We start from the raw sequence: 57,671 nt of genomic DNA, 5'->3' as shown, positions 1-57,671 counted from the left end.
CAGTTGATAGATGAAATCAATGAAGCATTACAACGGATTGATGAAGGTACATTCGGTATTTGTGTTGATACCGGAGAAGAAATTTCCATTGATCGGCTAGAAGCCGTTCCTTATGCTAAAAGGACGATAGAAGCACAAAAGCAATATGATCAACAGAAGAACCCGGTTGATGAAAGGCTCAACAACAAAAGAGAAGACAACACGCAAATGATCGATCTGATCGAAAAAGAACATGAATAAAAAATACTAGGGAGAGGCCAATGCCTCACCCTATTTATAGCAATCACGGGTAGACGTATTATCCAAACAGAACCTTCAAAAGTACAGGAGTGCGGTAGCGGCGTCTAACGCTGCCTTGGTGGACTTTCAGTGACTACGTAGTTAAACTGTGGCCTTGCGTTTTCTTACAGATTGACAATTTTATAATACGTGTTCACTGTCAGAATATAATACCCAAGGTAGATCGCTATATAGAAGCCTATGGAAGTAAGGATCGGAATTGAAATATCCCCTCCGATCAGGTTAATGCCTAATAACACTTTTACAATCATTAAATTATGCGAGATGCCGACGATTAAAGGGAGGAGAAAGATGAACAACGATTGTTTTGAAATCGTTGTCAGCACTTCCTTCTTCCTTACACCGATCTTCCGTAATATTTCATAGCGTCCTTTATCTGAATGGGCTTCCGTCAACTGCTTGAAATAGATCATACACCCAGTTGCTGCAAGGAATACAAGTCCCAAAAATCCTAATGTGAAAATATCCTGACCTGCAGATTCCAATCCTCTTTTATAAACCTTGTAGAATGTAGAAAGTTTCAGGTCGTCAAATCCCAATTGATGTAATTGATTGGAAGTAAGCTCAGTATTTTTCTGATCCTTAACCTGATATGTTTTATAAGCCACTGGTTGAATCTGCTTTTCCATTTCGCTGTATAGCTCATCACTGAGCACGATATAGGCGTCTGGATAACGCCAGCTTAAAACCCTGCCCTCCAACAAATGTGTAAAACGCACTTGTTTCTCCTCTTCAGGTAGCTTTAATGTAATCGTACGTCCTTCATAATCAGAAAAGGAATCGTGTGTATACCTCGGCTTGATCATTGCAGCCTCATTTCCGGAAAGCGTCACTTTTTCGTTACGATCAAGCGCCGCTGATACCTGATTGAACGTTTTGGCAGAAATCAAGTTGATGAAGTCTTCTTCAGGAAATTCTGCCATCAATTGTTCTAGGTATTCGGGTAAATCCGTATCAGACGGGTCAGTGTGAACTTTTAATAGAGGAACAGTCAGTTCTGCTTGAACGGGATGGTTTTTATCTTCGTAAATGATTTCTTTGATCTTCTCTTCCTCTATATCGCCTTTTGAAATATAGGTATAACTGAATGGTTCGAGTTGTTTTGCGTGCGTTGTAAAATTGTAGTACTGGCTGGTGCCGATAGTGATGGCACTTAATGTTAACGCACTAAGTAAAGCAATCATGGTCAGCATTCGGGCATTTCCTTTGATCCGATATAACAAGTGTGACGTTCCGATTATATTGATCCCGTTATAATAGCTTGATTTATGCTCTTTTGCTTTTTTTAACAGATAGACGATTGCTGTCCGGAATAATAAATACGTTCCTGTAACGATACTTCCCATGATGAGTAACAGGTTCCTTAGAATTTGCCCGTTTGAATCAACTGGTTGGAAAGCGATCCAATAACCGAATACAAGCAGGATGGTCCCGATTATGACCCCAATCATTGACACCTCCGGAAGAGGTTCCCCTTCTTTATCCGCTTGAAATAATTCAATTAAATTGAAGTTGTAGATTAAACGATACCCTTGAATCGAAGTAATCAATATGATGCAGGTGAATACAAAAATCGTATTGCCGAACGCTTCCAAGGACAAGGTAAAGCCAACATCTACATCAGTCCCTAACAGTCTCAATAGAAGCATTGTAAACATTTTCGAAAGCAAGGTGCTTAGGAGGACGCCTGCAATAACGGCACCTGCCCCCATCAACAGATTTTCATAAAACATCATTTTTCCAATCGTCTTTTTCCGTAATCCAAGCAGGGAATACATTCCTACTTCCTTTTTTCGCTTTTTTGTAAAGAAGGCATTTGAATACCAGATAAACACAGCCACAAATGCGATCAATATGATGGAAGCTTGCAGAAAGACCGAACGCATGCTTTGGAATGACTCGATGTTTTTTTCGATTTCTGAACTATAGCGTAACGATACGAACGTGTGATAAATAACGACGCTGAATATCATTGAAAGGAAATAGAGCAAATAATTTTTGAAGTTCCCGATGATATTTCTCTTCGCGAGACTAAACAGTGTCACTCGTACCACCTCCTAAAACAGATAAGACATCTAACACCTTATTGAAAAATTCTTTACGGGGTGAGGTACCTTTGACGATCTCGGTAAATATCTTTCCATCCTTGATGAATAACACGCGTTTACAATAGCTGGCGGCAAACGCATCATGGGTGACCATGAAAACAGTTGCCTGTCGATGCTCATTCAACTCCTTCAGGCTTTCCAATAAATCTGTTGCGGATTTGGAATCGAGTGCACCAGTAGGCTCATCGGCCAATAATAGTCTAGGATTTGTGATGATCGCCCTGGAAGCGGCTGTCCGTTGTTTTTGGCCGCCGGAAATTTGATACGGATATTTTTCCAATATTGGACGGATTCCAAACGTATCTGCGATATCATCCACTCTTCTTTCCAATTCTTTTACATTCACTTTCGCCAAAGCGAGCGGGAGTACGATATTTTCCTTGACAGACAATGTGTCTAATAAATTATAATCCTGGAATAGGAAACCTAGCTTGTCGCGACGAAACGATGCCAATTGATCTTCATTCATCGTCAAGATACTTGTTCCGTCGATGAAAATGTCACCGCTTGTAGGCTGATCGATCGTTGCGATTACATTGAGCAAGGTTGATTTACCGGCACCTGATGGTCCCATGATACCGATAAATTCACCTTCCATGACAGACAAATCAATTCCATCAAGTGCTGTAAAAACATTCCCTTTCGCACCATATACTTTTTTAACACTTTTCACATCTACTACCATCTTCATCTATTTAAAACCTCCAGCTTATTGACGTCGTTATTCAACATAACTTTATCCTATTATGGAATGTAAAATGGTACCATCGAACCTGCTTACAACTAATCCATTCAACCTTACATTTTTGTCACCATCATGCAATCTTCATTATAAAAGAATATACTTTAAATAATCAGTATATAAAATGAAACGGTAAATAAAGCTTTGGGGGATCAAGGAATGAAAATAATGATCGTGGAAGACGACAAGATGATCTGTGATTTGGTTGGAGAAACATTGGGAAAATGGGGATTCGAAGTCGTTAAAAAAATCGATTTCAGTAATGTACTGCAAACCTACATTGAAGAAGATCCTCATCTTGTCTTGCTGGATATCAATCTTCCTTCTCATGATGGATTCTATTGGTGTAACCAAATCAGAAAGGTTTCAAAGGTTCCGATCATCTTTTTGTCTTCACGGGATACACCGATGGATATGGTCATGTCCATGAACATGGGAGGAGATGATTACATTCAAAAACCATTCTATCAAGATGTCTTGGTCGCAAAGATCCATGCATTGTTACGGAGAACATACTCTTATACCGAAATAGCCGCCAATGTCATTGAACATAATGGTGTCGTACTCAACTTCAACGACGGGGATATTTTAGTAGAAGGTAAGAAAGCAGAACTTACAAAAAACGAATTCAACATCTTGAGGATCCTCATGCAGCAAAAAGGGTCGATTGTCAGCAGGGAGAAGATCATGAGAAGCCTCTGGGAGGATGAAAATTTTGTAGATGACAATACATTGACCGTCAATATGACCAGATTGCGTAAAAAGCTTACTGGTCTCGGGAAGGAAGGCTTCATTACAACGAAGAAAGGACAAGGTTATATCATCCAATGAATTTATTCCAGTATTTGCTAGATAAACGGTTTTTCATTCTATTTTATATTGGTCTGATGGTCTTTGTTTCATTGATGATGCTTGTCAGCTTCAGCCCGAAGCAGGCTGTTGGAAATCTTGTATACATCAATGCCGTATCCTTCCTATTCGCTAGCCTTTACATCATCACTGGGTATTTTTATCATCGGACGTTCTATAAAGATTTAGAAGCGCTCATCAATCGTGAGCAGGAGGAGGTGCTTGCGGCATTTCCCGAACCGAAAAAGTACGGACAAAAGCTCATTTTTCAACTGCTTAAAAAGCTGAATAAAGAGCAGACAGCCTATATACATAAGTTACATGAGGAAAAACGTGATCATCAGGACTTCATCATGTCCTGGATCCATGAAGTCAAACTTCCGATTGCAGCAAGCCGGCTTCTATTGGAAAACAGTGCAGGGAAAAGCGTCGATTACCTGACAGATAAATTTGAAGATGAACTTGACAAAATCGACAAATACGTCGTGCAAGCGCTTTACTATTCCCGAATCGATTCCTTTTCAAAGGATTACTTCATAACTGAAATCGAACTGGGTACGATCCTGAAGGACAGCGTTAAAAAATATTCCAAACTTTTTATCAGTAAACGTATTCGCTTCACTATATTTGATGGACGTCGTTTCATCCAAAGTGATCGTAAGTGGCTATCCTTCATCCTCGATCAGATTGTAGCGAATTCGCTTATGTATACGGATGAGGGTGGAGAAATTTCATTCAGCTTTGATGAGGATCGACAAGAAAAACGTTTGATGATCCGGGATTCAGGTATCGGGATCAAACCTGAAGACATTCATCGTGTTTTTGAAAAAGGATTTACAGGCTCAACCGGAAGAAGCCATGCCAAATCGACAGGGATGGGGCTTTACCTTGCTAAGAAATTAGCATTGAAGCTTGGTCACGATCTAACGGTCCAATCAACGGAAGACAAATACACAATCGTAACGATCCATTTTCCGAAAATCCGGAACTATTATCAACTGTGATGAGGGCTGGACGTTTTGGCAGGGGAAGTAGTGATCGACCTATGACAGATGTTTACAACATTTTAGTTCTACTACAATAATCTAATCCTCGCCAAGTACCTACTGTCACCATATCCCTGTAATGTGTTTTACAGAACCTGGATATGGTACAACTGAGGTACTTGGCTATTAATTTCAGATCCGCTGGACGGTATATTTAAGTTATTCGACTATAAGAAAACCTTACACGTTCCCCTTTCCTTACGAACGTTTATTCGCTAAAATAAAAGAGAATGGAGTGAACGGAATGAGAATTCGAAAGAGCTTACAAGAAATCCTTAAAATCATGAATCAAAATGAAATGATTGCGGCCAATATCGCTCATTGGAAAACGATACCGGAAAGAGCGGGACGGTCAGTCGCCTTCCCTGACCAGATTCACCCAAAAATTCGCAGGGCATTGGAAAATAGAGGGATTTCCTCATTATATACACATCAATATTCTGCCTTTGAGGCGGCACGGTCTTATGATAGCTTTGTTGCTGTCACGCCGACGGCATCAGGAAAAACATTATGCTATAACCTCCCTGTCCTCCAGCAGGTTACAGAGAATGAAAACAGCCGTGCCTTATATTTGTTCCCGACGAAAGCTTTGGCTCAGGACCAAAAAAGCGAAATCAACGAATTGATCGAAGAGATCGGCATTGATATCAAAAGCTATACATATGATGGGGATACCCCCTCGAATATCCGGCAGGTCATACGTAAGGCTGGCCATGTCGTTATGACAAACCCGGACATGCTGCATTCGGCAATCCTCCCTCATCACACCAAATGGGTTTCCCTGTTCGAAAATTTGAAGTATATCGTGATCGATGAACTACATACGTACAGGGGAGTGTTTGGAAGTCATTTTGCAAACGTCTTAAGGAGATTGAAAAGAATATGTGCCTATTATGGAAGCAGACCGACTTTCATCTGCACCTCGGCAACAATTGCCAATCCGAAAGAACTTGCTGAAAAATTGACGGGAGACAAGATGCGTTTGATCGATAATAATGGCGCCCCGGTTGGGAAAAAGCATTTTGTCTTTTATAACCCTCCGATCGTCAACAAACCGCTGAACATTCGCAGGAGTGCAACACTTGAATCGAAAAAGCTTGCTTCATTGTTTTTAGAAAATGAAATCCAGACGATCGTTTTTGCAAGAAGCAGAGTCAGGGTAGAAATCCTATTGACATATTTGCAAGAAATGATCAAACGCAAGGTTGGGAATAAATCGATACGCGGCTATCGCGGCGGTTATCTACCAAAGCAGCGTAGAGAAATCGAAAAAGGGCTGCGAACCGGAGAAATCATGGGTGTCGTAAGCACGAACGCCTTGGAATTGGGAGTGGATATCGGCCAGCTCCAAGTCTGTGTCATGAACGGTTATCCTGGGACGATTGCAAGCACATGGCAGCAGGGAGGACGTGCTGGCCGAAGACAGGATGAATCTGTTGTCGTGCTTGTTGCAAGCTCTACCCCGTTAGATCAATACATTATCCAGAATCCCGAGTATTTTTTCAATCGAAATCCTGAAACGGCCAGGATCAATCCTGATAATTTGATTATCCTGGTAGACCACCTTAAATGTGCAGCTTACGAACTCCCTTTTAAAAACGGTGATACGTTCGGGGGTGTAGAAATCGATGACATCATGTATTTCTTGACCGAAGAAGGGATCCTCCATGAGCAGGGGAACAGGTGGTATTGGATGAATGATTCCTTCCCTGCACATAACATCAGTTTAAGGTCCGCCTCACAAGAAAATGTCGTCATCATCGATCAGACCGATGTTGCAAACGTAAAGGTCATCGGAGAAATGGACCGGTTCAGTTCGATGACGTTACTGCATGAAGAGGCGATCTATCTGCATCAGGGAATCCAATATCAAGTCGAGAAGTTGGATTATGAAGAAAAGAAAGCGTATATCCGGGAGGTGGATGTGGATTATTATACAGATGCAAACTTGGCCGTTTCCTTGAAAGTGCTTGAGGAAGATAAGCAAAAGTCGTATCTGGATTCCCAGGTCGCTTTTGGGGATGTCACCGTGAATGCGATGGCGACAATTTTCAAAAAAATCAAATTCGGCACACACGAAAACATCGGCTCTGGGCCGATCACGTTACCAGAAGAAGAGCTTCATACTTCCGCGTCATGGATAAGCTTTTCGGAAAATATGATCGAAGGTCTTTCTGAACAGGAACTTGAAGAAGGATTGGTCGGACTTTCAAATGTGTTGCGCCATGTCGCTCCATTATTTGTCATGTGTGATGTGAGCGATCTGCACGTCGTGCCACAAGTGAAAGCCTCCCACTCGCAGTTGCCTACGGTTTTCTTTTATGATCGGTATCCTGGAGGTATCGGACTCAGTGAGTATGTATATGACCATATTTCAGAAATTATGAAGGAAGCAGAACTCGTAATTGATCGTTGTCCTTGCGAAAAGGGATGTCCATCTTGTGTGGGAAATGAAGTACAGTATAGAGATGTGAAAAGCCTCGCACTGAAATTTATGAAAGAGGGAAGGAACGATTCCAATTATGTCACTTCAAAATAAACTGAATCGTTTTAAGAAACAACTGACACACGTCGGTACGGATCCAACTTCTAAAAAAACGATAAAGCCTATAAAAGAAAAACAAGAGGTAAACGCTCCAGAATGGAGAGCACTGCAAGCCCGGGCGATACGTTTTGAAGATCAGCATTGCATTCTTCGAGAAAAGAATTTAACGAAAGAGTATAAAATCGGACAATATACAGTTAACGACCTGCATGATGTGATCAAGCGTTGGAACGATAGAAGCCAATCTCATCCTCTATCCGCTGGAGGCAGACAGGCGGGAGATCTCCTCTTTTTTGATACAGAAACGACAGGATTGGGCAGTGGCGCGGGTAATACGATCTTTTTACTTGGCGTCGCAAGGGTCATAGAAGATGACATCCAAGTGCGCCAGTATTTCCTCCCGGAACCAGGAAATGAGGTGGCTTTGTATCATCACTTTTTGACTGATGTCCAGGACACGTCCAATTTAGTGACCTATAATGGGAAAGCATTCGACTGGCCACAAGTGAAAACCCGTCATACCTTCGTGAGGGATATGGTGCCGAAGCTTCCGCCTTTCGGCCACTTTGACTTACTACATGGCGCACGAAGAGTCTGGAAAAAAACCTATGATTCATTACGGCTTTCAATTGTGGAGAAAGAACTGTTGAACATTGAGAGGACTGAGGATACTCCAGGTTACTTAGCCCCGATGTTATACTTTGAATACTTGAGGGAAAAGGATCCTGCAATCCTCGATGGAGTGTTCAGACATAATGAATGGGATGTTCTCACACTCATTTCCTTATATACACATCTTTCTAATGTTTTGTTAGACCAGAGCCATGGTTCCCTATCTACTACGGAACGGTATGAAATCGCAAAATGGTATGAAGCAATCAATGATTTTACTGAAGCGAAACAACGGTATGTATGTCTGCTTGATACATCAGCACGTATAAAAGCAAAAAAAGCTCTTGCAAATCTTTATAAGAGGGGAAAGGATATCGATAAAGCGGTTTTTTACTGGGAATCGGTCATAGAAACAGAGGAAGATGTGGAATCTTATATTGAACTTTCGAAAATTTACGAGCATAAATATAAGGACTTCGAGAAAGCCTTGTATTTCGCCAGAAAGGGATATGAGGCATGGAAATCCATGAAACGGATACTACGGAAACAGGAAGAAAAGGATCAGGCTCAATTCAATAAACGGATCATTCGGATTGAATCGAAAATTGGGTAGGTCAATAGTAGGGAAATCAAATGGGTTAGAAATACCCGATATTCCCCGGGCAAGCGCAAAAAACGATGTTTTTCGTGTGATAACGGGTTTTATGATATTTTTATGTCTTTTGTAATAGAAATATTGAAAAGAATGTCGAATCACCATAAAATAGGGGATGGAGAATTACATATTTAGGGGGATTTCTACATTGCGTAACCTTATTGTTGTCTTATTTTTTTTGGTGATCGGCTTGACAGTGTATATCATGAACTTAGGTGCTTGACCATTTTCAACGGATATCGTTGAAAGAAGGCGTATGTCTTAGACAAGTCTCATAGATCTCTCATACATTATTACAAAGCTTTTACTAAATCATAAAGGAGAATCTATGAGATGCATTGTCATAAACCTCAAATGATGTGTCCGGTGGTCCATCCACCGAAGAAGTGTGTCAAGCATTTTTGCCATTACAAAGTCGTGCCTCATATCCATCCAGTGATCGAGGAACACGTACACCACAATATCGTACAGCACAAGCATATGCAGAAGCATTGTAAAAAATCTTGCTGTACGACTCAACACAAGCATTGTATGGTCCCACCGCGCCCTAAATGCGGTTGTCATCACGGTGGCTATGGTGGGGGCTTTGGAGATGGCCACTATGGTGGAGGCTTCGGAGGCAGTTGGGACTGGTAATTCGTTTAAGCGGATCGAGTTCATTCGGTTCGCTTTTTCTTTTTGTTTAAAACTGTTTTCTGAATGTTGTTGCTAATTGAATGCTGAAAAGGAAAGGAAAACCGGAAATATGCGAAATGCTTGGGGGAAGCGAGAATGTTTCCAAATTGTAAAACAACAATCTATATGAAAACTTCATTGTAAAAAAATAGAAAATGGACTTTTTTTGACAAAACTCCATATTAAAAAACATAACTTTTTCATAAAATATTGTATTTTTTCAACAAATTTTGATTATGGAATGTGATACACTTGTATCGAGTCCAATTTTTGGTACGTGTTGAAAGATTATGTTTCAATCGCCTAAATGACATCAGGTATCAGGAATTCATTAAAGGAGTCATTGGATGATCAAAGTTCTAGCAGTGACTGGATATAAAGGTCATGAATTAGGAATTTTTTCGAACAAGCATGAAGCCGTACCTTACATAAAAGGTATACTGAAAAAACGTCTGGCCCATTTAGTCGAAGAGGGATTGGAATGGGTTGTCATCGGTGGGCAACTTGGTGTTGAATTATGGGCTGGTGAGGCAGTCATTGAGCTGAAGGATCCTTATCCTGATGTGAAACTGGCGGTCTTGACTCCTTTTCAACATCAGGAACAAAGATGGAAAGAAAATACTCAGGAGTACTATAGGCGAATCCTTTCCCAAGCTGATTTTGTCGACAGCATTTCGAAAAGCCCCTATGAAAATCCTGGGCAGTTGAAGGCGGCAAATCAATTCATCATTGAAAAAACGGATGGTTTGTTAATGCTTTATGACGCTGATCAGCCAGGTTCACCGGAATTTTATTTGAAAACGGCGCACAAATATGTAGAACTTGGTAACGAATATCCTATATTGTCAATTTCCTTTTTCGATGTAAATGATTATATCGAGGAATCACAGCAATCAAATGAGGATGATTGGGTAACCTAATATTAGATGAATATTATCAAAAACTTGGTATAATGTTGTGTAGAAAACAACTATAAATGAAACGAATGATAGAAATCATTAACGGGGTGACGTATTTATTATGGATAATAAACGAGTGCAATTGACATCTAAAGAAATTTTAGAAAAAGATTTCAAAACAGGATTCCGCGGATATGATCAAGATGAAGTCGATCAATTTTTAGACATAGTGATCAAGGACTATGAGCAGTTCCATAAAGAAATTGACCGTTTGAATGAAGAAAACGTGAAATTGAGAAAAGAGCTTCAGCGCTCAGGTGAACAGACGAAAACACAGAGCAATGGGGCAGGGATTACCAACTATGATATCCTGAAGCGTCTTTCCAATTTAGAAAAACACGTCTTCGGAAGTAAGCTTTATGATTGATTTGGGTATAATTGACATTGAAAAGTATGCAAACATACGATATAATGAAATTCGACTCTAAAAAGGTCATATCGTTTGGGTAATCGCTGTACTTCATCTTCAAAGTGAAGTATAGAGGAAAGTCCATGCTCGCACAGTCTGAGATGGCTGTAGTGTTCGTGCCTGATCAATCAATAAGTCAGGGTAGTCTGGTTACGACTGGACTAACGGCAGGGAAAGCACCTACGTCTTCGGATATGGTGTGAATACCTTGAAAGTGCCACAGTGACGAAGTCCTGCAGGAAACTGCCGGAGTGGAACGAGGTAAACCCCACGAGCGAGAAACCCAAATTATGGTAGGGGAGTCTTCTCGGAGGAATTGAACGAAGAGAAGGGCAGATGTTGGAGAACATCTGGAGATAGATGATTACCGCCTGCGTACGAGGAGCAAAGCTCTGATTGAGTACGGGGAACAGAACATGGCTTATAAAACGAGATGACCAAAAGCCCACATTTGGAGGGCTTTTTTATTTTGCTTACAAAACCCTTTTTACATAGGTTTACTTTTGTGAGAGTCACTTCTTTTCTACGGACAAACGAAAAGCGGAAGCAACCCGCAAAGCTACGTAGGTCAACGGAAGACTGACGAAGAGGCTGTCGCCGCCACAGTAAGGATTTCTTTTAAGAATTTAAAGATAGTACGTACAAAAATTACGATTAGAAATACCCGGATCTATTCAGTATAATGGGGAGAGTACATAAAGATTGGAGTATTAAAATGAGACCGATTACGTTGATTGCAACTGCAGCAATGGGCTTGGAATCAATTGTCGCAAACGAAGTGCGTCAATTAGGTTATGAGAAGGTACAGGTTGAGAACGGAAAAATCATCGTAGAAGCAGATGAACGTGCTATTCCACGACTGAACCTATGGCTTAGGACAGCCGATCGTATCAAACTGAAGATCGGTTCTTTCAAAGCATTGTCTTTTGAGGAATTATTCGAGCAGACAAAGGCACTGCCTTGGGAAGACTTCCTTCCTGAAGATGCAGAGTTCCCGGTCATCGGCCGTTCTGTAAAATCAAAGCTGTTCAGTGTTTCCGATTGTCAGGCAATTGTGAAAAAAGCGATTGTCGAAAAAATGAAAAAATCTTATGACGTCCAGGGATGGCTACCTGAAAATGGTGCATTTTACCGAGTGGAAGTAGCTCTGCATAAAGACATCGCTACATTGACGGTAGATACGAGCGGCGATGGCCTCCATAAACGCGGTTACCGTTATTTGCACAATGAAGCACCATTGAAAGAAACATTAGCGGCTGCCCTGATCCAATTGACGAATTGGAAGCCGGATCGACCGTTTCTGGATCCATTCTGCGGCTCTGGAACGATACCGATTGAAGCGGGGATGATTGCAAAGAGCATCGCCCCTGGATTAAACCGCGAATTTGCCTCTGAAAACTGGTCCTGGTTAGACAAGAAATTATGGTATGAAGCGGTTGAAGAGGCGCATGATCTCGCAAAATTCGATTTGCCTGTGGACATCATGGGATCTGATATCGATCATAAAATGATTGAACTATCAGAGAATAATGCAATAGAAGCTGGTTTCGAAGGAGAAATCCGTTTTAAACAAATGCAAGTGAAGGACTTCCATACGAAGGCGGAGTATGGATATGCCATCGGAAATCCTCCTTATGGTCAACGATTGAATGAAAGGGACTATGTTGAAGCTTTATATAGGGACCTTGGAGAAGTGTTCCGCCGTTTGGACACTTGGTCGCTCTATATCCTCACATCCCACGAAGGGTTCGAAACATTATATGGTGAAAAGGCTTCAAAAAAACGTAAATTGTATAATGGTGATTTGAAATGCCATTATTATCAATTTTTCGGTAAAAAGCCCCCAAGGAGACATGTAGAGGTTTAACAATTGGAGAATCCACTCATACTAGTTATAAAAGTCAAGAGTGGGTGGTTTGAATGTATGAACGTCATCATGATATCGAACGTGTAACCAAAGCGATGAATGCCTTGGAGGGTTTGAATGAGCCATGTTATGAAGGCGTGTGCGAAAGAATCCGTGATCAACTTGAAAACGCGATTGCTTTTGAATCCGGTTATCATCGGGACATGAGTAAATATTCCTCTATGAATGGAACGATGAACGAAAACTGACTCAGTTTTTATGAGCAGGGTCAATTCTTTTTTTGCACTTAAAGAAAGGATAACAATTTTGTTTTCGAAGATGGGATGTCCAGCTCCAACATCAATTAAATTTCACGTACCGTACTTAATTTAAATAATAAGTAAACTGCCAATATATAAAAACATTAAAGGATTTTCTCAGTTTGACGTCAAATAAATAGGATGGCTGCACACATTTTATTATAGGGGGATGAAATAGATGACAAGCACAACCGCAAATCATATAGAGAGAAAATTTCAGGAACTGACACAACGAATAACCAGCTATAATGAAGCAATCGGTTTAATGGTGTGGGATCTCAGGACCGGTGCACCGAAAAGAGGGGTAGAGCAACGTTCGGAAGTGATCGGAATGTTGTCTTCTGAAGTGTTTAAATTATCGACTTCCAAAGAAATGAAAGAATGCTTGGATACATTAGGCGATTCTTCATTGTACCCGAACTTAGGTGAAATAACGAAAAAAGCAGTGCAAGAAGCAAAAGAGGAATATGAAAGGAATGAAAAGATTCCTGAAGCAGAATATAAGGAATATGTCATCACCCAATCAAAAGCCGAGAATGTTTGGGAAGATGCCAAAGCGGAATCTGACTTCTCCAAACTTCAACCATACTTAGAAAAACTTGTTCAATTCAAAAAGAATTTTGTCAGTTACTGGGGACATAAGGATCATCCTTATAACACGCTGCTTGATTTATATGAGCCTGGTGTCAATGTAGAAACCATCGACCGTGTCTTCAAACAACTAAGAGAAGCGATCGTGCCGCTCGTACAGGATGTCGTCAATTCGAAGCATCAACCCGAAACATCATTCCTTTTCGAACACTTTCCTGCAGATCAACAAAGGGAGTTCAGCAGACATGTTCTGAAACAGATGGGCTATGATTTTCATGCTGGCCGATTGGATGAAACGAATCATCCTTTCGCAATCGGATTGAATCCAGGAGACGTCCGTGTTACGACTAAGTATGATGAAGCAGATTTCAGGACCGCAGTGTTCGGTACGATCCATGAGGGTGGACATGCTTTATATGAACAGAACATCAGCAAGGATCTTATCGGAACACTTTTATGCACTGGGACATCAATGGGGATTCATGAGTCTCAATCCTTATTTTGGGAAAACTTTGTAGGCCGTAACCAATCGTTCTGGGAAAACAACTACGAAACATTCAAGTCTTATACCAATGGGCAGTTCGATCAAGTTGCCATGAACGACTTTTACCGTGCCATAAATGTTGCTGGTCCATCTTTGATCCGGATCGAAGCAGATGAAATGACCTATCCACTTCATATCATCATCCGTTATGAAATCGAGAAAGGACTATTCAGCAATCAAATTCAAGTCAAGGATCTTCCCGGAATTTGGAACGAAAAGATGGATGAATACCTTGGCATTCGTCCTAAGCATGATGGTGAAGGTGTCCTACAAGATATCCACTGGTCTGGTGGAGATTTTGGTTACTTCCCATCGTATGCACTCGGCTATATTTATGCAGCCCAGTTGAAACATGCCATGCTCAGTGATCTGCCTGACTTCGATCAGAAACTTAAAGATGGAAATCTCCTGCCGATCAAAGAATGGTTAACGAAAAATGTCCACCATCATGGCAAAATGAAAAAGCCGATCGAAATCATCAAGGATGTTACAGGCGAAGGGTTGAACGCTCAACATCTGATCTCTTATTTGACAGATAAATACCAAGAAGTCTATAAAATCAACTAAAGGACAGGAACCCCCCATTTCTACAAGGCTTAGGAATGGGGATTTCTTTGCATAAGCTTTTGTAAAATCTCATCCCGCTCATGATTATCGATCAGTGAAAAGAAGTTCAAGATCATCGTATAGCAGGAAATCTTTTTTTTAATATTCGTAGGCATTTGCCGTCCTCCTTTTTCTTTAGGGCAACATTTTTTCTTGTTAACAATATATGTTGTTGAACGAAAAGTGAGACATCTAAAAGAAGGTTTTGGAGGAAATTAAGCGAAGTTTATAAAGTGGAAGGTTTGAAATGGTGTATTTCGTGAAAGGTTACTTAATAACGATAAAGGATAAAGGAGAGGATTCAAAATGAGTTTCCAAAATCCAGATCAAGCTGCCATCAATGAAATTTTGAAAACGAAGAAGCGTATTGCTGTTGTAGGTCTTTCCAATAAACCTCACAGAACATCTTATCAGGTTTCTAAATACATGCAAGGCAACGGGTATGAGATCATCCCTGTCAACCCGACGATCGACGAGGCTATGGGGCTTAAAGCTTATCCATCGCTTAAAGATGTTGAAGGGCCCATCGACATCGTCAATGTGTTCAGGCGCAGTGAAGAACTTCCAGCGGTTGCAGAGGAAGTGAAAGGTATCGACACAGATGTGTTTTGGGCACAGCTCGGCCTGCTGAATGAAGAGGTTGTTGAGATTTTAAAGGGGAAGGACACGACGATCATCATGGATCGTTGTATTAAAGTGGAACACGCGACGATGTAAAGAAATGAACCACTCCGCCAGGGTGGTTCATTTCTTAATAAGAAAGTATAAAAATTTTTTTGATGAAGTCTGTCTAATTCCATCGCCTAACCACTTGGATCACTTCAGTCCTCCTGCGGCGGTCGACACATTGATTTACATCAAGTGTGGGGAGTCTACGCAGAACCGAACTCCGTGTGGTTCGAGCCTCCTCGTCGGACTTCCAGTGACCTTCGTGGTTGACCAGGGCGTTTGCGCTTTTCTTAAATTCCACCGACATTTTTGAATAAAATCATGATTTTCGGAAAAAACGAATGGTAATACGTTAAATGGGACAACTTGAACGGTATGATATAATGAATCATTGTGGGGCTAAGAACTTCACATATTCAATGAACATACCGATATTTTTGATGAACATCCTATAATAGAGATTGTATGTGAACAAATGTTCTGATAACATGACAATACAATAAAAAATGATTGTCTGAGTTTTGAAAGGGGCACGAGGGTTTTGGCTACGAGAGAACAACTTTCATATAATGATGATGCCATCCATGTATTGGAGGGCCTTGAGGCTGTCCGTAAGCGACCTGGTATGTATATTGGCAGCACTGACAGTCGAGGGTTACACCATCTCGTATATGAAATCGTAGATAATGCTGTCGATGAAGCATTGGCGGGGTATGGGAATACCATCACTGTAACAATACATAAAGACAACAGTATCAGTGTAAAAGACGAGGGGCGAGGTATGCCTACTGGTATGCATAAAACGGGGAAGCCCACGCCGGAGGTTATCATGACAGTCCTCCATGCCGGTGGAAAATTCGGTCAAGGCGGATACAAGACAAGTGGCGGATTGCATGGTGTAGGGGCATCGGTGGTCAACGCGCTCTCCGAGTGGCTTGAAGTCACAATCCACCGGGATGGAGTCATTTTTAATCAGCGTTTTGTCAATGGCGGAAAACCGGCTACCACACTTGAAAAAATGGGATCAACAAGGAAATCTGGTACAATCATCCATTTTAAGCCGGATCCGACGGTGTTTTCAACAACGACTTTCAATTATGAAACGTTGAGTGAACGCCTTCGTGAAGCTGCTTTCCTTTTAAAAGGAATGAAAATCGAGTTGATCGATCAACGTGATAATGAGAATGAAAAGGCTGTCTTTCAATTCGATACAGGAATCAAGGCTTTCGTCGATTACCTGAATGAAGAGAAGGATACCCTTCATCCAGTCGTTTCATTTCAAGGGTATCAGAATGCGATTGATGTCGAATTCGCATTCCAATTTAATGACGGTTATTCAGAGAACATGCTTTCATTCGTCAACAATGTCCGGACGAAAGATGGTGGAACCCATGAGTCCGGGTCAAAGACAGCGATGACAAGAATATTCAATGAATATGCCCGCAAGACTGGCCTTTTAAAAGAAAAGGACAAGAATCTGGATGGTTCAGATATTCGGGAAGGCCTGACAGCGATCATTTCAGTTCGTATTCCGGAAGAAAAACTACAGTTTGAAGGGCAGACGAAAAGCAAGCTCGGTACAAGTGATGCACGATCTTCTGTAGATGCGGTCGTTTCAGAACAGCTCAACTATTTTTTAGAAGAAAACCCGAAAATCAGTGAAATGCTGATCCGTAAGTCTGTAAAAGCAGCGCAAGCCCGTGAAGCTGCACGTAAAGCCCGTGAAGATGCACGTAACGGGAAGAAAAATAAACGAAAAGACTCGATGTTAAGTGGAAAGCTGACACCGGCTTCATCACGGAATGCCAGTAAAAATGAACTGTATCTTGTAGAGGGTGATTCTGCAGGTGGTTCTGCCAAACAAGGACGCGATCGACGTTTTCAAGCGATCCTTCCGCTTAGAGGAAAAGTCATCAATACAGAAAAAGCGAAGTTACAGGATATTTTTAAAAATGAAGAAATCAACACGATCATCAATGCAATCGGGGCTGGAGTCGGAGCAGACTTCACGGTGAAGGACTCGAATTATGACAAAGTCATCATCATGACGGATGCGGATACAGATGGTTCTCATATCCAAGTCCTTTTGTTGACATTCTTCTATCGTTACATGAAACCGATGATTGAAGCAGGAAAGGTCTATATCGCACTTCCACCTCTTTACAAAGTTAGTAAAGGTAAAGGGAAAAAAGAAACGATCGAATATGCCTGGGACGAAGATGGTCTGAAGCAGGCCATCAAGAAGATCGGAAAGGGATATACCATTCAACGCTACAAAGGTCTTGGTGAAATGAATGCGGATCAATTGTGGGAAACGACGATGAACCCCGATACGCGTACGTTGATCAGAGTGAAGATTGAAGACATCGCTCGTGCAGAACGTCGTGTTTCTGTCCTGATGGGTGACAAAGTCGAACCGAGACGTAAATGGATCGAATCGAATGTGGCATTTGGTATGGAGGAAGAGACAAACATCTTAGAAAACGAGAACCTTGAAGTTGTTGAGGGGGAGTAAGATTTGACGAATGCAGAAAAATATTTAGATTTACCATTAGAAGATATCATCGGTGACCGTTTTGGCCGTTATAGCAAGTACATCATCCAAGAACGAGCATTACCTGATGCACGTGATGGACTGAAGCCTGTACAGAGACGGATCCTGTTTGCGATGTACCAGGATGGAAATATATCAGATAAGCCATTCCGTAAATCAGCTAAAACGGTTGGAAATGTCATCGGTAACTACCATCCACACGGCGATACGTCCGTATACGATGCAATGGTCCGTTTAAGCCAAGATTGGAAAGTGCGTAATGTACTAGTGGAGATGCATGGAAACAACGGTAGTATCGACGGGGACCCACCTGCTGCAATGCGTTATACTGAAGCACGTCTTTCTCCGATCGCATCTGAATTGCTTCGTGACATTGATAAAAAGACAGTCGACTTCACACCGAACTTCGATGATACCCAGGAAGAGCCTGTCGTTCTTCCAGCATTGTTCCCAAGCCTGCTAGTGAATGGGTCTACAGGAATTTCCTCCGGTTATGCAACCGAAATCCCTCCACACCATTTGGAAGAGGTGATCGACGCCGTCACAATGCAAATCGATAAACCAGAAAGCACGATCGATGAATTGATGACTGTCATCAAAGGCCCCGATTTCCCGACTGGGGGTATAATCCAAGGTGTGGATGGCATAAAGCAAGCGTATGAAACAGGGAAAGGTAAGATCGTCATCCGTGCAAAAACAGAGATCGAGGATCAACGAGGTGGACGCCAACAGATCGTGATTACAGAAATTCCCTATGAAGTTAATAAAGCCAACCTCGTGAAACGGATGGATGAGCTGCGTATAGATAAAAAAGTCGATGGCATTTCCGAAGTCCGTGATGAAACAGACCGAACCGGCTTACGTATCGTTGTGGAATTGAAGAAAGAAGCAGATTCGCAAGGGGTATTGAACTACCTATTCAAAAATACGGATTTGCAGATTTCGTATAACTTCAATATGGTCGCGATCCACAACCGGACTCCCCAATTGATGGGTCTTAAAAAACTGATCGATGCGTATATCCATCACCAGCGTGAAGTGGTGACAAACCGTTCGAAGTATGAATTGAAAAAGGCTCAAGATCGCCAACACGTCGTTGAAGGATTGATTAAAGCGATTTCGATTTTAGATGAAGTCATCGCGACGATCCGTGCCTCAAAAGACAAGAAAGATGCGAAGAACAATTTGATCGGACAATATACGTTTACCGAAGCACAAGCGGAGGCAATCGTCACATTACAGCTTTATCGATTGACGAATACTGATATCAAGACGTTGGAAAGAGAAGCAGAAGATCTTGAAAAGCAGATCAAAGAACTTCTTACAATCTTGAACAGCGATCGTAAATTGCTTTCTGTCATCAAAAAAGAACTGGCACGGGTGAAGAAGACGTATGCTGATAAACGCCGTTCTGTAATTGAAGCGGAAATTCAAGAGATCAAAATCAACCTAGAAGTGATGATACCTTCTGAAGATGTCGTGATTTCCGTTACGAAGGAGGGTTACGTCAAGCGTACGAGCCCGCGGTCCTATTCGGCTTCTAACGGTGAACCGCCAGGGATGAAGGATACCGACCGTGTCTTGAAAATCTTTAACGGAAATACGACGAACACTATGCTCATTTTCACAAATAAAGGAAACTACCTCCATATCCCCGTCCATGAATTACCGGATATTCGCTGGAAAGATGCTGGACAGCATGTTACAAACATCGTCTCGATCGATAAAGATGAAAGTGTTGTAGACGCAATGGTTATCGAAGAATTCAAGTCGAATGAGTATCTATTATTCTTTACGAAATATGGGATGGTCAAGAGGACGGAACTTTCGAACTATAAAGCCCAGCGTTATTCCAAGCCGTTGATGGCATTGAAGCTGAAGAAGGAAGATGAGCTTGTTGATGTCTATATAACAGATGGTAATAAAGATATTTTTCTTGCCACCAACATAGGATATGGACTTTGGTATGAGGAAGAGGAAGTCAGTGTTGTTGGCCAGCGAGCTGCTGGAGTGAAAGCAATCAATCTGAAGGACGAAGATTTTGTCGTAAGCGGATTTGTAAAAGAGAAAGAAGAACGTACAGAGGTCGTCGTCATCACGAATCGAGGCGCGGTTAAAAAGATGCGGTTAGAAAGTGAATTCGAGCGAACTTCAAGAGCAAAACGCGGAGTAGTCATGCTGCGTGAACTTAAGTCAAACCCGCACCGGATCATCAAGGCGCTGCCTGTAAACCAAACAGACCTCGTCTGGATGGAGGCTGGAAAAGGGAAAGAAGAAGTTATCGATCCAGAAAAACTTCGTACAGCTGACAGGTATAACAATGGTTCCTTCATCATTGATGTGACAACAGAAGGTCCGATCATTGATGCCTGGAAACGGAAAAAAGAAGAAGACTGATATAAGAAGGTTGGAGATGTCCAACCTTCTATTTTTATTTCCCTATTCTATATTCGCAGATGTACAATTGATTACCGATTGCAATAAAACAAGATTCCGTTCACTCTCTTATCTTTTTGAACTCTATTTCGACGGTGATTTTCCAGATAAGGTGATCAGTACCAATGGCTTTCATCCGAAAAAAACCTGACCTAAAGTAAGTGTCAGGGAAACGGTTTTATCCATGGATTTCTCTTGAAAAACCCATCTTTATCAATGTAAGCGTTTCATAATAAAAAAATCATGCTAATAAAGAAAATTTTCAGAAAAACCTGTTGTCATTCGACAAAAATCCGTATAAAATACTCCCTATCACTCATTTTGAAGGGAGGCTTCGCGATGGTTACATTTCTTGCATCCATCTTGTTACTACTTCTAGGTTATTTATTCTATGCAAAGGTGGTTGAACGGATTTTTGGTATCAACGACCAAAACCAAACACCGGCATACACCAATAATGACGGTTTCGACTATACACCGATGAGCTGGTGGAAAGCGAGCCTCATTCAACTGCTTAACATCGCTGGCCTTGGCCCTATATTTGGCGCCATCTTAGGTGCACTGTATGGACCTGTGGCGTTCATCTGGATTGTGATCGGCAGTATTTTTGCTGGGGCTGTTCATGATTATTTTTCAGGTATGCTGTCACTTAGGCATAATGGGGCTCAATTTCCGACGATTGTCGGTAAATACCTAGGCAAACCAGTGCAGTCCATGATCAACTTACTCTCGATTGGACTTATGGTCCTTGTAGCAGCCGCTTTTACAGCAGGACCTGCCCAGCTGATGGCTGAAATCACTCCACTCAGTTTCATGGTGTCGTTGCTTATCATTTTTACTTATTTTTTGGTCGCTACATTGTTGCCTATCAATAAAATAATTGGACGTGTATACCCGATTTTAGGAGGGATTCTCATTTTTATGGCCCTCTCGATCGGTGTAGGGTTGTTCTTTTTTGAACATCCTGTCCCAAACTTGACGTTAAGCAATTTACACCCTGAAGAACTGCCGATATGGCCCCTCCTGATGGTGACCATTTCTTGTGGTGCTATTTCAGGTTTCCATAGTACCCAAAGCCCGATTCTTTCACGAACACTCAAAAAAGAAAGTGAAGGTCGGAAAGTCTTTTACGGTGCAATGATAAGCGAAGGCATTATCACTCTCATATGGGCAGCTGCCGGAATGGCTTTTTTCGGAAGCACCAGTGGTCTCCAAGAAGCACTTGCTGCAGGTGGACCTGCCGGGGTTGTCAATGAAATCAGTACGACAACACTAGGTTCGTTAGGTGGGATCCTTGCCATCCTCGGTGTGATCATCCTGCCGATCACGACAGGTGATACAGCTTTAAGGTCGTCCCGTATGATGCTTGGTGATCTCATCAAGCCGATCCTCAAAAAGGATGGTAGATGGACGAATGCTTTACTTGCCATACCTGTTGCAGTCCCTGCCTTTTTACTGACACAAATGGATTACAGCTTTCTCTGGCGATACGTAGGCTGGTCTAATCAGGTAGTTGCAACTGTCATGCTTTGGACTGGATCCATGTACTTGATCAAGCATCAAAAATTTCACTGGATTTGTAGTGTCCCTGCATTATTCATGACAGCTGTTGTCAGTACCTATATTTTTTATGCACCAGAAGGATTTGCTTTACCTTACATGACCTCGATGGTGTTTGGTGCATGCATCTGGACTGCAGTACTCGCATGGTTCATTTCTAAGGTAGTGAAATCCAAAAAGATCGATCAGGAAGTCGTTACTGTTACAAAAGCAAGTTAAGAGAGCGAGAACACGGGCTGTCCATGAGTACCATACCCTCATAGACAGCCCTTTCAATTATAATCAGGCTATTTTGCTGTCTTTTTTGTGTCAGGTGGAATCAGTGAGTCACATTCATCTCACCCTGTTGAGAAGTTTGACTCTGTTGGCGTTTTTTTCTATGATTGACGACATTGATTTCTGCACCAATCATCAAAATCAACCCTGTCAAGAAGAACCAGATCATCATTACGATAATTCCGCCTAAACTTCCATAGGTTGCAGAATAGTTGCCAAAATTACTTACATAAAATGAGAATGAGAGTGATATGAGTAACCACAAGATAGATGCTAGACAAGCTCCAGGTAAAATTTCTTTTACAGGCAACGTTTTGTTTGGGGCAAAACGATAAAGAACGATGAGAATACTAGTGATGACGATGATACTGATGACCCACCTTAAAATACTAAGTATTAGCTTGATGTGTTCTGGCATAGGAATGAAGACGTTCACCATTTTTAGAATCACCTGTCCGAACACAGGAAGAACTATGGAAACTACAAGGGCGATGATCATTCCGAATGTAAGGGCGATCGAAATTAACCTGACTTTGAGGAAGGATCTGTTCTCTTCGACTTCATAAGCTTGGTTGGACGCTTTTATAAAAGCATGGATTCCGTTAGAGGCAGACCAGATCGTCCCCAAGATCCCTATAGTCAGCAACCCCCCGCTTGGTGTTTTAACCACACTGACAATACTATCCTTAAAAATCGACGAAGTTTCATCCGGTAATACTTCACTGATGAAACGCATTATTTGCGATGAACTGATATTTAAATAGGGGACGATCGACAAAAGCAATATCAACATCGGAATAATCGATAATAAGTAATGATAAGCTTGAGCAGCAGCTAAGAGTGGTACATCATCTTTTTGAAACTCCTCTTTAATTTCTTTTGCATCATTTTTAATACTCATAATACACCTCTCCAAACCTATACTTTTCGCCGTTGCAATCTACTTCCCCTAAGAATCATAATGTTAATCTTGATTTATTCAAAATAGTTAATGCGAACTAAGGACGTTTTTCTAATATAGGATTGGGGTAAAGGAATTCAAGGAGGTGTGAGATTCGTTGTTTGTCTATATTGGTGTATTACTGATTGCGCTGTCATTTACAACAATAGTCATTTATTTAGTAAGACTATTGAACGGTGTAACGAATGCAGTCAAAAGTTTAGATCATTCAGCAGAACAGCTGGAAGGACAATTAGAAAGGATAGCAGAAGGATTGAAGCCTCTTGTTCAGGAAACAAGTCTCACCATTGATGATGTTCAATACAAACTTAACTCTACATCCGGGTTGATTCAGTCGTTAAAGAATGTAGGCGAAATACTAAACCTCATAAATCAGACGATTAATCGATCAACGGATCATTTTTCTTCTCATGTAACGGAACAATCCAGTCAGATTGCAAAAATAATGAAATGGGGAAATGCAGCCTATCACGTTTATGGAGAAAAAAGAAAGAGAAATTGGTAATGAGAAAAGAGGGATGACATGGATTTAGTAGGAATAGGTGTACTGATCATCGGATTAGCTTTTGTGGTTTTGACTATTTTTCTCGCCCGGGTCCTTCATAATTTAACAGATGTGATAAAGGGTGTTAATCATACGGTACAACAATTGCCTGGTCAATTAGATAAAGTGACGAAGCAGACAGGAGAGTTAATTGATACAAGCAAAGATACTCTTGTAGATGTAAATGAGAAATTGAGAGCCTTGAGCCCTTTGTTTTATATTGTCGGAGATATCGGTGAAACTACAAGAAAATTATCTTCATCACTAGTGGATGTAACGAACACTGTTAAGAAAAATACCTCTGAAGGAACGGAAATAACCCGTAAACGCGACTTAAGCGGTTTATACGGTGCAATTTCACTAGGATATTATTGGAAACAGAAGCACAATACTAAAAAAACTTTACAACAGGAGTATTGATTAATGATGAGAAATGATAAAAATTTTAAGGGAAACCTCAAGCTGTTAGGAATTGCCAGTTCCTGTTTTCTAACGGGATTTTTAGGTGGAGTGTTAGTATTCTTGAAAAAAGAGAGCACTCGCACTGGGAAATCGATTATGACGCTGTCGAAAGAAAAGTATGATCGTAAGAGAGAAGACTTGTATACGAATGGTAGAACTCAATATATCAACATTAAAAATAGTAAAGACGAGGTCAATAAGGTTGCAGTATCAAATGCAAAAAAGGAAGTTGCCTCAACAAAAGAAAAGGTAGAAAAACCAGAATAATGAACAACACATATGGCGCGTTACTAAACGCGTCTATTATTATTCGTTTTTTAAAAGATAAGTACGGATATCTTACTAACTCCCAGGATTATTTTCAGAAGATAATAATTTTTATGTTAGTTTTAAGAGGAAATTTATGTCGATATATAGAAAAAGTAAGTAGTTAAGATTATTTTCTTTTGGAGTATCTAGGAGGTTCACAGTGAGAAAAATATTGCCGGCGTCCATTCTATCTTATACCCAATATGGTTATCTAAAGGTTGCCAAGACCCTTAAAAGTCATTGTCCGAAATGTAGTAAAACAGGCAATTTTACATTGAAGGCCAATTATTATCAGGTTAAGAAAACAGGATTGTTTGCTGAGGGGCTTTGTTCAGAATGTAAGAAACCATCTGTATTTGTAATCATGTTAAATGACAGGCCAGATCAAAGCGTTCAAGAAGCCGAAATCTATATTTATGACCCGATGGCATCAAAAGGCCGTCTGGATGAAATCCAGGGTAATAAACAGATTCCGAAGGATCTTATCAGGTCTTATGTGTCAGCCATAAATGTCAGTCAGGCAAAAGATAACTCTGCAACAGCAGTCATGTCAAAACGAGTCATTGAGAGTGTCCTAAAAAATTATCTTGGTGAAAAAACACAAGAACAATCTCTTTCCCAACAATTTGAGCAGTTACCTCAGCATGTTGATTTAAGTAAACCTATTCAATCTCTCAGCCATTTGGTCCATCCTGAAAGTCCTTTTTATGAAATGCTTGAATTGGAACGGGAGATTGATGATGAAACAGCTATGTTGTTGATGGAATTGCTAGAAGGCTTGATTGAATATCTCTTTGTCCTTCCGGAAAAAATCGAATCGGTACATAGTGAAATCGAAAGGAAACTCAAATAGAATAAGTATTATTCGCTCCCTAATAATCACAAGGGGGCTTTTTCTTCGTTCACTCCTTGAATAATTTTGACATATGAAGTTGATTTGCAGCTAAATTTAAGCTAGAGTAAAGAAATTAATCTACAACTTATTAAAAGGAGCCATAACATGAAAGTCGCCTACCTAGGACCTAAAGGAACATTTTCAGAGGAAGCCGCCTATCGATATTTTTCTTCTAATAGGGTGGAATGGCTGAAGTGTGATTCTATTATCGATGTATTGGAGGCCATTAAAGAGAAGGAAGTCGATAAAGGAATCGTCCCGATTGAGAATTCCATTGAAGGAACGATTAATATTACAATTGATGGATTATTGAGAAACCATCTTTTTATTGATGGTGAAGTCATCTTACCTGTAGCTTTACACTTGCTTGGTGTAAAAGGGGCAGATATCAATCAAATTCAGGAAGTCTGGTCAATCCCTCCTGCTTTAGCTCAATGCAGGGATTATATACAATCTCTTGGAGCTTCCAGCAGAGATTTAAACAGTACGGCTGCTGCTGCAAAGGCTGTCAAAGATGAAGGTAAAAAGGAATTCGGAGCGATAGCCTCTGAATGGTCTGCTAAAGCATTTGGATTACAAATAATCAAAGAAAATATTCAAGATTATACGGAAAACCATACACGATTTGTTGTTGTTACCACAATTCCAAAAACGATTGAACATTCAAATAAAGCAATGTTGGTCATTACCCCATTCGAAGAGCGTCCAGGAGTCCTGGTTACAATTCTGAACGTGTTTTCATCCTTATCGATCAATTTGTCCTGGATTGAATCTCGTCCTACTAAAAAGAGATTGGGGGAATATCGCTTTTTCGTCGAAACCCAAAAAGGGGTACAAGATCCAGATATGGCAAAAGCGAAAACAATCCTGGAAACCTATGGCCATGACGTTCAAATTCTGGGCAGCTACAATACAACGAATTTATGATGGATTTTATGGGACAATTAATCCTTTCTGGTGGCTGCAATGCTGAACAAACAAGAGATATTAACCTTTATTTTGACTAGGAGAAGTTTATTTGTTTGGTAGTAAACAGAATAAATTCCCCCTTTTGAAAAATATATGAAATAATGTAAAAATATTTTAATCATGAGCTCCTCAACTTGTCCTATACCGGACCAATCGGTTTAAACAGGATTTTATCAGGGTAGGTTAAGCCTTAGGAGGAGCCTATGAAAAAAATATTAGTATCTATCATTGGATCAGTATTAATCATCTCTACCATAGCTGGTATCATTGCACTAAATCAAAAGGAAGAAGCAGAGTCGAGAAAGCATGAAGAGGTGGTCGCTTTAGGCGACTCGTTGACCTATGGGGTAGGAGACCATACAGGAAACGGCTATGTTAGTAATCTTCAACTGATCCTTTCGCAAAACCAAGAAGGAGCGGTTACTGTTCATAATTATGGAATCCCAGGCCAACAATCAGATGGTCTGCTTTACCAAATAAAAAATACGCACGTAAATAATAACTTAGATAATGCAGATTATTTCATCATTTTCATCGGGACAAATGATGTACTTAAAAGCAATGGACACAGCTTACTGCCAATCTATGAAAAACGGTTGGAAGTTGGAAAAGCCGATTATAGAAATAATATAAGAAAAATTCTAAGTATCATCCGGGATAAAAATCCAGACGCGCCCATTCTATTTCTCGGCTTATATAATCCATTCCCTGACTCGGTACAGATTGAGAAGGTGATTGAAGAATGGAATAAGACCAGTTACGAAATCGTCAAAGAATACCCAAGGGTAAAATTCATATCGACAAATGAGCTTTTTCAAGAAAAGTCGACAGAGTATTTCAGTGATTCCCTCCACCCAAATAAAAAAGGCTATGATCTGATTACGAGGAAAATAGTAAATGAATACAATTTTTAAATCAGAAAGTACTGGTTTGCAATATTTGCTGTTTTTGCAATGAATGTTAGATTGTTGAAGGATTTTGCGTACCTGGATCGAATTTTTTATTTGAAAATATGAATTGAAGGAGGAAATGATTTGGGTATTTCTCTGTCAAAAATCACTCCAAACTTGTGGTTTGATCATCAAGCTGAAGAGGCAGCAAACTTTTATGTGTCGATTTTCGATGATTCAAAGATTGTGAATGTGACTCGGTACGGCGAAGAAGGGCCAGGGCCAGAGGGAAGTGTATTGACAGTTACGTTCCTTATTGAGGGTCAATCGTTCGTAGCGTTGAATGGTGGACCCCATTTTACTTTCTCACCTGCCATTTCATTTCTGGTGGATTGTGAGACGCAGGAGGAATTGGATGGTTTATGGGAAAAGCTATCCATTGGTGGGGAAATAGAGCAATGTGGTTGGCTTAGAGACAAGTATGGGGTATCATGGCAAATCGTTCCTACTATTTTGAGAGAAATGTTGAATGACTCTGATCCTGAAAGGTCACAACGGGTCATGAAAGCTATGCTTCAGATGAAGAAAATAAATATAGAAGATTTACAAAAAGCATACGAATCAATGACAAAGACCTGATAACAGCAACAGGCATACATCGTCTATAGCATTAGTTTGACTGTATGGCACATTTCATGAAAATGAGATGTGTCTTTTTTACGAATTTTCTATTTAAATAATTAATCTGAAAAAAGCCTTGTTTCATTGTTACGCATCTGTTAAAATTACAAACAATTAAATTTAAAGGCCACACTTCAAGTACATGTTTCATTGAAGTGATGGTAGAGGCGCGAAAACCATTAGTACTTTGCATGAAGAGGATGGGCTCTGATGATTGTATAGGAAAGGGGAATTCGCCGAAGCCGAAATGTTTACTCAACGAGCATTTGGCTGGACCTGTATTGAACAAGTACAGGGCTGTCATACGACCAGATTCCCTGCTGTCGTATGGAGAACTATCTCACGTAAAGGGATTTAAAGTGTGGCAGACGTTTGAGGATTGACTCTCAAGTCTGACGATTTGTTTATTTAGTTCAACCATTTATCAATGGTTTGAAAAAACGTCCGTCACACTTTTTGTGAGTCAATCCTTTTATACACTATAAGAAAGCATAAGTGTAACTATGGCTCAGCCGTTGCCACAGGCCTGGCTTTGCCAAGTTTTCTTTATCTTTTTCAAACGAAAGGAATGTAAAGATGGGATTAATTGTACAAAAATTTGGTGGTACATCTGTAGGATCAATTGAACGGATTCAAAATGTTGCTGATCGGGTCATCGAAACTTACAAACAGGGTAAGGATGTCGTTGTCGTCGTTTCAGCAATGGGGATAAGCACTGATCATTTGATTCAAATGGCGAACGATATTTCAGAGAATCCCTCAAAAAGAGAACTTGATATGCTTGTCTCGACTGGAGAGCAGGTTTCGATGTCATTGTTAGCAATGGCATTACAAGAGAAAGGGTATCAATCTATCTCATTGACAGGGTGGCAAGCTGGGATCAAAACGGAAAACGCTTATGGGAACGCAAGGATTCTTGATATTGATATAAAGCGAGTCAATGGACACTTGGCAAATGGAAACATTGTCATTGTCGCTGGCTTCCAGGGTCTGACGGATGACGATGAAATAGCCACCCTTGGCAGAGGAGGCTCCGATACGACTGCAGTAGCATTGGCTGCTTCTTTAAAAGCTGAAAAATGCGAGATTTATACAGATGTCACGGGTGTCTATACGACTGATCCAAGAGTGGTGAAAGAAGCAAGAAAGCTGGATTCCATTTCTTATGATGAAATGCTTGAGATGGCGAATCTTGGTGCAGGAGTGCTGCATCCTAGATCAGTGGAATTCGCCAAAAATTACAATGTGAAGTTAGAGGTTCGTTCAAGTATGGAAAAAGAAACCGGAACAATGATAGAGGAGGACGTTTCTATGGAAGGGAATCTTACGGTACGGGGAATTGCATTTGAAGATAATGTGACAAAGGTGACGGTCCATGGATTACAGGATGATATATCGACCTTATCAACGTTATTTACCATTCTTTCTGATCATAAAATCAATGTAGATATCATCATTCAGAACACAAACGGCAATGAAGCGACGGATATCTCATTCTCATTGGATTCACAAGTATTGAAATACGCATTGGAAGTGTTGAGTAAATATCAGACAGAATTGAATTATGAACATATCAGCTATGAAGGAGATCTTTCGAAGGTGTCGATTGTCGGATCAGGTATGATTTCTAATCCAGGGGTTGCCGCTAAAATGTTCAATATTCTTGCATCAAAGCAAATAAAAGTTAAAATGGTCAGTACATCAGAAATCAAAGTCTCTACCATCGTCGATAACAGTACGATGCTTTCAGCCATTGAGTGTTTGCATGAAGCATTTGAACTAGAAGCGAAACAACCTGTTAACGTATAAAAATAATTTTATTTTCCTTAAAATAGCCCTGTGCATGGGATAAGAGACTGAAATAGATAAATTTTTATAAAAAGATTGTTGACTTTCAATTCTTAACTCGTTAGAATGGGAAACAAATTAAATCTTATCAAGAGTGACGGAGGGACCTGGCCCAATGATGTCCGGCAACCTGCAAGTATGCAAGGTGCTAAATCCAGCAAAATGGATCCCCATTTTGGTAGATAAGGTGAAACAGCGATTAGCCTAAAAGTCTTCCAAATGGAAGACTTTTTTCATTTTTACGGCGCAAGAAAAGGTTTTGTTCAATTTTAATGTTGAAGTATATGCTTTAAGCGAAATTCGTAATATCACTTAAAAGAAAAGGCTGCTGACTAGACAAACTAGAGGCAACTTTAACCTTCGAAAGGGTTAGAGCTGCCTCTTTTTTTCACACAAAGATAGGAGGGGTTAAATTGGAACAAATGATTTCCTACGAAACTTGGACTGACAACAAACTTGAAGTTCCAATCGATCAAGAAACAAAAGGGGCCAGGGAGGTTTTACGGTGGGCGTTTGAGCAGTATCAGGATGACATTATTTATGCATGCAGCTTCGGGGCTGAAGGAATTGTATTGGTGGATCTGATTTCTCAAGTCAATCCATATGCAAAAGTCGTTTTCCTGGATACTGGACTCCACTTCACTGAAACGTATGAGTTGATCGAAAAGGTGAAAGCTCGCTATCCTTACCTGCAAATTGATATGAAACGACCTGAACTGACCTTACAAGAACAATCTGAATTATATGGAGGTAACCTTTGGGAACGTGATCCGAACCAATGCTGTCACATCCGAAAGGTCGTTCCGCTCACCGAGGCTTTATCCGGATACAAAGCTTGGATATCGGGACTTAGAAGGGATCAATCCCCTACACGGAGAGCTACAGAGTTCATCAATAAAGATGATAAATTCCAGTCGATCAAAATATGTCCCTTGATTCATTGGTCCTGGAAAGATGTCTGGCGATACATCAATAACCATGATCTCCCTTACAATATCCTCCACGATAAAGGATATCCAAGCATCGGATGTGAGAAGTGTACGTTGCCGACACAAGATGCAGCTGATTTACGGTCGGGGAGATGGACGAATTTGAAGAAGACCGAATGCGGTCTGCATTTATCATAATGGAGATGGAAATTTGATGATTCTGATTGCATTTTCAGTCGCTTTCTTCTTCGCCATGAATATGGGGGCAAGCGGGGCTGCTGCATCTATGGGTGTCTCTTATGGGTCGGGTGCGGTAAACAAAAAATTCATAGCTTTAGTCATTTGCGGAGCGGGTGTTTTTCTAGGAGCAGTTATTGGTGGGGGTGCAGTCGTTGAAACAATTGGCTCTAGAATCGTCCCTGCTGACACTATCACAATGCATGTCGCTGTCATTATTCTAGCTTCAGCCACCATTTCATTAGGTATCGCAAATCTGATCGGAATTCCGTTGTCAACGAGTGAAGTTACTGTGGGATCGGTCGTAGGCGTAGGACTAGCGTATCAATCACTCTATGTAAAAAGCTTAATGACTGTCGTCCTGTTATGGATCCTGATTCCGATCATTGCATTTCTATTTACAGTGATCATCGGAATAATGATCCGATCCATCCAAAATAGATATAATGCTGTTCTTGAGGGAAGGTGGAAGAAATGGTTGACCGTTCTTTTGGTCCTGACGGGTTTTTTTGAAGCCTTTTCAGCCGGTATGAACAATGTCGGTAATGCAATTGGTCCGTTAGTCGGAGCTGGGATGATCTCCAGTTCTTTTGGGACATTGATCGGTGGAGGATTCATCGCCCTTGGAGCAATCCTTTTTGGAGGCAAGGTATTGGAGACAAACGGAAAACGTATTACGAAATTCTCACTGCTTGAAGGGAGTGCTATATCAGGAACAGGTGCAACATTAGTCACCATTTCGTCCATTTTCGGAATACCTGTTCCACTGACACAAATCACAACTTCAGCGATTATCGGAATTGGGACAGTTAAGAATGGTCTCTCTTTTCTCCAGAAGAACATCATTTTACAAATGGTCAAAGTTTGGGTCGTCTCGCCAGTATTCTCACTAGTCATATCATACGGGATGGTCAAGGTTTTATTGGATAGTGATTTTTACACACTCAGTGTCATCGGGAGTGTATTCATTGCAACAGCCGGTTCACTAAGTCTGATCAAAACAATCAGAGCAGAGAAACGTACCATACATGAACAAGGAGGAATTTAACATGAGCACAAGCATTCCACATGGAGGGAAATTGATCAATCGTATCGATCCATACTTTGATTACGAGCCGTTGGAAAAAGAAATCGAATTGGATGCAACCGCACTCAGTGATCTTGAGTTGATTGGGACCGGTGCATACAGCCCACTTGAAGGGTTTTTAGGAGAAGATGATTACGAAAGTGTTGTCAATGATTTGAGACTTGACAATGGACTGCCTTGGAGCATTCCAATCACCCTGCCGGTGACAGAAGAGAAAGCTTTACAAATCCAAATCGGTGATCAGGTCAAGCTTGTGAAAGAGAGAAAAGTATATGGAGTGATCACCGTCCGTGAAAAGTACGTTCCGGATAAACTACGAGAGGCACTTCACGTCTACAAAACAGCTGAAACTGCCCATCCTGGCGTAAAAAAGTTACTTGAACGGCCTGATGTATACATCGGCGGACCGATTCATCTCATCAATCGACCAGTCAAAGATCGATTCACAGATTATTATCTCGATCCAGAGCAAACACGCGTACAATTTGAAGAACTTGGCTGGAAGACGGTGGTCGGTTTCCAAACCCGGAATCCTGTCCATCGTGCACATGAATACATTCAGAAATCTGCTCTAGAAATTGTGGATGGCTTATTTCTGAATCCGCTCGTCGGTGAAACGAAAGCGGATGATATCCCTGCCGATGTCAGATTGGAAAGCTATGAGGTGCTTCTCAAAAATTACTATCCAAAAGATCGTGTGTTTTTAGCAGTATTTCCAGCTGCTATGCGTTACGCAGGACCGAGGGAAGCGATATTCCATGCCATCGTCCGGAAGAATTTCGGCTGCACTCATTTCATTGTCGGAAGGGATCATGCTGGCGTAGGGAATTATTACGGAACCTACGATGCACAAAGGATATTTAGTCATTTTACGAAAGAAGAGTTAGGAATTGAAACATTATTTTTCGAACACAGCTTTTATTGTACAAAATGCGAAAATATGGCTTCGACCAAAACATGTCCACATGACAAGCAGTATCATGTCGTGTTGTCTGGTACGAAGGTGAGGGAGCTTCTACGAAATGGATCGACCCCACCAAGTACGTTCAGCCGCCCAGAAGTGGCCGAAGTCTTGATAAAAGGATTGAAACGAGAACCGGTAACAACTTGAACAACTGAAGGAGTGAGATAAGTGGCAATTCAAAATATCACATGGCACGAAGCGGCTGTATCGAAAAGCGAACGACGCCGTTTAAATAAACAAACAAGCAGTATCATCTGGTTTACAGGTCTTTCAGGATCCGGGAAGTCAACATTGGCAAACGCTGTCGATCGAAAGCTACATGATCTAGGGTTGAGAAGTTACGTACTGGATGGGGATAACATCCGCCATGGTTTGAACCAAGGACTCGGTTTTTCAGTAGAGGACAGGCAAGAAAACATCAGGCGAATCGGTGAGGTTGCGAAATTATTTGTCGATAGTGGTCAATTCGCCATCACCGCTTTCATTTCCCCATTTAAGGATGACCGGAACCGGGTGCGGAAGATGGTTGAAGCCGATGAATTCATCGAAGTTTATGTGAAATGTCCATTGGCTGAGTGCGAAACACGTGATCCGAAGGGATTGTATGAAAAGGCACGCAAAGGGGAGATACCTGATTTTACCGGCGTAAGTTCGCCTTATGAAGAACCCGAGTCACCAGAACTGGTCATTGAAACAAACAACTTTTCAGTTGAGGAATGTGCCGATCAAATGATCACGTATTTAAAAGAAAAGAACCTATTTTAAGAGGAGGATGTTCCATTGGCATATGAAAAAATCTGGGCAGACAATGAAAAGCTGAATAAAACCGAATTGAAAAAGCTTGAGAAAGACGGACTTGAAATCTTTAAGGATATCCCATATTACGCTGAAAATGGGTTCGAATCGATTCCTAAAGAAGAGTGGGATTCATTCAAATGGGCAGGCCTGTATCTACAACGGCCGAAAGAGGATGGTTATTTCATGATGCGGGTCAATGTCCCATCAGGTGTACTGAATTACGAACAAACAGAAGCCCTGGCATCGATTTGTAAAGACTATGGCCGCGGGGTATTCGATGTCACGACACGCCAGGCGATCCAGTTTCACTGGCTGGAAATCGAGAACATCCCGGATATTTTCAACTGTCTACAGCGGGCAGGTCTTTCTTCTGCCGGAGCTTGCGGGGATATCACGCGTAATATCGTCGGAAATCCGCTGGCTGGAATAGATCCGAATGAATTGTTCGATACAGAACCGATTGTAAGAGACATTTTTCAGTATTTCCAACATAATCAGGATTTCTCGAACTTGCCGCGTAAATACAAGATTTCGATCAGTACGAACATCCATAATGCATCCAATGCAGAAATCAATTGCCTGTCCTTTACCCCAGCTGTTAAAGAAATAGATGGCGAAGATGTCCATGGATTTCATGTAAAGGTAGGCGGAGGGCTCGCGGCGAGGCCTTATCTTGCAGAAACATTAGATGTCTTCATACAGCCGGAACAAGTCAAGGAGACCGCGATTGCTATCACAACAATCTTCAGGGACTTCGGCTATAGGGAGAAACGTCATCGCGCTCGCCTTAAATTCCTTATCGCAGATTGGGGTCCTGAACAATTCAAAGAAAAACTAGTTGAACTAACCGGTCCGTTACCTTCAAAAGGAGAGGACGTCCAAAAAGATTGGAACGCTGGATACTTTTATGGTGTGCACAAACAAAAACAGGATGGGTTGAACTATATCGGATTCAACGTTCCAGTCGGCCGACTGGATGCAGATGAGGTATTTGAAATCGCTGAAATATCAAAACAATATGGAAATGGCGAAATCCGGACTTGTAATTCCCAAAATATCATTATCCCGAACATTCCAGATGAGAAAGTCGATGCTCTCTTGCAAGAAAAGATATTTGAGAGGATTACGATCGAACCGAAACGCTTCATTGCCTATTCCGTTTCGTGCACGGGGATTGAATTTTGTAACCTTGCTTTAGTAGAAACCAAAGAGCGGATGCGTCGGATAGCTGAATACCTCGATGAACAGGTGAGGTTGGATGTGCCGGTAAGGCTTCATATGGTTGGATGTCCGAATTCCTGTGGCCAACGGCAAATCGCTGATATCGGATTGCAAGGGATCAAAATGAAATCGAAGGAAAAAGGCATGATCGAGGCATTTGAAATCTATGTCGGTGGGACATTGAATGATGGCGGGAAATTTAATGATAAATTGAAAGGCAAGATTGATGGCGAACATCTTCCTGTTGTTCTAAAGGAGTTCCTTCTCTATTTTAAAGAAGCGAAGATTCCTGGGGAGCCGTTCTATGATTTCGTCGGCCGCCAAGGAATAGAGCTGCTCCAGGAAGAATTGGATCGTATTTTAGGAAATGTAACCGAGAATGTTTCATGATAGATAGGAGGACTGATGAATGGACTTATACCGATTTGAAGTATCGTCGAACGGGAATGTGATTCCAGTCATCATCGCAGCAGAAAATGATGAGGCGGCATTCCGTCTTGTGGAAGTCGAACTTGAAAAATATTTTTTGAGTTTACCTGAAATAGACGATATTTCGCTATATGAGAAGAAGAAAATTCGTAGAGGGAACGGGTTTGTGCTTTATGGACAAGAAACGATTCTGACAGGCAGTTGAACAAGAGAAGGAGAGGATGAAATGGGTAAAGTCTATCTAGTGGGAGCTGGTCCAGGGGATCCTGGATTGATTACAGTCAAAGGAAAGAAGTGTATTGAAGAAGCAGATGTCATCCTTTACGATCGCTTGATCAACAAAGAACTATTAAATTATGCAAAAAATGATGCAGAATTAATCTATTGCGGAAAACTTCCAGATTATCACCTCATGAAACAGGAAACGATCAATCATTTTCTCGTCAAAAACGCGAAAAAAGGCAAATTGGTCACAAGGTTAAAAGGCGGCGATCCATTCGTGTATGGCAGAGGTGGAGAAGAAGCAGAAGAATTAGCGAAGCATGGGGTCGAGTTTGAAATCGTTCCTGGGATCACCTCAGGAATCGCAGCTCCTGCCTATGCAGGTATCCCTGTCACACACCGGGAACATAGCTCGACATTCGCATTTGTGACTGGCCATCGACGAAAAGATAAAGAAGAGGATGACCTCCGTTGGGAAAGCCTTGCAAAAGGGATCGATACACTTGCCATTTATATGGGCGTAAAGAACCTACCCTACATCTGTCAACAGCTTTTAAAGCATGGTCGCCCTGCTTCAACACCTGTCGCTCTAGTGCATTGGGGCACAATTGAGGAACAACAGACCGTAACAGGAACATTAAACTCCATTGTCGAGATCGTTGAGAAGAGTGAAATCAAAAACCCAAGCATGATCATTGTCGGTGAGGTCGTCCGCTTGCGGGACAAAATCAACTGGTTTGAACAAACGATCCATTCAGAAAATGAATTAGAGACTCTCGCTTTTTGAAGATGGAGGGAAGAAATGCAAGCGATCCTATATATCGGACATGGCAGCAGAATAGAGGAAGCAAGGAACCAGGCCGCTCGATTCATGGAACTAAGTATGGAACACGAATTAGCACAAATCCAGGAAATCAGTTTTCTGGAATTGGCACACCCGACGATTGAAGAAGGATTCCAACGATGTATTGAACGCGGGGCTACTCAGATTGCGGTTGTCCCAGTCCTGCTGCTCACCGCAGGACATGCAAAAACAGATATCCCTCTGGAGCTGGAACGATTGCAAAAGAGATGGCGGGGTATCCATATCACCTACGGCCGTCCATTCGGTGTTCATTCAGGGATCATCGATGTTTTGATCGAACGGATTCATGAGCAGCGTCAGCCGGTTGATGATGCGATGGTCCTTCTAGTCGGAAGAGGCAGCAGTGATCCGGACGTAAAAAGGGATTTACGGGAAATTGCCGATTTGTTGCAAGATAGATTTCCATTCAAACGAGTCGATATATCATTCTTGACCGCAACAGAACCCAGTTTTGAAGAAGGACTGGAGCTAGCTAGACAATCCGGTCATAGGCAAGTGTTTGTGGTACCCTATCTGTTATTTACTGGAATCTTGATGAAAAGTATGGAAAAGACGATTCGAAATCTGACACCGGTTAATCAGGAATTCATTTTGTGCAAGTATCTCGGTTATCACCCTAATCTCCAGAAAGTAGTCTATGAACGAACACTTGAAGCATTAGGAGTGGAAGGACGAACCTTAACTGAACCTTGCTATACGTATAAAAATGAAACCTTGAAAAAGCACAATCTTGAGTATCGGACAAAAGCATAGCGTACATCGAAGAGGGCTGATCTGTTTTGGATCAGCCACTTTTAAGAGGAGAAGAAAGGATAAAAAATTTTGGTTGCGGTGAAGAATTGTCCAGCTCCACCGCCCAACCACTTGGATCACTTCAGTCCTCCTGCGGCGGAGACACATTGATTTTAGGGCGAAGTGTTTACCCACGCAGAACCGAACTTTGTTTGGTTCGAGCCTCCTCGTCGGACTTCCAGTGACCTTCGTGGTTAACCAGGGCGTTTTCGCTTTTCTTATTACATAGGCTTAATGCTTGAATTTGCTTAAGGGAAGCTCGTGACACACCGTCGGGAAGAACGGACAGTCCGGACCCTTTAGTGGGGAACAAGCAAGGGTGTTTGGGCAATGAAGTATAACATATCCTTACTTTTTGGTATGACACTAGTAAAATAGCACTTCTTTTTAATCAGGATGAATGGTTCATACAATTCTATGTATAAAAATACTAAACTAGTATGTAATACTAGTTTAACCATAGGGAGGAATATGATGAAACATTCATTGTTATCAGGAATTGCTGCAATTAGTTTATTAGCTGCTCCTTTAACAGGTACAGCAGAAACAACCAAGTGGCATAACGTCAATGTAAATGAGACGAACCAAGAGGAGGACGGCAGTCTATTTAATAGTGAAAACTATGATTTCATAAAATATTCGAAGGTAGACGAAAAACTAGAAGAGATTGCCCGAAATAGCAATCGGATCTCCATTGAAACGCCTTCCCAGTCCTCTCAGGGACATGACCTGTATGTTGTAACCATTTCTGATCCTTCAACTAAAGGAAAATACGGATACCAAAAAGGGTTAAGGCAGAAAATGTTCAAAAACCCTGAAAAGGCTGAAAAATTCATCGAAAAACATCCCGACTTCAAAGTTCCAGTCATGATCAACGGTTCGATACATGGCACAGAATTTGTCGGGACGGATGCTACCCTTCAATTGATTGAACGCTTTGCCACTGGAAAGGATGACAAAACGAAACAAATTCTTGAAAACCACATTCTCGTTTTCAATGTGGTCGCAAATCCAGATGGGCGGATCGACGCCACACGTTTCAATGGGAATGGTATTGACTTGAATCGTGATTTCATTACCCAATCTCAGGTAGAAACCAAACATACCGTCAATTTGATCAAAGAATGGAATCCAATGATATTCCTTGACCTTCATGGTTATGTCAAGTCCTACGGTGGCCAGGATCATCCTGGATTGATTGAGCCATGTACGCCGCCGCATAACCCGAACTATGAATATGACCTATATTCCAAATGGGCACTCGATCAGGCAGAAGCAATGGAAGGAAATATCGTTGACCACCGTGAAGAATATGAAAATACGAATACAGAAACATCAAACGTCGACTATCAGAACATGACCGGCACCTATATTCCTCAGCGTGATGATGAAGCAGGATGGGATGACTATCCTCCAATTTTTACACCCATGTATGCCATGTATCATGGAGCTTACGGTTATACCTTGGAAGCTCCAACAAACGATTGGGATGGCGTTAAATGGCACTATGATGCTGTTATAGGAGCCCTCGAATTTTCGAATAAAAATAAGACAGACATGATCAAGGATCAGATCGAAGTGTTTAAACGGGGAATTCAATTCGACCATCCTTATCATTCGGAAGGATTTTTCCCGAAAGCGTATATTTTACCTGTGGATGAAACCGATCCGACCGCTACCGAGAAAGCTGTTGAACATTTGAAGTTCAATGACATATCCGTATCAGAGGCAAATAAAGATTTTGAATATGATGGAAAAACCTATCCTGCTGGAACCTACATCGTAGATATGAGCCAGGCAAAAGCAGGGCTTGCCAACACGATGCTTTGGGACGGTGAGGATATTACCGACATCACACCGTATATGTATGATATTTCTGCATGGAGTCTGCCAGAATTATGGGGCTTCGAAGCAGTGGAAGTAGATGCTGAAAGTGACTTTGAAGCAAAAACAACCGAAGTGAAAAAGGTTTCTACTGATGATGGAGAGTTGATAGGAGAAGGACCATACCAAATTCCGAACTCTTCAGTTAAAGCCGTTAGTCTTATCAATTCACTGATGGAAAAAGGATATGAAGTGAATTGGGGAGACAATGGTCATTTTTATTTAAATGCTGAACCAGGTCCTGAACTGAAAAAGCTCGTTAAAGAGTCAGGAATCAATGTAGCTACAAAAAACCCAGATGCTGTACAAAAACTGGACCCTCAGAAAGTGACGATTCTAAAAGACGGCGGAATGAATAAAGGACAGTCTCATGCAGGTACATTATTGGCATTACAACGGTTAGGCTTTGATGTCGATGAGGTCACACCGAAACAACTTGCTGAAGACGGGCTTGAAGAAACGGATGTGTTCATCTATAGCGGAACCTCACGTTTAATCTCTTACAACCATTCACGAGCAAACGCTGAATTCGGTTTGGAAAATAAAAGCCAATTTGATCAGTTTAAACAAAACGTCCTGTCATTTGTGGAAAACGGAGGAAAATATATCGCCATAGGTGCTGGGGCATCTGATGCAGCCAAACAGCTTGGTTTGACAGATGTAACGGTCAACAAGGGGGGCTCTAATAGTAACGGGATCGTCAAGGTAGATTATGACAGATCGAATTTGACTTCAGGCTACAAATCAACAGATTATGGTTTTGTTTATCAACCTGTTTGGTATACGGAGACTGATGGAGTCAACATTCATGCGTCATTTGATGATAGCGAAGATTTCTTTGTCGCTGGTCATTGGAAAAACCGTGATGGAGCCGAAGGCAAGCCGGTCATTGTAAAAGAAAAGGGTGTGGATGTAACATTGATCGGAATCGAAGCGGGATTCCGTGATCACCCTGATTACCTATATCGTCTACTATCAAATTCCATATTCAGTGAGTAAAATTATATATAACAGATCAGGATACAGGAGCTGACAGGAGGTCGGCTCCTTTTCTCAATAAATCTGGATTGTCTGGTTATAAGGTTGAAATGTATGATCCTTCCATCTTAAGTAGGTGATCAACTGACCAAGCCCGTCTGCATTGTACAAACCGATGATCCGTTGATAGGCCAACAGATCGTATACACCCTTCCCCTGAAAATCAATTGGGTATAAGCCGCCAAGGGCGTTGACTGAACCTCCTACAGGTTTCTTTAATTCCCCATTTTGATCATATAAACCTGCTAAATATTCCGCTCCTTTATATTGGATATCGATGATGAATGAATTTCCGGTTTCCAACGCAGTTACCTTTACCTTAAAACCATCAAGATACTCAATTTTATAATGGTATAAGTTATTGAATACCTCATAATCGAAGAGGACGTTTAGGCTATTATGCACGAAAGAATAGACATAATTATAAGTGTATCCTCCAGATCCTCCAGAAAACATACTGACTAAAATATCGTTGATTTTATCCCATTGATATCCCCTAAAAATAAAGAAGGACGATATCCCATCGACGTCTTTAAACGGAAGTTATAAATCCTCCCGCTGTGTCCATCTTGTATCCATAAAGTGATATTCTCTCGAAAAGGGCTATCAGGAAATGGAAGTGTTCCAGTCAAAAAAACGACATCCTGGATTCCATCCCCGTTCACATCACCAGTGTTACGATCCAATAATTTTACAGGCATAACCATTCCCCCGGTTATATAGGCTCTTTTACCTTATGTTAAAAGGCTTGAACGAGTGATTCCTAAAACAGGCTAGTTGACGCATATTATTCAAAATCTCGAAAACAATAGGAAAGATAAGGAGGTTTTGGAAATGGGCAAAGAACATTTTGTTGCTGTACGTAAAGATGAAAATGGTAAGATACAAATGTTTCAGACTAACTCTGGGCGTGAACTATCATACTCTGACGCAATCAGAGAGGTAGATAATGAGACGATCGAAGGTGTAAACGTTGTTCGGGAAGAGGACGGGGAGACTTATATCCGTTCCAATCCAGATAACCGCCGGGATAATAACTTAGATGGTCTGCCTATTTTTTGAAAAGCTGGGAGCACCAGCTTTTTTTACTGGACAAAATAAAAATAAGGTTTTTTCACCTTTTGAGCAAAAAGTTTTGCATCATAAAATAATCATGGTATTATCACTATGTAAAAAGGAGTTACTAAATAAAAGTAACTAAACTATATTGGGAGGTAAGAAAATGGCAGAAGTACTTTACATTACAGCAAATCCAAAAACTGCGGGGGAATCACTTGGCCTGGCAGTAGGAGAAGAGTTCATCGAAGCTTATCGGGAGGCAAATCCTGACGATGAAGTTACTCGCTTAAATTTATATGAATATGACCTTCCTTACATCGATACCGATGTTTTCAATGGTTGGGGTAAGCTTCAGCAAGGAAATGCATTTGATCAGTTAAGTTCAGATGAACAGGATAAGGTAAGAAGAATCAATGTTCTTACCGAACAGTTCAAAAAAGCAGACAAATATGTTTTCGTCACACCTCTCTGGAACTTCAGTGTCCCGCCAAAAATGAAAGCTTATATTGACTGTATAGCGATCGCTGGATCGACTTTCAAATATACCGAGGATGGTCCTGTCGGATTGTTGGACGATAAAAAAGCGCTACATATACAGGCGCGTGGTGGGGTTTACTCGGAAGGTCCTGCAGCAGAACTGGAAATGGGAGATCGCTATATCCGTAATGTAATGAGTTTCCTTGGAGTTCAAGAGATGGAATCGATCATCATGGAAGGACATGCGGCAATGCCGGATAGAGCAGAAGATATCAAATCAAAAGCGATTGAAGAAGCAAAGCAATTCGCCTCAAAATTCTAATATAAAGGGACTGACACTTTTGTCAGTCCCTTTATTCGTCATGAGGTCTAAAAGGAACTTGATCCAGTGGAATAACCATTGAGTAGTCATAAGAAAAAGATTCTGAGTGCACTGCTCCATTTTGGTAATCCAGTACAGAATCGTTCATCTTATTGTCATTCTTCACGTTTTCAAAAATGGGTACATCATGATACGGTATATCTTTTCTGTGTTCATACATTAGAACAACCCCTATTGTTTATTGGTAAATAGTTCATTCGATGGAGTACCATCATCCTCCTTTAGATTATGATAAAAAGTAATCATTATTCATTAAGCATTTCATCTCTATCAACTTGACATCCGTGTTAAGATATCCTGAGAAACGTTGATGAGGGATGATTGAATGCCACAATTTTTATTTAAAGTTCTAGAGGTTAAGACGTTGAAGGATGGAGTAGAAAATACTGAACTTACTAATAAGATAGCAATTGTCAACGCCGAAGTGCTTGATAAAGAGTCTGGCAAAACGATCTATACGGGAAATTTCAATGTGAAGTTCAATAAAGATGGTGTCTATCCCGCTATAAAAATGATCAATGCGATCGATGCACTTAAATATATAAAAACAGAGCTGATTTTCCGATCAAAACGGTATATCAAACGGTTAAGGAAGTGGCTTTAATTTAATAGGTAGATATAGACTTACTGCTTTTTATCGCGGTAGGTCTTTTTTATTATTTTAAGGGTCTTATAGGATATACAACCACCGGCATGGTAACAAAAAGTGACGTTTTAAACGGTTCCATTATGCCCCCCAATAGTGATGAGAAAATTCGAAATCTTGACAACCTTATGATATTAAAATACTCTTACCTCATACGTTTTCTTGAAATCAAGAAGGAGGTAATCCAATGGTCAATGTTGCCCTGCTGAGCAAATGGCACGTCCATGCTGACGACTATGCAAAACAAGCACTTGAAAATAAAAACGTTACAATCAAAGTCGTTTGGGATGAGGATCCAGAACGGGGGGAGAAATGGGCAGAGGAACTTGGCGTCCCTTTCATCAGCCACCTAGAAACTGTTCTCGGAGATCCAGAGATTGATGCTGTGGTTGTGGATGCACCCACAAATCTACATAAAGAGATCATATTGTCAGCAGCTAAATACAAAAAACATATCTTCACTGAAAAAGTTCTAGCCTTTACAGTGAAAGACTGTGAAGAAATCTATGAAGTAGTGAAAGAAAATGGGATTCAGCTGATGGTATCCTTGCCACGCCTTTCGAAAGATTATTATTTATATGCTCAAGAGATAGTCGATCAAAATCTATTAGGGAAACTTACAACAATCCGTTGCAGGTTAGCTCATAACGGGGCTGTTCCACTTGAAGGAAAGGCAACGGGATGGCTTCCTGATCACTTTTTCAATAAAGAGGAATGTGGCGGGGGAGCGTTGATTGATCTTGGTGCGCATCCGATTTATCTGACTAACCGTATCGCTGGGCCTGCAGCAGCTGTAACCGCTCGCCTTCAAAATACATTGGGATATGAGGTTGATGATAATGCCGTTGCCATAGTCGAATATGAATCCGGAGCTCTTGGCATCATTGAAGCAGCCTTTGTCTCCAGCGGTAGTCCATTCCAACTTGAGCTATATGGAACCGATGGAACATTGTTGATTGAGGATAATCAAACCAGGCTGAAAAGTAAAAGGCTGGGTGAAGAGTGGGTTATCCCTGATGCACTCCCTGAATCCCATCCATGTCCTTTCAACCAATGGATAGGTAAAATTCTGGATAATGAACCCACATCCATTTCAGAAGCAGACGTGATAGGGCTTGCATTGATCAACGAAGCTTCAAAAATGTCACATGAACAAAGTAGAAGAATCACCATAGCCGAAATCATGAATAAAACTAAGCAACCATAATAGGAGGAGAAAAGGATGGCCAAAAGCTTGAAAGTTGGGATCATCGGGGCTGGTGCAATCGCAAGAGATGTACACATCCCCAATTATATGAAATGCGGTGACAAGGTCGAGATAGTAGCAGTAAGTGATGTGGTCAAGGAGAAAGCAAGCGAGCTGGCGACAGAAGTCAATGCACCTCATGCGTTTTCCACTTATCATGAAATGTTCGATTCAGTCGAAATTGATGCGGTCAGTATTTGTACACCGAATAAGTTCCATCATCCTGCCACGATTGCTGCGCTTGATGCTGGTTGTCATGTTTTATGTGAAAAGCCGCCAGCAATGACTGTACAAGAAGCAGTTGAAATGGCTGAAACTGCAAATAAACAAGGAAAAATTTTAACCTACGGCTTTCATTTCCGCCATGCTCCGGAGGTCGAAGCTTTGAAACGTTTCATTGATAATGATGACTTAGGTGCCATTTACGCTGCTCGTGTAACAGCAATGCGACGACGTGGTATCCCAGGATGGGGTGTTTTTACCAACAAGGAACTCCAGGGTGGCGGCCCTTTGATTGATATCGGTGTTCATATGCTGGATACCGCTTTGTATTTGATGGGTTACCCTGAACCGGACACTGTTTTTGGGGTTACGTATCAAAAGATTGGAAAGCGGAAAGGTGTCGGACTGATGGGTCAATGGGATTGGGAGAACTTCACCATTGAAGATATGGCCCGAGGTATGATTACGTTTAAAAATGGTGCTTCCATTCTCTTGGATTCAGCGTTCGCTGCCAATGTAGAAAAACATGATGAAATGAACGTTTCATTGATGGGGGATCAGGGTGGTGCTGATGTGTTTCCGCTTAAGATCTATCAGGAGAAACATGATGTACTTCTTGATACCACTCCTTCTTTTTTACCTAGGAAAGGCTATCATGAGCTTGAAATCGAGCGGTTCGTCGAGTCATGTCTATCGGGAATACCCCCAATCAGCACTCCTAAGGAAGGTGTGTATTTACAACAGATCATCAATGGACTCTATGAATCAGCGGAAAAAGGGGAAGCAGTAAAGGTTGAACGAGTCCTCTCTGATTGATATTAAAAGGAGGTAACCAATGAGTAAAATCGGCTTACAGTTATATTCCTTACGGGAGGAAGCGGAAAAGGACTTTCTTGGGGCTATACAAAAAATGGCTGATCTAGGGTATGAGGGTGTTCAATTTGCCGGGTTCTATGATACGCCTGCAAGTAAGGTGAAACGGACCCTGGATGATAATCGACTTGTCAGCACAGGTGCCCATATCGGATTCAGTCAGCTGTTGGGGGAAGAATGCCCAAAAATTTTCGACTATCAGCATAGGATTGGAAATAACCTGATCATTTGTCCTGCAATTCCTGAAGACAAACGTCAATCAGCCGATGATTACAAGAGGATTGCTGAGGCGTTCAATACCATTGGACAAACATGTAAAGAGGAGGGCTTCCTCTTCGGTTATCATAACCATGATTTCGAGTTTACTAGATTTGGAGATAAGACTGGGTTTGATTTGCTTTTTGAACATACTGATCCTGATCTCGTGAAAATGGAGCTTGATTGTTATTGGGCCGAGTCCGCAAATTGGGCACCGGTCGAAATCATCCATAAGTATCAAGAACGGATTGTCTCCCTCCATATAAAAGACATGAAAATGGAAGATGGGCATAAAAAAGGAACTGAAGTCGGGTATGGAAAGCTAGACTTCGAAGCGATTATGAGGGCTGCCGAAGAATATGGCATTAGCTGGCTTATAGTGGAACAAGAGGAATTTGAAAGGGACCCGTATGAAAGTCTAACGATCAATCTAGAAAACTTGCAGAGAATCAAATCAAAAGTAGATAGACAGGAGTGAGTCCATGAAACGAATAAAAGCAGGGATCATAGGCACTGGCTTTTCAGCGATGTCTCATTTGGAAGCTTTGAACAGATTGCCGAACGTAGAAGTAGTCGCAATTGCTTCAAGCAAGCTTGCTAAAGCAGAAAAAGTCGCCGATAATTACAATATTAACAAAGCCTATGGTCATGTGGAAGATTTAATTGGTGACACTGATGTTGAGGTCGTTCATAATTGTTCCTCTAATTTTCTGCATTTCCCATTCAACAAGGATGTCTTGCAAGCGGGTAAACACTTACTTTCTGAAAAGCCTCTTGCGATGAATAGTAAAGAATCCAGTGAATTGGTAGAACTAGCAGATCAAAATAATTGTGTGGCAGGGGTTTGTTTCAATTATCGCCACTTCCCGATAGTGAAGCAAATAAGGGAAGACCTTCTGTACGGACAACAAGGAAGAGTAAATCTCGTTTATGGTGGTTATGTGCAAGACTGGTGTTTATATCAATCAGATTACAGCTGGCGTATGGACCCTGAAAAGAACGGATCGTCACGGGCAATAGCGGACATCGGATCCCATTGGTGTGATACCGTGCAATACATTCTCGGAAAGAAAATCGTGGAAGTCTTCGCTGATTTGAAAACGATCCATTCTACCCGTAAGAAACCGAAAGCGGAAGTTCAGACATTTGGAAAGAGTGATGGGTCGGATACAGAAGCCGTACAGATTGATACGGAAGATTACGGGAGTGTACTCGTTCACTTTGAAGACGGCATACACGGAGTTTTTACTGTGTCACAGGTAAGCCCTGGCCGGAAGAACAAGTTTTATTTTGATATCACAACAGATCATGCTACCTATTCTTGGGATCAGGAACGACCGAACCGGTTATGGATTGGCCAACGGAATGAACCCAACAGGGAATTAGTAAAGGATCCAGGTCTCCTTTCTCCTGAAGCGGCAACCCTTGCCCATTATCCTGGCGGTCATCAAGAGGGATGGCCAGATGGATTGAAAAATTTGATGTTGGACTTTTATACCTCAATCACACAAAAAGACGGGGATACTTCGTCGTATTCCTTTGCTTCCCTTTCTGAAGGGCATCGGATCATGCAACTGATTGAGGCGATTCTGAAGAGCCATGAAACAAAACGATGGGTACGAATATCTGAATAGAGGTGGAAAGAATGAAACTTGGTGTGTTTACAGTTTTATTTGCAGAAAAGTCTTTTGAAGAAATGCTCGATCACGTCAAAAAAAGCGGATTACAAGCAGTGGAAATAGGGACTGGGTGTTACCCCGGAAATGCGCATTGTCCTTTGGACGAATTATTAGAGGATGAAGCTGCCAGGAAACGATACATGCAGAAAGTACTGGAGCGGAAGCTAAATATCAGTGCGTTCAGCTGTCATGGTAATCCAATCTCTCCAGATCAAAGTTTCGCATATGAATCGGATGAATCTCTTCGTAAGACCATTAAGCTTGCCTCATTGATGAATGTCCCTGTGGTGAATTGTTTTTCAGGGGTTGCGGGTGACAACGAACATGCAACAAAACCAAACTGGCCTGTAACACCTTGGCCGAACGAGTATGGGGACATCTATGAATGGCAATGGGAGAAAAAGCTTATTCCTTATTGGAAAGAAATTGGCCAGTTGGCCGAAGAGCATGGGGTGAAAATCGGCCTTGAGCTTCATGGTGGTTTTTTAGTTCACACTCCATATACCATGCTCAAACTTAGAGAATCAACAAGTCAAGCGATCGGTGCGAATTTGGATCCTAGTCATTTATGGTGGCAAGGAATCGATCCGGTTGCAGCAATCAAAATCCTTGGAGAAGCGAATGCCATTCATCACTTTCATGCAAAAGACACGTATATCGACCAGGATAACGTCAACATGTATGGACTGACGGATATGCAGACCTATGGGAATGTCAAAACAAGGGCTTGGACATTCAGATCGGTGGGCTGCGGCCATAGTATGGAAGAATGGTCGAACATCATCAGTACACTTCGGATATACGGTTATGATCATGTCGTAAGTATTGAGCATGAAGACCCGATCATGTCTATCGATGAAGGATTCAACCGTGCAGTCTCCAACTTGAAGGCTGTCCTTATTGAAGAAAAACCGTCCCAAATGTGGTGGACATGATACTAGAAAAACCGTTCATTGGTGGATATGCCTGAACGGTTTTTTCATAACTTAACGGTTTCGATAAGCAATGTCCAGTTCCATCGCCCAACCACCCGGATCACTTCAGACATCCTGTGGCTATAACAGCCTCCTCGTTCGGGCTGCCCAGCCCGCTTACACTTTTCTTTTATTTTAAATGTTTAAAAGAGTATATTTCCGTGAAAATGGGTTAACTAAAGGGTAACACTATAAGTCGCGAAAATTTGAAAAAGGAGCAGATGTGATGTTTTCGAATAAAAAAGTCCCTCATGATCAAACGATTGATAACAGTCTGGCTCTGATGAGAGAAGGATATCTGTTTATTGGAAACCGGATCAACAGGTACAAATCTGATTTATTCGAAACCCGTCTATTAGGAGAAAAGGTCATTTGTATGAGTGGCGAAGAACCCACCAAGATTTTTTATGATTCCGAGCGCTTTCAACGTAAGGATGCCGCTCCAAAAAGGATCCAGAAGACACTGTTCGGGGAGAACGCAGTGCAATCGATGGATGGTGAGGCACATATTCACCGGAAATTACTCTTCATGTCACTGATGACCCCTCCTCACCAAAAACGATTGGCTGAACTGATGAAGAAGGAATGGCAAAAATCTGTTGAGAAGTGGGAAAATCTAGATAAAATCGTCTTATTTGAGGAGGCTAAAGAGACGCTATGCAGGATATCATGCGATTGGGCGGGTGTACCTGTAAAAGATTCAGAAGTAAAGGATCGCGCAGATGATTTCAGCGATATGGTTGATGCATTTGGTGCAGTAGGCCAACGGCACAGAGCAGGCAGGAAAGCCAGAAGACGAACGGAAAAGTGGATTCAAAGCATAATAGAAGATATCCGTAACGGTAAACTTGAAGCAGAAGAAGGCTCGGCACTTTATGAGATGGCGTTCCATCGGCAACTGAATGGGAAGAAATTAGATACCGAAATGGCCGCGATCGAACTGATTAATGTGTTACGACCGATTGTTGCTATAGCTACTTTCATTACGTTTTCCGCATTAGCAATACACACACATCCCAAGTATAAAAAGAAACTCCGTTCAGGGGATGAACGTTTTCTTGAAATGTTTGCCCAAGAGGTACGGCGGTACTATCCATTCGGACCATTCGTCGGGGCGAGAGTAAAAAAGGAATTTGTATGGAATGATTGTGAATTCAAGAAGGGGATGCTCGTATTACTCGATATGTATGGAACGAACCATGATCCAAGAATTTGGGAGGATCCGGAAGAATTTCGTCCTGAAAGATTTGCTGATTGGGACGGTAACTTATTTGATTTCATTCCACAGGGTGGCGGTGAGGCAGAAAGGGGTCATCGCTGTCCCGGTGAAGGAATCACAGTTGAAGTAATGAAAGCGAGTATCGATTTCATTGTAAACAAGATTGAATATGAGGTTCCAGGCCAGGACTTAAGTTACAGCCTTTCAAAAATGCCGACTTTACCGAAAAGTGGATTCGCCATAACAAATGTGGCAAGAAAATGAACGAAGAAATCCATTTTGCAACTTGCATAACTTGCAGGTTGTTTTTTTTTACAAACCATCTGAAAACCATATTAGTTACTCCAGCACATTACATATCCCAACTATTTGCGTAAACTGGTGACTTGGAAGCGTAGGGATGTTGGATGTATGATTCGTCTAACTAAATGCCCCATATTCAGCATAGGCTAATATATGGGGGAGGTGAGGAGGATTAATTGGAAAGGGATTATAATACTTGTTGGGTTGATCTTCATTGGTGGGTTTATATTTTTTGTATCTCCGGATGATAAACAGGACCCGTTCGAAGGTCGACCTGACAATCATAAAACATCAGGTATGGAGCTTTTACAAAAAATTATATCGAATGCAAAGGAAGGTAAATTGACCCACAGCGATATCAAAGCTGGAGAAACACATGTAGATGTAGTGAAGGGAAAATTTAAATCTCCGGATGAACAAGAAACGATTACTCAAGGAACATACTTGACTTACCATAACCAAGATTTATCTTTTGGTTACAGAACTGACGGAATCATATTCGATGTTAGATCATATCTCCCAGAGTTACTACAGATTAAATATGATACCATTATCGAGATGTTAGGAAATCCCGATCATGTTCGATACTATAGCGATGACGAAGAACACGATCAAATCATCCTTGTATACGATCTCAATAAGACATATCAATTAAAGCTTATCCTGCCTCGGCCTGATGAAAATGAACCAAATCCATCTTTACACCATACTTCCGTTTATACAGAATTTAAAAAAGACACTGAAGAAGAACTGGATGTGAATAGAACAGTAAATGACCGTTTAAATGAGATGACGCTGAATGAAAAAATCGGCCAGATGATAATAGCTGGATTTTCTGGCACGGGTTATAATGATGAAATCAATGATCTTCTTCAACAGTATAAGATTGGAGGATTCATATTTTACCAGGAAAACATGACGACTCCTCAACAAACGGTAGAATTGCTAAACACCATTAAAGAATTAAATGATCGTAATCCATTACCTGTATTGTTAGGTATAGACCAAGAGGGAGGAAGGATTTCCCGCTTACCAGGGAATTTGGAAAAAATACCGACAAGCAAAGAAATTGGAGAAAAGGATAATGCCAAACTCTCATATGAAATCGGAAAAATCCTAGCAGATGAGGTTAAGTCCTTTGGTTTTAATTTAAACTTTGCACCCGTATTGGATATAAACAGCAATCCGGATAATCCGATCATCGGGGATCGATCTTTTGGCTCTGAACCATCGATTGTAAGTAGGATCGGGGTTCAAATGATGAAAGGGATGCAATCAGAGAACGTCATTCCTGTGATCAAGCATTTTCCTGGACATGGAGACACTGATGTAGATTCGCATTTAGAACTACCCGTAGTCAATAAAAGCCAAGAGGAGTTAAATTCATTTGAATTAAAACCATTTATAGATGCTTTTCAAGAAGATTCTGATGTTGTGATGATTGCCCATATATTGTTGTCTCAACTTGATCCACATTACCCGTCATCTTTATCTGAAGAGATCGTCGCAAACATTCTTAGGGATGATCTCAAATTTGATGGTGTGATCATGACAGATGATATGACGATGAACGCTATTGAGAATAATTTTAATTTGCAGGATGCATCAGTTAGGGCAATCCAAGCTGGCAATGACATTATTATGGTCGCACATAATTACAACAAAGTCATTGCTGTTTACGAAGCAATTGAGACAGCAGTTAGAAATGGTGAGATATCCGAAGAACGCATCAATCGCAGCGTAGAACGTATTATAAGACTGAAAAGAAAATATAATCTTGACGATAGACATATCCCATATGTAGATATCCAAAAACTAAATAAAAAGATAAATAATGCATTGAAGCAATTCTAATTTTACAAAAAAAAATGATCTCGTCTCACTATCCTAAGTATACTTAGATATAGAGACGATTTTTCTTCATTTTTATATTGGTTGGTATAATAAATATTATGTAAACTAAAAAGGAATCTCACAAGACACCTTGGACTATAACTGAATTTGTAGTGAAGTTAATATCATTTTTGTTGAGCTTTACGACTTCTCCAATACGACATCCCGTTGTATTAGGAAGCATAATTATGTTTACAGTAACGATTATATTATTTATCTTTAATACACAACCCTCGAAAGCAGAGTATTATTCTGAGAAACATCAGTTACAAACTTCTGACACTAATTAAAAATAGCAGCATTAGGAAATGTGGATTTAATGTAAGGATGGTCACAATAAAATCCCAATTTCTCAGTGTCAAAATGGGAAATTGGGTTTTATTTTTTCAACAAGCCGTGCACTTTAACTTAAAATCAACCCTCTGTTATTTTCACAAGCAGTTATTCCGTTAAATGGTCCTTATAAGGAAAACAGACACTCACTTATTCAAGAAGTGCCCCCTTATATGGAATAACAAAGTATAAAAATTTTTGTTGTTAGCTAATATCTTCAATAAAATTTTCAAGCATTTTATTATAAGTTCCTGGTTGGTCTATATTTGCCGTATGCCCTGCGTTAGGAACTAATCCAACCTTAGCATCATTATTTATTTTTTTTACATAAGTAACTGCTTCTACTTCGTGTAATTCATTACTACCATTAAGTATAAGCATTGGGACTCTTATATTTCGGATGTCCTCTTGAGTAGCAGTAGGGTAATTAAAAGTCATTGTATGAAGAACACTTTTTATAGTCCGTCTCCACTTATCTCCGTGCAGTTTCTTAAAGTGCTCTGCTATATTTCTATCGTTGTCTTCAATATTTATGAAGTATTCGTATTGTTTTTCCATAATACCTTTTAGCTCTTCAGGAATGAAAGGAGAGTAACCTGTTAGTATAATACCTTTCACTAACTCTGGCTCTTTTATGGCAATATGTATGGCTAAAGAAGCACCTAATGATAATCCGATTATGTACCCTTCTCCTTTAACCTTAATTTGAGCAGTAACGTAATTTAAAGCGTCTTCAAAATAGTTATCAGAAGCCTCAATTGATGCGTTTCCGTGTCCAGGTAAATCTAAAAGGATTAGTTCATAACTATTATCTAAGCCAGATACCTGATTTGAGAAATGCGTTTCTGCCGTACCCATAAAACCGTGTAAAAAATATACTCTCTTTATTGCAATCTCCCCCTCTTTTTTTCATTAAACTGCCATCTTTCTTAATACCAATTATTTCAAATTTACGGATCTTACTCAATGATTAATTTCAACAAAAAAGGGCTTATCCTATTGCGGATATGCCCCCCGTTTGCATAATAAAGCGATAATTAAAAGTTCCTGTTATACCATTCTCCAAATTTAACCATACAAGAGTCTTCTTTTGTTTTGTTATAAATGATAGAATCCTCTTCATTAAACTCAGCTAATGTTTTATCAAAATTCTCTGGAATAAAGATATACCAAAGATCAGACCATTTTTTGTCATTTTCTATTCCTTTCATTTCATTTGATATGATACCTGGAGATTTACTTTCAAAAAATTTCATAATTTCTCCATCATAGTAAGCTAAGCAAGATCTAAACTCACTATATCGATTCTCCACATTTTTTAATAATTTCAGAACACCTTTTATACCGATAGTGTCCAACATATGATTTACATACGCTTTTGGAAATCCGTTTAATTCTGATATGAAAAATCCTGAATCTAATGCTATACAAGGTCGTTTTACAATTGCATAAGCTTGTAACACTTTTTGTTTAGCAATTTCTTTGATATCGTCACTTCTGGGTTCACTCAACTCCGCTTCGATTGGCAATACTTTTATATTATGTAAGTCCTTCTGTGCAGAAGCAATTTTTCCTTTATTAGTGGTAACAAACACTATTTCTTTCATTACTTATAATTCCTTTCTGGTTCTATAGAATAACTAAATTTATAGGGACTACTTGCTCATCAATTGCCCCCTTTAATTGAATAACGAGTGCAATCCAATACTTTAGAATTGCGCCCGATTGTGGAGTAACTAGCACAAGTTTCTTAGTTATTGTGGGAGTTGAATAAGAAGCCTAATCTTTTGATACATAGGTTCCTCCTATAAAATCGTGAACGGCCCTTTTATCTTCACGGAATATAACCATAAAAAGACTAACAACTAAAGAAATTCCAAAGGTGATTATACTTATAACATAGTAACCTATTACTTCTCGCAAAAACATATTAATAATTGTTACATTTTCATTGTCCTTATAACGTTTTATTCTAATCTTAAAAATTCTTTTACCAATAATATACCCATTCCAAAGTACTGGAGTAACAGTTAAGTACAAAGTATAAAATAGCTGCCACGTTAATCCATTTGGCCATGTAAACCTGTACTCACCCTTAATAAAATAAAAACATACGGAAATTATTGTTAAAATAATGATGACATCCATTAAACTTGCTAAAATTCTTAAACCTAATCCTGCCGATTTCCTTATCTCCATTTAATTCTCCCTTACTGCTTTGTAAATCCTTACTTCTTCTCCAACCCTTATTTGGGGTACGGGATTAGCTGCCATTATGCATGAAACGCCCCCTTTGTGGAGGAACTAATCTGTGTTTAATGTAATGGTTTCTGCATTATCATTCCATTCCACTATAACTTCTACCTTGGTCTTGAGTATGTATGGATCCAGATACTTATTCAGCAAATGCCCCCTTTTGTTGAATAAAACAAACCTTATAATCTTCTTTTTAATAACCTAAAAATATCCAGTAGTACTCCTGCTGCAATCGCGATAAATACATCAGTCGGTTTTGGAAAAGTTCCAGTCCACAATCCAGAGTATATGCAGCCTAAAATTCCAAAGATAAATGTAAATAACATTAAGTATCATTCCTCGTTTCTTTATTATACATATACACCAGATATGCCTCCGTTTGTGGAAGATAAATCACTTTTGGCTTAAAGCGTAATCAAGTATTTCTTGATATAGTTCGTTCCAATTTTGATAATAATCTATTACTTCACTTGGGTGTATTAGAATTCTTTCTCCTGACTCATTCTTGGCTTTAAAGTCATATAGTTTGTCAATATCCATCCGATAAAAAACCTGATAGCCGATTTTAGGATAAGGACTGCTTTCATTCCATTTTGGATTTTCATTGTGGTCAACTACAATATGCCCTAACAAATAGCTACTTCCCGTAACGTAACCTTCTTCATATGTTTCACGCTTTAAACACTCTTCAGGAGTTTCTTCGTGTTCAATATGACCTCCAGGGAAGTCCATCCTCTATGATTTAAGTTCACTATAGGAGTTTATCATCCTTAAAACAAAATCCGTGGACACTTGTGATCAACTCTCTTGGGGGCAATTGTAAATTCCGATTCCAACTTAACTTTACTTTTGCTTCTCCCCAATAAACATATATGCCGTTCATTTATTTCCCCCCTCAAGATAAAAAATATGTATGATTCATCTTCAACCAATCTAACTCTTGAGTATGTATGGAGCCAGTTGCTTATTCAGCAAGTGCCCCCGTTTGTTGAAAAAGGACCTGGTATTATTCTTTTATTCTTGTGATTGGGTCTTGATCGTGAAAAGCTATACAAAGTGGCACTGGACTACTTATTAATAAGTGTTCAAACGCTTTTGCATAGGATAAAACTGTTCTTACAATTAAATAGATTGTGGCCCCTATTGCTTTATTATTTCTATCAAAACCGTTGATTAAATAGATATTACTAAAACAATCTAAACTCGGACCCTCAAAATCCTTAATCCAATCACAAGCCCAGTCGTCATCCTCTTCCTCTATAGGGTTATATTCATCACAGATAAAGAATGTACTATCCCAATCATTATCTAAGTCATACTCAAAATAAATTGCTTTCGCACTAGTGTTTTGTACAATTTCAAAAGCTGTTTGTAGTCCATTCGTCAAGTTGCTAATATAATCATTTAAGTCAACTTTTCTTATTTCATTAGCTAATTTACTTCCTGATAAATTGATGCAAATCTGATGATACTTTTCATCTACTTCCTGTAAAGGATTGTTTTTTATATCTTCATGTAAACTTTCTATAAGGTCAGAGATCTTCATGTTCTCCTCCGTTTACAGTACAAAATTGGTTTTCAAAAAGAACTTATTTACCTTTCTCCTATTCAAATGACCCGCCCGATTCTTATGTATTATACAAATAGAGGGCGTAATCCTTCTTAGATCAATGCCCCCGTTTATGGAGCATATGTAATATAACTTAATAACCTATCAAGAGAATTAATCTCCGCATATGGCTTTATCTCGGTATTATTATTGATCTTATTAGGGTTGAACCAAAGACCATTCATATTTGCATTTTGGCAACCACCAATATCCTTTTCTATGTCATCTCCAACGAATAATGTGGCTTCCGGTTGTACATTTAGGTTATTTAGTGCTAATTCAAATATGCGTTTGTCTGGTTTACTAAATCCTACTTCTTCAGAAATAATAATTGTGTCAAAACATCCATTTAAATTAGTATTGGTTATTTTAGCTTTTTGTCTCTGGATCGTTCCGTTTGTTATTATTCCAACTTTAATGTACTTCTTTATAGTATTTACGATTTTTATAGTATTTTGATTTATAGAAAAACAATGAGGGAAATTATTATTCCAAAAATCTTGAATGTGATCGCGGGGCATGCGATTTTTTGGTGGAAATTCTTCAAAAAATGATTCCACAACTATTGTTTTATCACTGTAGCCATAGCTTTTTTTATCATATTCTTTGAATTTGTGCATCATTTCTCTTAGTACTGTATGTTTAACATCCTCATAACACTTTTCTAAAATCATTAAAAACAGTTTTTCTACCGCTCTATCTCTATTAAGTAAAGTATCATCTAAATCAAATAGCATCGCTTTATAACCTTCCAAATAGTTTCACATCCCTTTTCACAAAATACTAACGTTCGCACTTTCAAACCTAATCTGTAACAAGTGAAAGTCTGGAGTTTGTCCGGAGGATCCCTCAGTTAATACCCCAATAGCAGAAGATTAATTAAAACTTCCTTCTGTTTTTTGTTTTGCATATAAACCAGCCTTAACCAAACCTATAAGTAGTACAATAAATAAAAAGTGAATTCTTCTTATAAGAAATGTGACAATACCGCTTAAAACCAACAAAAACTCCATATTTATCTTCTCCCCTTTTATCATTGAATTGTTAATCAGTTAATTAGTGACATTTTCCAGGTAACTACCCATCAGTTAGATATTAAACAAAAAGAGCGTTAATTCTTTATTAGATCAACGCCCCCTTATATGGAATTTACTTTAGTTCGTTAATAATTTCCACAATCTCTTCCTTTGTGAATACATCGGCTTCTTCCAGTGTTTTCCCTTTGTAATGAAATGTCATAAGATAGCTAATTCATTATTAATCCAAGTAATATATTGAATGTATCCATCAATTGCATAATAGGGGATTTCTCCATTTAGTAGGTTGATTTTTTCATATTTTAAAGAAGAATCTTGCTTCAATTCTTTTGTGTTTTCAACCTCAATCATTAGACTTTTTTCATCCCCTCCGTACCTTAATTCAATAATTTCACTTTGTTTATTTGTTTTATTAACTATGCCTGTGGTTTTCTTTAAAGGAAATGGAGGATTTTCTCTATTAATTTGTTTAGGTACAAATGAAACTACGGATAATGCCTTTTCCATTGATATTTGTTCACCATAATTTATCTTTTCATTAATATCATCTTGTTTGATTTGAGGATTTTGTTCTTCAGTGGACTGATTACTATTTTCACACGCAAAGAGCATAAGGCTGAGCAAAGTAACGAAAACAAACTTGATTAACTTCATTTTTACCCCCCTTTTATTTTTTTGCTTATTCAAGATAACTGCCCTTCGTATTATAAGGTCAGCCAGTCATTTCTGGTTGACCTATTTAATTTAGGTTATTCTTTAGGTAGCCGGGGTAGGACGTAACTGCCCGTGGGACTTGATCCCGACCAGAATATTGTCCACCCCCTACTTGTAGAAACATGTTTGAGGCTGGTTGGGACACTGATCCCGCATAACAAGCG

The 57,671-nt window shown here is 40.3% G+C and carries 56 protein-coding genes, 1 other RNA gene, 1 pseudogene and 2 riboswitches (1 of these 60 running past the window's edge); of the genes and pseudogenes, 43 read left to right on the top strand and 15 right to left on the bottom strand.

Annotation, left to right across the window (positions count from 1 at the left end; genetic code table 11):
- A protein-coding gene (locus L1611_RS00285) for a TraR/DksA family transcriptional regulator (protein WP_236310849.1) crosses the window boundary here: on the top strand, nt 1-240 show its 3' portion. The gene continues 198 nt to the left of window position 1, outside the view; only the last 240 of its 438 coding nucleotides appear in the window; its start codon lies off the left edge, out of view; the stop codon is at nt 238-240.
- A gap of 164 nt (nt 241-404) precedes the next feature.
- On the opposite strand, the gene L1611_RS00280 is transcribed toward L1611_RS00285, so the two are convergent.
- On the bottom strand, nt 405-2,345 hold the full coding sequence (locus L1611_RS00280) for an ABC transporter permease (RefSeq protein WP_236310846.1): 1,941 nt from the start codon (nt 2,343-2,345) through the stop codon (nt 405-407).
- Nucleotides 2,332-3,099: an ABC transporter ATP-binding protein gene (locus L1611_RS00275; protein ID WP_236310843.1), complete on the bottom strand. Its 768-nt coding sequence runs from the start codon at nt 3,097-3,099 to the stop codon at nt 2,332-2,334. The genes L1611_RS00280 and L1611_RS00275 overlap by 14 nt, the downstream gene beginning before the upstream one ends.
- 210 nt (nt 3,100-3,309) lie before the next feature.
- Between L1611_RS00275 and L1611_RS00270 the strand changes: the two genes are divergently transcribed.
- The 11 genes from L1611_RS00270 (at nt 3,310) to L1611_RS00220 (ending at nt 14,768) form a co-directional block, all read left to right on the top strand.
- Complete coding sequence (locus tag L1611_RS00270) at nt 3,310-3,981, top strand: response regulator transcription factor (protein WP_236310841.1); 672 nt, start codon at nt 3,310-3,312, stop codon at nt 3,979-3,981.
- Nucleotides 3,978-5,003, top strand: a complete 1,026-nt coding sequence (locus tag L1611_RS00265) for a sensor histidine kinase (RefSeq protein ID WP_236310839.1) — start codon at nt 3,978-3,980, stop codon at nt 5,001-5,003. The genes L1611_RS00270 and L1611_RS00265 overlap by 4 nt, the downstream gene beginning before the upstream one ends.
- A 286-nt stretch (nt 5,004-5,289) precedes the next feature.
- On the top strand, nt 5,290-7,584 hold the full coding sequence (locus tag L1611_RS00260) for a DEAD/DEAH box helicase (protein ID WP_236310838.1): 2,295 nt from the start codon (nt 5,290-5,292) through the stop codon (nt 7,582-7,584).
- Nucleotides 7,568-8,815, top strand: a complete 1,248-nt coding sequence (locus tag L1611_RS00255) for a ribonuclease H-like domain-containing protein (RefSeq protein ID WP_236310836.1) — start codon at nt 7,568-7,570, stop codon at nt 8,813-8,815. Before L1611_RS00260 ends, L1611_RS00255 begins: the two co-directional genes overlap by 17 nt.
- Before the next feature lie 375 nt (nt 8,816-9,190).
- Entirely contained in the window at nt 9,191-9,493 is a 303-nt protein-coding gene (locus L1611_RS00250; protein WP_236310834.1) for a CotD family spore coat protein, read from the top strand.
- A 389-nt stretch (nt 9,494-9,882) separates the two neighbouring features.
- Nucleotides 9,883-10,452 (top strand): SLOG family protein, encoded by a 570-nt coding sequence (locus L1611_RS00245; RefSeq protein ID WP_236312001.1) that lies wholly within the window; start codon nt 9,883-9,885, stop codon nt 10,450-10,452.
- Nucleotides 10,453-10,552: 100 nt separating this feature from the next.
- A complete protein-coding gene (gene gpsB, locus L1611_RS00240) occupies nt 10,553-10,858 on the top strand; it encodes a cell division regulator GpsB (RefSeq protein WP_221565124.1) in 306 nt (101 codons plus the stop codon).
- A 71-nt stretch (nt 10,859-10,929) separates the two neighbouring features.
- Nucleotides 10,930-11,329: RNase P RNA component class B (rnpB, locus tag L1611_RS00235), an RNA gene on the top strand.
- 286 nt (nt 11,330-11,615) lie between these two features.
- The gene (locus L1611_RS00230; RefSeq protein WP_236310832.1) at nt 11,616-12,767 is read left to right on the top strand and encodes a THUMP domain-containing class I SAM-dependent RNA methyltransferase; all 1,152 of its coding nucleotides are present in this window, start codon (nt 11,616-11,618) and stop codon (nt 12,765-12,767) included.
- Between the two features lie 53 nt (nt 12,768-12,820).
- A complete protein-coding gene (locus tag L1611_RS00225) occupies nt 12,821-13,015 on the top strand; it encodes a hypothetical protein (RefSeq protein ID WP_236310829.1) in 195 nt (64 codons plus the stop codon).
- Nucleotides 13,016-13,244: 229 nt separating this feature from the next.
- Nucleotides 13,245-14,768, top strand: coding sequence for a carboxypeptidase M32 (locus L1611_RS00220; protein ID WP_236310827.1), 1,524 nt, complete (start codon nt 13,245-13,247; stop codon nt 14,766-14,768).
- A gap of 29 nt (nt 14,769-14,797) precedes the next feature.
- Here L1611_RS00220 and L1611_RS20610 read toward each other — a convergent pair whose 3' ends face one another.
- On the bottom strand, nt 14,798-14,923 hold the full coding sequence (locus L1611_RS20610; protein ID WP_263632906.1) for a hypothetical protein: 126 nt from the start codon (nt 14,921-14,923) through the stop codon (nt 14,798-14,800).
- Nucleotides 14,924-15,113: 190 nt separating this feature from the next.
- On the opposite strand from L1611_RS20610, the gene L1611_RS00215 reads away from it, so the two are divergent.
- The 4 genes from L1611_RS00215 (at nt 15,114) to L1611_RS00200 (ending at nt 22,245) form a co-directional block, all read left to right on the top strand.
- Entirely contained in the window at nt 15,114-15,524 is a 411-nt protein-coding gene (locus L1611_RS00215) for a CoA-binding protein (protein WP_236310825.1), read from the top strand.
- Between the two features lie 493 nt (nt 15,525-16,017).
- Nucleotides 16,018-17,991, top strand: coding sequence for a DNA topoisomerase IV subunit B (parE, locus tag L1611_RS00210; protein ID WP_236310822.1), 1,974 nt, complete (start codon nt 16,018-16,020; stop codon nt 17,989-17,991).
- Nucleotides 17,992-17,994: 3 nt separating this feature from the next.
- Nucleotides 17,995-20,427, top strand: coding sequence for a DNA topoisomerase IV subunit A (gene parC, locus L1611_RS00205; protein ID WP_236310820.1), 2,433 nt, complete (start codon nt 17,995-17,997; stop codon nt 20,425-20,427).
- A 378-nt stretch (nt 20,428-20,805) separates the two neighbouring features.
- A complete protein-coding gene (locus L1611_RS00200) occupies nt 20,806-22,245 on the top strand; it encodes a carbon starvation CstA family protein (protein ID WP_236310818.1) in 1,440 nt (479 codons plus the stop codon).
- A gap of 100 nt (nt 22,246-22,345) precedes the next feature.
- On the opposite strand, the gene L1611_RS00195 is transcribed toward L1611_RS00200, so the two are convergent.
- Nucleotides 22,346-23,203 (bottom strand): YihY/virulence factor BrkB family protein, encoded by an 858-nt coding sequence (locus tag L1611_RS00195; protein ID WP_236310816.1) that lies wholly within the window; start codon nt 23,201-23,203, stop codon nt 22,346-22,348.
- 157 nt (nt 23,204-23,360) lie between these two features.
- Here L1611_RS00195 and L1611_RS00190 point away from each other — a divergent pair, with 157 nt between their 5' ends.
- The 17 genes from L1611_RS00190 to L1611_RS00110 all read left to right on the top strand — a co-directional run bounded on the left by L1611_RS00190 (nt 23,361) and on the right by L1611_RS00110 (nt 40,288).
- The gene (locus L1611_RS00190; RefSeq protein WP_236310814.1) at nt 23,361-23,768 is read left to right on the top strand and encodes a DUF948 domain-containing protein; all 408 of its coding nucleotides are present in this window, start codon (nt 23,361-23,363) and stop codon (nt 23,766-23,768) included.
- 18 nt (nt 23,769-23,786) lie between these two features.
- Nucleotides 23,787-24,227 (top strand): DUF948 domain-containing protein, encoded by a 441-nt coding sequence (locus tag L1611_RS00185; protein ID WP_236310811.1) that lies wholly within the window; start codon nt 23,787-23,789, stop codon nt 24,225-24,227.
- A gap of 3 nt (nt 24,228-24,230) precedes the next feature.
- Complete coding sequence (locus tag L1611_RS00180) at nt 24,231-24,536, top strand: hypothetical protein (protein WP_236310809.1); 306 nt, start codon at nt 24,231-24,233, stop codon at nt 24,534-24,536.
- A 202-nt stretch (nt 24,537-24,738) separates the two neighbouring features.
- Nucleotides 24,739-25,431 (top strand): hypothetical protein, encoded by a 693-nt coding sequence (locus L1611_RS00175; RefSeq protein ID WP_236310807.1) that lies wholly within the window; start codon nt 24,739-24,741, stop codon nt 25,429-25,431.
- A gap of 147 nt (nt 25,432-25,578) precedes the next feature.
- The gene (pheA, locus tag L1611_RS00170) at nt 25,579-26,400 is read left to right on the top strand and encodes a prephenate dehydratase (RefSeq protein ID WP_236310803.1); all 822 of its coding nucleotides are present in this window, start codon (nt 25,579-25,581) and stop codon (nt 26,398-26,400) included.
- A gap of 245 nt (nt 26,401-26,645) precedes the next feature.
- Nucleotides 26,646-27,356 carry a DUF459 domain-containing protein gene (locus tag L1611_RS00165; protein WP_236310802.1) on the top strand — a complete coding sequence of 237 codons (711 nt, stop codon included), beginning with the start codon at nt 26,646-26,648 and terminating at the stop codon, nt 27,354-27,356.
- A 120-nt stretch (nt 27,357-27,476) separates the two neighbouring features.
- Nucleotides 27,477-27,971 (top strand): VOC family protein, encoded by a 495-nt coding sequence (locus L1611_RS00160; protein ID WP_236310800.1) that lies wholly within the window; start codon nt 27,477-27,479, stop codon nt 27,969-27,971.
- Nucleotides 27,972-28,167: 196 nt separating this feature from the next.
- Nucleotides 28,168-28,359: riboswitch (Lysine riboswitch) on the top strand.
- Between the two features lie 230 nt (nt 28,360-28,589).
- The gene (locus tag L1611_RS00155; protein WP_236310798.1) at nt 28,590-29,822 is read left to right on the top strand and encodes an aspartate kinase; all 1,233 of its coding nucleotides are present in this window, start codon (nt 28,590-28,592) and stop codon (nt 29,820-29,822) included.
- 121 nt (nt 29,823-29,943) lie between these two features.
- Nucleotides 29,944-30,050: riboswitch (SAM riboswitch) on the top strand.
- Between the two features lie 233 nt (nt 30,051-30,283).
- The gene (locus tag L1611_RS00150) at nt 30,284-30,988 is read left to right on the top strand and encodes a phosphoadenylyl-sulfate reductase (protein WP_236312000.1); all 705 of its coding nucleotides are present in this window, start codon (nt 30,284-30,286) and stop codon (nt 30,986-30,988) included.
- 16 nt (nt 30,989-31,004) lie between these two features.
- Complete coding sequence (gene cysP / locus L1611_RS00145) at nt 31,005-32,075, top strand: sulfate permease (RefSeq protein ID WP_236310796.1); 1,071 nt, start codon at nt 31,005-31,007, stop codon at nt 32,073-32,075.
- Between the two features lies 1 nt (nt 32,076).
- Nucleotides 32,077-33,225 (top strand): sulfate adenylyltransferase, encoded by a 1,149-nt coding sequence (gene sat, locus L1611_RS00140; protein ID WP_236310794.1) that lies wholly within the window; start codon nt 32,077-32,079, stop codon nt 33,223-33,225.
- A gap of 21 nt (nt 33,226-33,246) precedes the next feature.
- Nucleotides 33,247-33,843 carry an adenylyl-sulfate kinase gene (gene cysC, locus L1611_RS00135; RefSeq protein WP_236310792.1) on the top strand — a complete coding sequence of 199 codons (597 nt, stop codon included), beginning with the start codon at nt 33,247-33,249 and terminating at the stop codon, nt 33,841-33,843.
- A gap of 15 nt (nt 33,844-33,858) precedes the next feature.
- The gene (locus tag L1611_RS00130; RefSeq protein WP_236310790.1) at nt 33,859-35,487 is read left to right on the top strand and encodes a nitrite/sulfite reductase; all 1,629 of its coding nucleotides are present in this window, start codon (nt 33,859-33,861) and stop codon (nt 35,485-35,487) included.
- A 19-nt stretch (nt 35,488-35,506) separates the two neighbouring features.
- Nucleotides 35,507-35,731 carry a DUF3906 family protein gene (locus L1611_RS00125; protein WP_225063960.1) on the top strand — a complete coding sequence of 75 codons (225 nt, stop codon included), beginning with the start codon at nt 35,507-35,509 and terminating at the stop codon, nt 35,729-35,731.
- Between the two features lie 21 nt (nt 35,732-35,752).
- Nucleotides 35,753-36,535 (top strand): uroporphyrinogen-III C-methyltransferase, encoded by a 783-nt coding sequence (gene cobA, locus L1611_RS00120; protein ID WP_236310788.1) that lies wholly within the window; start codon nt 35,753-35,755, stop codon nt 36,533-36,535.
- 15 nt (nt 36,536-36,550) lie between these two features.
- Nucleotides 36,551-37,366, top strand: coding sequence for a sirohydrochlorin chelatase (locus tag L1611_RS00115; RefSeq protein WP_236310786.1), 816 nt, complete (start codon nt 36,551-36,553; stop codon nt 37,364-37,366).
- 513 nt (nt 37,367-37,879) lie between these two features.
- Nucleotides 37,880-40,288, top strand: a complete 2,409-nt coding sequence (locus L1611_RS00110) for a M14 family zinc carboxypeptidase (protein WP_236310784.1) — start codon at nt 37,880-37,882, stop codon at nt 40,286-40,288.
- 54 nt (nt 40,289-40,342) lie between these two features.
- Here the strand turns inward: L1611_RS00110 and L1611_RS00105 are convergent, their stop codons facing one another.
- Together L1611_RS00105 and L1611_RS00100 are read right to left on the bottom strand one after the other, a co-directional pair.
- Nucleotides 40,343-40,630 (bottom strand): hypothetical protein, encoded by a 288-nt coding sequence (locus tag L1611_RS00105; RefSeq protein ID WP_236310782.1) that lies wholly within the window; start codon nt 40,628-40,630, stop codon nt 40,343-40,345.
- A 158-nt stretch (nt 40,631-40,788) separates the two neighbouring features.
- A complete protein-coding gene (locus tag L1611_RS00100; protein ID WP_236310780.1) occupies nt 40,789-41,028 on the bottom strand; it encodes a hypothetical protein in 240 nt (79 codons plus the stop codon).
- Nucleotides 41,029-41,161: 133 nt separating this feature from the next.
- On the opposite strand from L1611_RS00100, the gene L1611_RS00095 reads away from it, so the two are divergent.
- Complete coding sequence (locus L1611_RS00095) at nt 41,162-41,389, top strand: DUF3892 domain-containing protein (protein ID WP_236310777.1); 228 nt, start codon at nt 41,162-41,164, stop codon at nt 41,387-41,389.
- A gap of 160 nt (nt 41,390-41,549) precedes the next feature.
- Nucleotides 41,550-42,185: an FMN-dependent NADH-azoreductase gene (locus L1611_RS00090; protein WP_236310775.1), complete on the top strand. Its 636-nt coding sequence runs from the start codon at nt 41,550-41,552 to the stop codon at nt 42,183-42,185.
- Between the two features lie 31 nt (nt 42,186-42,216).
- Here the strand turns inward: L1611_RS00090 and L1611_RS00085 are convergent, their stop codons facing one another.
- Nucleotides 42,217-42,405: a hypothetical protein gene (locus L1611_RS00085; protein ID WP_236310773.1), complete on the bottom strand. Its 189-nt coding sequence runs from the start codon at nt 42,403-42,405 to the stop codon at nt 42,217-42,219.
- 165 nt (nt 42,406-42,570) lie between these two features.
- Between L1611_RS00085 and L1611_RS00080 the strand changes: the two genes are divergently transcribed.
- From L1611_RS00080 to nagZ, 8 genes are all read left to right on the top strand, one after another.
- On the top strand, nt 42,571-42,849 hold the full coding sequence (locus L1611_RS00080; protein ID WP_236310770.1) for a hypothetical protein: 279 nt from the start codon (nt 42,571-42,573) through the stop codon (nt 42,847-42,849).
- 229 nt (nt 42,850-43,078) lie between these two features.
- Nucleotides 43,079-44,098 (top strand): Gfo/Idh/MocA family protein, encoded by a 1,020-nt coding sequence (locus tag L1611_RS00075; RefSeq protein WP_236310769.1) that lies wholly within the window; start codon nt 43,079-43,081, stop codon nt 44,096-44,098.
- A 15-nt stretch (nt 44,099-44,113) separates the two neighbouring features.
- Nucleotides 44,114-45,175: a Gfo/Idh/MocA family protein gene (locus L1611_RS00070; RefSeq protein ID WP_236310767.1), complete on the top strand. Its 1,062-nt coding sequence runs from the start codon at nt 44,114-44,116 to the stop codon at nt 45,173-45,175.
- 19 nt (nt 45,176-45,194) lie between these two features.
- A complete protein-coding gene (locus tag L1611_RS00065) occupies nt 45,195-45,968 on the top strand; it encodes a sugar phosphate isomerase/epimerase family protein (RefSeq protein ID WP_236310765.1) in 774 nt (257 codons plus the stop codon).
- A 4-nt stretch (nt 45,969-45,972) separates the two neighbouring features.
- Nucleotides 45,973-47,124: a Gfo/Idh/MocA family protein gene (locus tag L1611_RS00060; protein ID WP_236310763.1), complete on the top strand. Its 1,152-nt coding sequence runs from the start codon at nt 45,973-45,975 to the stop codon at nt 47,122-47,124.
- 11 nt (nt 47,125-47,135) lie between these two features.
- Entirely contained in the window at nt 47,136-48,104 is a 969-nt protein-coding gene (locus tag L1611_RS00055) for a sugar phosphate isomerase/epimerase family protein (protein WP_236310762.1), read from the top strand.
- A gap of 265 nt (nt 48,105-48,369) precedes the next feature.
- A complete protein-coding gene (gene cypC / locus L1611_RS00050) occupies nt 48,370-49,626 on the top strand; it encodes a CYP152 family fatty-acid peroxygenase CypC (protein ID WP_236310759.1) in 1,257 nt (418 codons plus the stop codon).
- A 192-nt stretch (nt 49,627-49,818) separates the two neighbouring features.
- Nucleotides 49,819-51,519, top strand: a complete 1,701-nt coding sequence (nagZ, locus tag L1611_RS00045) for a beta-N-acetylhexosaminidase (protein ID WP_322972497.1) — start codon at nt 49,819-49,821, stop codon at nt 51,517-51,519.
- Between the two features lie 576 nt (nt 51,520-52,095).
- On the opposite strand, the gene L1611_RS00040 is transcribed toward nagZ, so the two are convergent.
- The 8 genes and pseudogenes from L1611_RS00040 to L1611_RS00005 all read right to left on the bottom strand — a co-directional run bounded on the left by L1611_RS00040 (nt 52,096) and on the right by L1611_RS00005 (nt 57,447).
- Complete coding sequence (locus L1611_RS00040) at nt 52,096-52,779, bottom strand: alpha/beta fold hydrolase (protein ID WP_322972515.1); 684 nt, start codon at nt 52,777-52,779, stop codon at nt 52,096-52,098.
- A gap of 149 nt (nt 52,780-52,928) precedes the next feature.
- Entirely contained in the window at nt 52,929-53,498 is a 570-nt protein-coding gene (locus L1611_RS00035) for a non-canonical purine NTP pyrophosphatase (RefSeq protein ID WP_236310753.1), read from the bottom strand.
- Nucleotides 53,499-53,670: 172 nt separating this feature from the next.
- Nucleotides 53,671-54,090: an RDD family protein gene (locus L1611_RS00030; RefSeq protein WP_236310751.1), complete on the bottom strand. Its 420-nt coding sequence runs from the start codon at nt 54,088-54,090 to the stop codon at nt 53,671-53,673.
- 450 nt (nt 54,091-54,540) lie between these two features.
- Nucleotides 54,541-55,030, bottom strand: a pseudogene (locus tag L1611_RS00025) (NUDIX hydrolase).
- Nucleotides 55,031-55,153: 123 nt separating this feature from the next.
- A complete protein-coding gene (locus tag L1611_RS00020) occupies nt 55,154-55,693 on the bottom strand; it encodes a hypothetical protein (protein ID WP_236310750.1) in 540 nt (179 codons plus the stop codon).
- Between the two features lie 134 nt (nt 55,694-55,827).
- Nucleotides 55,828-56,493: an HAD family hydrolase gene (locus L1611_RS00015; RefSeq protein WP_236311999.1), complete on the bottom strand. Its 666-nt coding sequence runs from the start codon at nt 56,491-56,493 to the stop codon at nt 55,828-55,830.
- Nucleotides 56,494-56,631: 138 nt separating this feature from the next.
- Entirely contained in the window at nt 56,632-56,769 is a 138-nt protein-coding gene (locus L1611_RS00010) for a hypothetical protein (RefSeq protein ID WP_236310748.1), read from the bottom strand.
- A gap of 222 nt (nt 56,770-56,991) precedes the next feature.
- Nucleotides 56,992-57,447, bottom strand: a complete 456-nt coding sequence (locus L1611_RS00005; protein WP_236310746.1) for a hypothetical protein — start codon at nt 57,445-57,447, stop codon at nt 56,992-56,994.
- Between the last annotated feature and the right edge of the window lie 224 nt (nt 57,448-57,671).

It is taken from the genome of Pseudalkalibacillus salsuginis (assembly GCF_021646685.1).
Lineage (GTDB): Bacteria > Bacillota > Bacilli > Bacillales > Fictibacillaceae > Pseudalkalibacillus > Pseudalkalibacillus salsuginis.
Note: the sequence above shows the minus strand (reverse complement) of the source record. Positions and strands in the feature narration are given on the sequence as shown.

Bases quoted from the DNA above. Each gene is read 5' to 3' on its own strand.
- L1611_RS00095 (WP_236310777.1), top strand. From the start codon at position 41,162: ATGGGCAAAGAACATTTTGTTGCTGTACGTAAAGATGAAAATGGTAAG.
- sat (WP_236310794.1), top strand. From the start codon at position 32,077: ATGAGCACAAGCATTCCACATGGAGGGAAATTGATCAATCGTATCGAT.
- L1611_RS00005 (WP_236310746.1), bottom strand. From the start codon at position 57,447: ATGAAGTTAATCAAGTTTGTTTTCGTTACTTTGCTCAGCCTTATGCTC.
- L1611_RS00015 (WP_236311999.1), bottom strand. From the start codon at position 56,493: ATGCTATTTGATTTAGATGATACTTTACTTAATAGAGATAGAGCGGTA.
- L1611_RS00070 (WP_236310767.1), top strand. From the start codon at position 44,114: ATGGCCAAAAGCTTGAAAGTTGGGATCATCGGGGCTGGTGCAATCGCA.
- L1611_RS00030 (WP_236310751.1), bottom strand. From the start codon at position 54,090: ATGGAGATAAGGAAATCGGCAGGATTAGGTTTAAGAATTTTAGCAAGT.
- L1611_RS00125 (WP_225063960.1), top strand. From the start codon at position 35,507: ATGGACTTATACCGATTTGAAGTATCGTCGAACGGGAATGTGATTCCA.
- cysP (WP_236310796.1), top strand. From the start codon at position 31,005: ATGATTCTGATTGCATTTTCAGTCGCTTTCTTCTTCGCCATGAATATG.
- L1611_RS00180 (WP_236310809.1), top strand. From the start codon at position 24,231: ATGATGAGAAATGATAAAAATTTTAAGGGAAACCTCAAGCTGTTAGGA.
- L1611_RS00010 (WP_236310748.1), bottom strand. From the start codon at position 56,769: ATGGAGTTTTTGTTGGTTTTAAGCGGTATTGTCACATTTCTTATAAGA.
- L1611_RS00035 (WP_236310753.1), bottom strand. From the start codon at position 53,498: ATGAAAGAAATAGTGTTTGTTACCACTAATAAAGGAAAAATTGCTTCT.
- pheA (WP_236310803.1), top strand. From the start codon at position 25,579: ATGAAAGTCGCCTACCTAGGACCTAAAGGAACATTTTCAGAGGAAGCC.
- L1611_RS20610 (WP_263632906.1), bottom strand. From the start codon at position 14,923: ATGCCTACGAATATTAAAAAAAAGATTTCCTGCTATACGATGATCTTG.
- L1611_RS00260 (WP_236310838.1), top strand. From the start codon at position 5,290: ATGAGAATTCGAAAGAGCTTACAAGAAATCCTTAAAATCATGAATCAA.
- L1611_RS00225 (WP_236310829.1), top strand. From the start codon at position 12,821: ATGTATGAACGTCATCATGATATCGAACGTGTAACCAAAGCGATGAAT.
- nagZ (WP_322972497.1), top strand. From the start codon at position 49,819: ATGGGGGAGGTGAGGAGGATTAATTGGAAAGGGATTATAATACTTGTT.
- L1611_RS00220 (WP_236310827.1), top strand. From the start codon at position 13,245: ATGACAAGCACAACCGCAAATCATATAGAGAGAAAATTTCAGGAACTG.
- L1611_RS00215 (WP_236310825.1), top strand. From the start codon at position 15,114: ATGAGTTTCCAAAATCCAGATCAAGCTGCCATCAATGAAATTTTGAAA.
- L1611_RS00155 (WP_236310798.1), top strand. From the start codon at position 28,590: ATGGGATTAATTGTACAAAAATTTGGTGGTACATCTGTAGGATCAATT.
- L1611_RS00270 (WP_236310841.1), top strand. From the start codon at position 3,310: ATGAAAATAATGATCGTGGAAGACGACAAGATGATCTGTGATTTGGTT.
- L1611_RS00115 (WP_236310786.1), top strand. From the start codon at position 36,551: ATGCAAGCGATCCTATATATCGGACATGGCAGCAGAATAGAGGAAGCA.
- L1611_RS00060 (WP_236310763.1), top strand. From the start codon at position 45,973: ATGAAACGAATAAAAGCAGGGATCATAGGCACTGGCTTTTCAGCGATG.
- L1611_RS00275 (WP_236310843.1), bottom strand. From the start codon at position 3,099: ATGAAGATGGTAGTAGATGTGAAAAGTGTTAAAAAAGTATATGGTGCG.
- L1611_RS00195 (WP_236310816.1), bottom strand. From the start codon at position 23,203: ATGAGTATTAAAAATGATGCAAAAGAAATTAAAGAGGAGTTTCAAAAA.
- L1611_RS00100 (WP_236310780.1), bottom strand. From the start codon at position 41,028: ATGCCTGTAAAATTATTGGATCGTAACACTGGTGATGTGAACGGGGAT.
- L1611_RS00085 (WP_236310773.1), bottom strand. From the start codon at position 42,405: ATGTATGAACACAGAAAAGATATACCGTATCATGATGTACCCATTTTT.
- L1611_RS00185 (WP_236310811.1), top strand. From the start codon at position 23,787: ATGGATTTAGTAGGAATAGGTGTACTGATCATCGGATTAGCTTTTGTG.
- L1611_RS00090 (WP_236310775.1), top strand. From the start codon at position 41,550: ATGGCAGAAGTACTTTACATTACAGCAAATCCAAAAACTGCGGGGGAA.
- L1611_RS00080 (WP_236310770.1), top strand. From the start codon at position 42,571: ATGCCACAATTTTTATTTAAAGTTCTAGAGGTTAAGACGTTGAAGGAT.
- cobA (WP_236310788.1), top strand. From the start codon at position 35,753: ATGGGTAAAGTCTATCTAGTGGGAGCTGGTCCAGGGGATCCTGGATTG.
- L1611_RS00255 (WP_236310836.1), top strand. From the start codon at position 7,568: ATGTCACTTCAAAATAAACTGAATCGTTTTAAGAAACAACTGACACAC.
- cypC (WP_236310759.1), top strand. From the start codon at position 48,370: ATGTTTTCGAATAAAAAAGTCCCTCATGATCAAACGATTGATAACAGT.
- L1611_RS00065 (WP_236310765.1), top strand. From the start codon at position 45,195: ATGAGTAAAATCGGCTTACAGTTATATTCCTTACGGGAGGAAGCGGAA.
- L1611_RS00150 (WP_236312000.1), top strand. From the start codon at position 30,284: ATGATTTCCTACGAAACTTGGACTGACAACAAACTTGAAGTTCCAATC.
- L1611_RS00265 (WP_236310839.1), top strand. From the start codon at position 3,978: ATGAATTTATTCCAGTATTTGCTAGATAAACGGTTTTTCATTCTATTT.
- L1611_RS00075 (WP_236310769.1), top strand. From the start codon at position 43,079: ATGGTCAATGTTGCCCTGCTGAGCAAATGGCACGTCCATGCTGACGAC.
- L1611_RS00230 (WP_236310832.1), top strand. From the start codon at position 11,616: ATGAGACCGATTACGTTGATTGCAACTGCAGCAATGGGCTTGGAATCA.
- L1611_RS00110 (WP_236310784.1), top strand. From the start codon at position 37,880: ATGAAACATTCATTGTTATCAGGAATTGCTGCAATTAGTTTATTAGCT.
- gpsB (WP_221565124.1), top strand. From the start codon at position 10,553: ATGGATAATAAACGAGTGCAATTGACATCTAAAGAAATTTTAGAAAAA.
- L1611_RS00200 (WP_236310818.1), top strand. From the start codon at position 20,806: ATGGTTACATTTCTTGCATCCATCTTGTTACTACTTCTAGGTTATTTA.
- L1611_RS00165 (WP_236310802.1), top strand. From the start codon at position 26,646: ATGAAAAAAATATTAGTATCTATCATTGGATCAGTATTAATCATCTCT.
- L1611_RS00055 (WP_236310762.1), top strand. From the start codon at position 47,136: ATGAAACTTGGTGTGTTTACAGTTTTATTTGCAGAAAAGTCTTTTGAA.
- L1611_RS00020 (WP_236310750.1), bottom strand. From the start codon at position 55,693: ATGAAGATCTCTGACCTTATAGAAAGTTTACATGAAGATATAAAAAAC.
- L1611_RS00250 (WP_236310834.1), top strand. From the start codon at position 9,191: ATGCATTGTCATAAACCTCAAATGATGTGTCCGGTGGTCCATCCACCG.